Source organism: Lysinibacillus sp. NPDC093190, from assembly GCF_050280425.1.
Taxonomy (GTDB): Bacteria; Bacillota; Bacilli; order Bacillales_A; family Planococcaceae; genus Lysinibacillus.
Genome location: NZ_JBNNVG010000039.1, coordinates 1 through 40,887, shown reverse-complemented (window position 1 = coordinate 40,887; position 40,887 = coordinate 1). Strand labels below are relative to the sequence as shown.

At 37.0% G+C, this 40,887-nt stretch carries 35 protein-coding genes, 1 pseudogene and 3 riboswitches; of the genes and pseudogenes, 10 read left to right on the top strand and 26 right to left on the bottom strand.

Going from position 1 to position 40,887, the window contains the following annotated elements:
- Positions 1–370: 370 nt before the first annotated feature.
- On the bottom strand, positions 371–538 hold the full coding sequence (locus ACQKOF_RS22295; RefSeq protein ID WP_427561886.1) for a hypothetical protein: 168 nt from the start codon (positions 536–538) through the stop codon (positions 371–373).
- A gap of 80 nt (positions 539–618) precedes the next feature.
- On the bottom strand, positions 619–1,923 hold the full coding sequence (locus ACQKOF_RS22290) for an NCS2 family permease (protein ID WP_427561883.1): 1,305 nt from the start codon (positions 1,921–1,923) through the stop codon (positions 619–621).
- 132 nt (positions 1,924–2,055) lie between these two features.
- A riboswitch (purine riboswitch) is annotated at positions 2,056–2,157 on the bottom strand.
- 444 nt (positions 2,158–2,601) lie between these two features.
- On the opposite strand from ACQKOF_RS22290, the gene ACQKOF_RS22285 reads away from it, so the two are divergent.
- The 3 genes and pseudogenes from ACQKOF_RS22285 to ACQKOF_RS22275 all read left to right on the top strand — a co-directional run bounded on the left by ACQKOF_RS22285 (position 2,602) and on the right by ACQKOF_RS22275 (position 4,007).
- Positions 2,602–3,042, top strand: coding sequence for a LytTR family DNA-binding domain-containing protein (locus tag ACQKOF_RS22285; protein WP_427561880.1), 441 nt, complete (start codon positions 2,602–2,604; stop codon positions 3,040–3,042).
- Positions 3,039–3,455 (top strand): hypothetical protein, encoded by a 417-nt coding sequence (locus ACQKOF_RS22280; protein WP_427561878.1) that lies wholly within the window; start codon positions 3,039–3,041, stop codon positions 3,453–3,455. Before ACQKOF_RS22285 ends, ACQKOF_RS22280 begins: the two co-directional genes overlap by 4 nt.
- Before the next feature lie 10 nt (positions 3,456–3,465).
- Positions 3,466–4,007 (top strand): annotated as a pseudogene (locus ACQKOF_RS22275) (DUF7010 family protein).
- A 49-nt stretch (positions 4,008–4,056) separates the two neighbouring features.
- Here ACQKOF_RS22275 and guaA read toward each other — a convergent pair.
- The 12 genes from guaA to ACQKOF_RS22215 all read right to left on the bottom strand — a co-directional run bounded on the left by guaA (position 4,057) and on the right by ACQKOF_RS22215 (position 17,784).
- On the bottom strand, positions 4,057–5,607 hold the full coding sequence (gene guaA / locus ACQKOF_RS22270; RefSeq protein WP_427561875.1) for a glutamine-hydrolyzing GMP synthase: 1,551 nt from the start codon (positions 5,605–5,607) through the stop codon (positions 4,057–4,059).
- A gap of 151 nt (positions 5,608–5,758) precedes the next feature.
- A riboswitch (purine riboswitch) is annotated at positions 5,759–5,860 on the bottom strand.
- Positions 5,861–5,895: 35 nt separating this feature from the next.
- Positions 5,896–8,082 carry a transglutaminase TgpA family protein gene (locus ACQKOF_RS22265; protein ID WP_427561873.1) on the bottom strand — a complete coding sequence of 729 codons (2,187 nt, stop codon included), beginning with the start codon at positions 8,080–8,082 and terminating at the stop codon, positions 5,896–5,898.
- Positions 8,079–9,260, bottom strand: coding sequence for a DUF58 domain-containing protein (locus ACQKOF_RS22260; protein ID WP_427561870.1), 1,182 nt, complete (start codon positions 9,258–9,260; stop codon positions 8,079–8,081). Before ACQKOF_RS22260 ends, ACQKOF_RS22265 begins: the two co-directional genes overlap by 4 nt.
- Entirely contained in the window at positions 9,257–10,201 is a 945-nt protein-coding gene (locus tag ACQKOF_RS22255; RefSeq protein ID WP_427561867.1) for an AAA family ATPase, read from the bottom strand. The genes ACQKOF_RS22260 and ACQKOF_RS22255 overlap by 4 nt, the downstream gene beginning before the upstream one ends.
- A gap of 230 nt (positions 10,202–10,431) precedes the next feature.
- Positions 10,432–11,109 carry an ABC transporter ATP-binding protein gene (locus ACQKOF_RS22250; RefSeq protein WP_427561865.1) on the bottom strand — a complete coding sequence of 226 codons (678 nt, stop codon included), beginning with the start codon at positions 11,107–11,109 and terminating at the stop codon, positions 10,432–10,434.
- Positions 11,109–11,918 carry an ABC transporter permease gene (locus ACQKOF_RS22245; RefSeq protein ID WP_427561892.1) on the bottom strand — a complete coding sequence of 270 codons (810 nt, stop codon included), beginning with the start codon at positions 11,916–11,918 and terminating at the stop codon, positions 11,109–11,111. Before ACQKOF_RS22245 ends, ACQKOF_RS22250 begins: the two co-directional genes overlap by 1 nt.
- Complete coding sequence (locus ACQKOF_RS22240) at positions 11,918–12,370, bottom strand: nitrous oxide reductase accessory protein NosL (RefSeq protein WP_427561862.1); 453 nt, start codon at positions 12,368–12,370, stop codon at positions 11,918–11,920. Before ACQKOF_RS22240 ends, ACQKOF_RS22245 begins: the two co-directional genes overlap by 1 nt.
- A complete protein-coding gene (locus ACQKOF_RS22235; RefSeq protein ID WP_427561859.1) occupies positions 12,367–13,638 on the bottom strand; it encodes a NosD domain-containing protein in 1,272 nt (423 codons plus the stop codon). The genes ACQKOF_RS22240 and ACQKOF_RS22235 overlap by 4 nt, the downstream gene beginning before the upstream one ends.
- 59 nt (positions 13,639–13,697) lie before the next feature.
- The gene (locus ACQKOF_RS22230; protein WP_427561856.1) at positions 13,698–14,336 is read right to left on the bottom strand and encodes a nitrous oxide reductase accessory protein NosL; all 639 of its coding nucleotides are present in this window, start codon (positions 14,334–14,336) and stop codon (positions 13,698–13,700) included.
- A 450-nt stretch (positions 14,337–14,786) separates the two neighbouring features.
- Positions 14,787–15,107 (bottom strand): NAD synthetase, encoded by a 321-nt coding sequence (locus ACQKOF_RS22225; protein ID WP_427561853.1) that lies wholly within the window; start codon positions 15,105–15,107, stop codon positions 14,787–14,789.
- Between the two features lie 369 nt (positions 15,108–15,476).
- Entirely contained in the window at positions 15,477–16,301 is an 825-nt protein-coding gene (gene nadE / locus ACQKOF_RS22220; RefSeq protein ID WP_427561851.1) for an ammonia-dependent NAD(+) synthetase, read from the bottom strand.
- A 22-nt stretch (positions 16,302–16,323) separates the two neighbouring features.
- The gene (locus ACQKOF_RS22215) at positions 16,324–17,784 is read right to left on the bottom strand and encodes a nicotinate phosphoribosyltransferase (protein WP_427561848.1); all 1,461 of its coding nucleotides are present in this window, start codon (positions 17,782–17,784) and stop codon (positions 16,324–16,326) included.
- Positions 17,785–18,096: 312 nt separating this feature from the next.
- Here ACQKOF_RS22215 and ACQKOF_RS22210 point away from each other — a divergent pair, with 312 nt between their 5' ends.
- Together ACQKOF_RS22210 and ACQKOF_RS22205 are read left to right on the top strand one after the other, a co-directional pair.
- Positions 18,097–18,438, top strand: a complete 342-nt coding sequence (locus ACQKOF_RS22210) for a P-II family nitrogen regulator (protein WP_427561845.1) — start codon at positions 18,097–18,099, stop codon at positions 18,436–18,438.
- 15 nt (positions 18,439–18,453) lie between these two features.
- On the top strand, positions 18,454–19,749 hold the full coding sequence (locus tag ACQKOF_RS22205) for an ammonium transporter (RefSeq protein ID WP_427561843.1): 1,296 nt from the start codon (positions 18,454–18,456) through the stop codon (positions 19,747–19,749).
- 91 nt (positions 19,750–19,840) lie between these two features.
- Here the strand turns inward: ACQKOF_RS22205 and ACQKOF_RS22200 are convergent, their stop codons facing one another.
- Complete coding sequence (locus tag ACQKOF_RS22200) at positions 19,841–20,341, bottom strand: methylated-DNA--[protein]-cysteine S-methyltransferase (protein ID WP_427561840.1); 501 nt, start codon at positions 20,339–20,341, stop codon at positions 19,841–19,843.
- Between the two features lie 110 nt (positions 20,342–20,451).
- On the opposite strand from ACQKOF_RS22200, the gene ACQKOF_RS22195 reads away from it, so the two are divergent.
- The 3 genes from ACQKOF_RS22195 to ACQKOF_RS22185 all read left to right on the top strand — a co-directional run bounded on the left by ACQKOF_RS22195 (position 20,452) and on the right by ACQKOF_RS22185 (position 22,986).
- Complete coding sequence (locus ACQKOF_RS22195; RefSeq protein ID WP_427561838.1) at positions 20,452–21,183, top strand: phosphate ABC transporter ATP-binding protein; 732 nt, start codon at positions 20,452–20,454, stop codon at positions 21,181–21,183.
- Entirely contained in the window at positions 21,180–21,932 is a 753-nt protein-coding gene (locus tag ACQKOF_RS22190; protein ID WP_427561836.1) for an ABC transporter permease, read from the top strand. The genes ACQKOF_RS22195 and ACQKOF_RS22190 overlap by 4 nt, the downstream gene beginning before the upstream one ends.
- Before the next feature lie 79 nt (positions 21,933–22,011).
- The gene (locus tag ACQKOF_RS22185; protein WP_427561833.1) at positions 22,012–22,986 is read left to right on the top strand and encodes a proline dehydrogenase family protein; all 975 of its coding nucleotides are present in this window, start codon (positions 22,012–22,014) and stop codon (positions 22,984–22,986) included.
- A 237-nt stretch (positions 22,987–23,223) separates the two neighbouring features.
- Here ACQKOF_RS22185 and ACQKOF_RS22180 read toward each other — a convergent pair whose 3' ends face one another.
- The 11 genes from ACQKOF_RS22180 to ACQKOF_RS22130 form a co-directional block, all read right to left on the bottom strand.
- The gene (locus ACQKOF_RS22180) at positions 23,224–23,766 is read right to left on the bottom strand and encodes a methyltransferase (protein ID WP_427561830.1); all 543 of its coding nucleotides are present in this window, start codon (positions 23,764–23,766) and stop codon (positions 23,224–23,226) included.
- A 171-nt stretch (positions 23,767–23,937) separates the two neighbouring features.
- Positions 23,938–24,549: a response regulator gene (locus ACQKOF_RS22175; protein ID WP_427561827.1), complete on the bottom strand. Its 612-nt coding sequence runs from the start codon at positions 24,547–24,549 to the stop codon at positions 23,938–23,940.
- 15 nt (positions 24,550–24,564) lie between these two features.
- Positions 24,565–25,713 carry a sensor histidine kinase gene (locus ACQKOF_RS22170; protein ID WP_427561824.1) on the bottom strand — a complete coding sequence of 383 codons (1,149 nt, stop codon included), beginning with the start codon at positions 25,711–25,713 and terminating at the stop codon, positions 24,565–24,567.
- Positions 25,714–26,018: 305 nt separating this feature from the next.
- Positions 26,019–27,050: a fatty acid desaturase gene (locus ACQKOF_RS22165; RefSeq protein ID WP_427561821.1), complete on the bottom strand. Its 1,032-nt coding sequence runs from the start codon at positions 27,048–27,050 to the stop codon at positions 26,019–26,021.
- 334 nt (positions 27,051–27,384) lie between these two features.
- Positions 27,385–27,885, bottom strand: coding sequence for an N-acetyltransferase family protein (locus tag ACQKOF_RS22160; RefSeq protein ID WP_427561889.1), 501 nt, complete (start codon positions 27,883–27,885; stop codon positions 27,385–27,387).
- Between the two features lie 66 nt (positions 27,886–27,951).
- Positions 27,952–31,383 (bottom strand): methionine synthase, encoded by a 3,432-nt coding sequence (gene metH, locus ACQKOF_RS22155; RefSeq protein WP_427561818.1) that lies wholly within the window; start codon positions 31,381–31,383, stop codon positions 27,952–27,954.
- Positions 31,376–33,223 (bottom strand): bifunctional homocysteine S-methyltransferase/methylenetetrahydrofolate reductase, encoded by a 1,848-nt coding sequence (locus ACQKOF_RS22150; RefSeq protein ID WP_427561815.1) that lies wholly within the window; start codon positions 33,221–33,223, stop codon positions 31,376–31,378. Before ACQKOF_RS22150 ends, metH begins: the two co-directional genes overlap by 8 nt.
- 346 nt (positions 33,224–33,569) lie before the next feature.
- Positions 33,570–33,669, bottom strand: a riboswitch (SAM riboswitch).
- A gap of 125 nt (positions 33,670–33,794) precedes the next feature.
- Positions 33,795–35,183, bottom strand: a complete 1,389-nt coding sequence (locus tag ACQKOF_RS22145) for a protoporphyrinogen oxidase (RefSeq protein ID WP_427561812.1) — start codon at positions 35,181–35,183, stop codon at positions 33,795–33,797.
- Positions 35,184–35,460: 277 nt separating this feature from the next.
- Positions 35,461–36,750, bottom strand: coding sequence for a protoglobin domain-containing protein (locus tag ACQKOF_RS22140; RefSeq protein WP_427561810.1), 1,290 nt, complete (start codon positions 36,748–36,750; stop codon positions 35,461–35,463).
- A gap of 641 nt (positions 36,751–37,391) precedes the next feature.
- Positions 37,392–38,678: an SEL1-like repeat protein gene (locus ACQKOF_RS22135; RefSeq protein WP_427561807.1), complete on the bottom strand. Its 1,287-nt coding sequence runs from the start codon at positions 38,676–38,678 to the stop codon at positions 37,392–37,394.
- Between the two features lie 59 nt (positions 38,679–38,737).
- A complete protein-coding gene (locus tag ACQKOF_RS22130; RefSeq protein WP_427561804.1) occupies positions 38,738–39,751 on the bottom strand; it encodes a YdcF family protein in 1,014 nt (337 codons plus the stop codon).
- A gap of 297 nt (positions 39,752–40,048) precedes the next feature.
- Between ACQKOF_RS22130 and ACQKOF_RS22125 the strand changes: the two genes are divergently transcribed.
- Positions 40,049–40,510, top strand: coding sequence for a hypothetical protein (locus ACQKOF_RS22125; protein WP_370047216.1), 462 nt, complete (start codon positions 40,049–40,051; stop codon positions 40,508–40,510).
- Positions 40,498–40,785, top strand: a complete 288-nt coding sequence (locus tag ACQKOF_RS22120; protein WP_427561801.1) for a DUF2653 family protein — start codon at positions 40,498–40,500, stop codon at positions 40,783–40,785. Before ACQKOF_RS22125 ends, ACQKOF_RS22120 begins: the two co-directional genes overlap by 13 nt.
- The last annotated feature ends 102 nt before the right edge of the window (positions 40,786–40,887 follow it).

Here is a 40,887-nt window from a genome sequence, read left to right as displayed (position 1 = left end):
AACTCTCCATAAAAGAAATTTGATTAGCTCAAATTGTTTTGCTGGCATCATGTTTGATGTCCAAAATTTTGTTTCGTTCACCAACTCAAGGTTAGCTACTTAAAACTTTATTGATTACGTTTTGCTTGTTCAGTTTTCAAGGTTCATTAGTTCGTCACATTTAAGTGACTTTCTATACTTTAACATATTGTTAACTCTATGTCAACCATTCATGTTAGTATTTTTTAAGTTGTTGTTTATTTCGTAACAACGTTTATAAATATATCACCTTAATATTAAGTTTGCAAGTGAATTATTAAAATAAAACTATTCTAATTAATTAATAAGGAGTTTCTTCTATAGTATATAAATCAACTTCACCGTATAAAACTTAAATGCTTCCATTGAAAAGCATCTCAAGTATGAATGGCACTTTAATCGAGTATTTCAAATTCCCCTGTCCCTCACATAAATTGCTTCCATTTTCTCTGGCAGAAGTTAATGAAGCTTCCTTACCTTTAAGAGTTTTATTATTTTTGTTAGCATTTAATTTCTCCAATAAGAAAAGCACCTGCAACTGTTAGTTTCGTTTTCTAACAATTGCAGGTACTTTTTATATTTCGATTTGTGTATTTATAATTAGCGTACCCAGATAAAGTATGCAAGGAAGACAAAGAATAATCCATACATCATAGGGTGAATTTCTTTTTTACGACCCGCTAAAAGCATTGTTATTGGATAGAATACAAAACCTATTGCAATACCAGTAGCGATTGAGTAACCAAGAGGCATCATGATTACTGTAAAGAAAGCTGGTACAGCAATTTCGAATTTATCCCAATCAATTAAACGTAATGAGGATACCATCAGAACACCTACAATAACTAGAGCTGGTGCTGTTACCGCTGGAGTTACCACAGCAAGTAACGGTGAGAAGAATAATGCTACCAGGAATAGTATTGCAGTTACTACAGCAGAGAAACCTGAACGAGCACCTGCTGCTACACCAGAAGTTGACTCTACATACGCTGTAGTTGTTGATGTACCAAATAAAGAACCAATTGTTGTTGCAAGAGCATCAGCCATCAATGCGCGACTTGCACGTGGTAATTTATTATCTTTTACTAACCCTGCTTGTGTCGCAACTGCCATTAAAGTACCTGCTGTATCAAAGAAATCAACAAACAAGAATGTTAAGACAACAACTAAAAATTTAACGTTTAATAATGAACCGAAGTCATGAAAAATCGGATCTAAAGCTACCATAAATGTAGAATCTACACTCGGAATTGCTGAAACAACTGCTGTAGGAGGTGCAATGACACCTGTAATCATACCAACAATTGCTGTTATAACCATCCCTAAGAAAATACCAACACTACGTAGTTTAATAATAAGAATAATTGAAAGTACGATCCCGAATACAGCTAGTAAAGTTGTACCAGTGAACGTTCCTAAAGTCACCAATGTAGCTGGGCTAGCTATTATAATGCCCGCTCCTTGTAAACCTACAAATGTTATAAATAAACCAATACCTGCTGAAACTGCATATTTAAGTTGTACCGGAATTGCATTAATTACTGTTTCACGAATACCCGTTAATGAAAGAATAATAAAGATAACACCTGAGAAGAAAACGCCTGTTAAACCAGTCTGCCAAGGAATACCGTAAGCTCCAACTACAGTGAAGGCAAAGAATGCGTTTAAGCCCATACCAGGAGCAAGGGAAATTGGGAATTTAGCAAATATACCCATAATAAGAGAACCGACTGTAGCTGCTAATGCTGTAGCTACGAATACAGCACCTTTATCCATTCCTGCGTTTTCTAACATACCAGGGTTAACAGCTAAAATGTAAGCCATAGCAAGGAATGTAGTAATACCACCTATTATTTCGCGGCGATAATTAGTTCCTAATTCATCGAACATGAAATACTTTTTCATTTTAAAGAAATCCTCCGTATGGTCGTCTTCAATATCGAAAACAAAAAAGACACACTGACTACTCTACTAGTCGCATGTCTACGATATATTTCACCACGATTATTGTGTGAAATTCATTAGTGTCTATACATTGGTATATATAACTAAAATCGTAGTCAAGTTATTTACGGTAACTTGGTAGAAACTCACGGGCCTTATCCCCGACATTATACGACGACATATTTAATTTACAATCGTAATATATCATTTCATTTTTTAGATTTCAACCCTATTTCCGAACATTTTTTATAAATGTTACACGAAAGTTCGTGTAAATTTCTTAATTAATGTTCACATTTCAAAAAATCGTTACATAAATAGGTCAGGACTGAACGTTTTACTGTTAGTTATAAAATAAAAAATCCCCTAGGATCCATTTGAATTCTAGAGGATTTTAACTTCTTTCGGCAAATGTTTTATGTAACGTAAGTGAAATGGCAGTTACAAATGTCTTCTGTACCTGTCGCTTCGCTTTCGGTACAAAAACATCTGTAGGTGACGCTTTGCTGTCGCTACACTTTCGATAAAAAGACATTTGCTGATAGCAATGTAACAAAACCTATTTTTTTTGCAACAAAACGAAAAATCATCGTAAGTTCTGAGAAGTGTTGCTACGATTAAAACAGAAAGGAGATCAACATGAAATTCAACTATATTTGGAAAAACAATCAACCATCTTCTGAAATTGAGATTATTAGTAATCCATCGAATAAAGAATTGCTTTCGACAATTGAACAGCATTTTTTTCAATCTATAACATTAAGCGCAACAGATTTCAAAACAAATCGTCAGGTTATGATTGAACTCAATGACATTGAAGCAATTGAAGCATCCGGTCATTTTACCAAAATCTTTTTAATAGATGGTACAGAGCTATTGCTGAATAAGATTTTAAAAGAATTATCTTACTTAGAATCATTCGGATTGGTTAGAATCAACAATTCAATGATTTTGAATTTGAATCAAATACACTCATTTGCTTCGGGAAGTCATGCTAGATTGGAAGTTATTACAAAACAACAAAATAAGTATATTGTCAGTAGACATTATGCAAAATCTATTAAGGAGAAATTGATATGATAAAAGACTTAAAAAATAGCTTTTTATACGTTTCATTTTTGGGGTTGATTTGGATTGTTTTTTTAATTACTATTTTTAATCTTCACGAAGAAATAGTCAACTTTCTTTATATTTGGAATTTAATTGGTATTAGTGTTCTGATGGGGATTGTTTTTGGTATAGCTTACCCATATTTGTGGAACTACTCAACATTAAAAGTAACATCTAAAATTACTATTAGTACTTTTTTGAATTTTTTCTGTGGTATAGGAAGTGTATATCTTTTTTCACTGAAAGTATTTGCAATTATCAAACCTTATTTATTGCTAATTTTAGTGATAACGTTGATTGGTCATATTATAGGATTTTATTTTTTCTCAAAATATGAAAATAAAAAAATAGCGGATAGTTTGAATAGATCGCTTGAAAATTAAGAAGACGGAAATGAACCTCAATACAAGCTTACAAGTACTATTAAATGATATTGCTCAGAAACAAAAGAAGGGGCTTCCTTTTATAATGGACTCAATATTTATTTGGGGAGTTATCACAATAATCACGTTGTTGCCTTTAGATTTAATGATAAAAAATATTGGTATTTTATCTTGTGGTGCATTGTTGTTTCCTGTTTCGATTCTTTGCGCCAAAATATTAGATGTTGATTTATTTTATAAAGAAAACCCATTGATTAATGGACTATTGATTGCAACAAACAATCAAATTTTATATTTAATATTTGTATTCTTCTATTGATTAAAGCACCAATGTGGGTCTTACCTGTATATGCAATTATTTACGGTGCACATTTGTTACCATACTCATTCTTTTATCAATCAAAAAGTTATCGATATAGTTCAATATTTATTTGTATAGCTATTTTGATGAGTATAATTCTCTTCAATTTAAATATTATTTTTGTTCCGCTTATCGTAGAAATGGGTGTACTTTTCTTATTTTTAATGCTAAAAAAGGAAATTAAAAGCTAGTCTGAAAAAAAATCAGACTAGCTTTTTATTCGAAATCAAATGAGGAGGATTATTCCCACTCAATAGTTGCTGGTGGCTTAGATGTAATATCATACAGTACGCGGTTAACGTGTTTTACTTCGTTTACTAAGCGAACAGAGATTTTTTCTAGTACATCCCAAGGAATGCGTGCCCAGTCAGAAGTCATACCGTCGATAGATGTTACAGCACGGATACCGATTGCATAGTCATACGTACGTGCATCGCCCATTACGCCAACTGAACGGATGTCAGGTAATACCGTGAAGTATTGCCAGATGTCGCGATCAAGACCAGCTTTTGCGATTTCCTCACGTAGGATGAAATCAGATTCGCGTACGATTTCCAGTTTTTCTTCTGTTACTTCACCAAGTACACGGATACCTAGACCTGGGCCTGGGAATGGTTGACGCCAAACGATTTTTTCGTCAAGGCCAAGCTCTAATCCTAGTGCGCGCACTTCGTCTTTAAATAATGTGTTAAGTGGTTCGATTAATTTGAATTGCATGTCTTCTGGAAGACCACCAACGTTATGGTGTGATTTAATAGTTTGTGCAGTTGCAGTTCCAGATTCAATGATATCTGTATAAAGCGTACCTTGAGCTAAGAAGTCCATTCCTTCAAGTTTAGCCGCTTCTTCATCAAATACGTAAATAAATTCGTTACCGATAATTTTACGTTTTTGCTCTGGATCTGATACGCCCGCAAGTTTATCCATGAAACGTTGACGTGCATCAATTTTAATAAGATTCATGTCGAAGTCTTCTGTGAATGTTTTCATAACTTGCTCAACTTCACCTTTACGGTTTAAGTTGTGGTCAACGAACATACAAGTTAGTTGGTCGCCAATTGCTTTATGAATTAGAACAGCAACAACTGATGAGTCTACACCGCCAGAAAGTGCACATAATACTTTTTTGTCACCTACTGTTTCGCGGATTTTTGCGATTTCAAGTTCAATGAAGTTTGCCATTGACCAATCGCCTTTTGCTCCACAAATGTCGAATACGAACTGACGTAATAAGTCGTTACCGTATACAGAGTGACGTACTTCTGGGTGGAATTGTACTGCATATAGTTTACGTTCTACATTTGCCATTGCAGAGATAGGGCAAGCAGCACTTGTTGCGATTACTTCAAAACCAGCAGGTACTTCTGTTACATGATCACCGTGGCTCATCCAAACGATTTGTTCAGTTGGTAAGTTACCGAATAACTTGTTTGAAGTTGTTACTTTAATTTCCGCTTTACCATATTCACGTGTTTCAGCACCTTCAACTTTACCGCCTTGCGTATGTGCCATTAATTGCATACCATAGCAAATACCTAAGATAGGTAAGCCTAATTCGAAAATAGCTGGGTCTACATGGAAAGCATTTTCGTCATAAACTGAGTTTGGACCACCTGAAAAGATAATACCTGCTGCGTTCATACCTTTAATTTCTTCTGCTGTAATCGTATGAGGATGTAACTCACTGAAAACACCAAATTCACGGATACGACGCGTAATCAATTGGTTAAATTGGCTACCGAAATCAAGAACGACGATTTTTTCTTGCTCTAATAAAGGGCTAGCTGACAATATTTCCACCTCTTCTACTATTTTTAAAGGACTTTTCATATGTTCAAAGAAAAACGCGTATGAAAGTAAAAACTTCCTACGCGTTCATAAGCTCTTGATTTATAAAGGCGAATGCGTAGCAAAGAAAAGTGATTTACTAACCTTCTCACCTAACCAAAACATCCACCTTCATAGAGAAATCATTTACGGTGATCTCGTAGAAACATCCGAACCTTATTATCGAACTTATATGAAAGCAATCCTCATCATATATAATTTTTTTCATTTTACTCTTTGTACCCGTCAAAATCAACCGATAGTGCGATTGATTAAATTTTCCCAACTTTCTTTCAGTTCCATAAAATCAACCTCTTGTTTATCCTTGCCATAAATATGTTGTTCATATACAGCGGTCAGTTTTTGCATCTCCTCTGTCTCTAGCGATGCATCTACCCTTGTAGCAAATGCTCGTAATGTTTCACCATCTTTCCGGCGTAATCCAATACGAGATAATTGCTTCGTTAAAACATGGTATGAAGCATCAAAATTTGTCCAGTCCGCTTCTTTTTTACGAAATGCTCGTACTTGCATTTTAGGTATCCACGTTTTGCGTTGCATAAACAAAGCTATACTAGCGATGATCATCAAAACGCCTAGCGCAATCCATACATAAGTGAGCTTTTTCACCCATGTCCATATAGCATCAAAACTAAACGACGTTGAGCTAGAAGTTTCTTTCTTCGGCGCTTGTTCTTTCTTCATTGGTTGCTCTTGTTTTTTTTCTGGCTGCAGTACTTGCTCCTGCTGAGGAGTGTCTTGCTCAATATCATAATCAATATTCACATTCCCTGTGAATCCAATTGTCGGTTCAAACTCCATCCAGCCTGTTCCAGGTACATATGCTTCGACCCATGAGTGTGCATTATCATTTGTAATTTGATACTCCTGTAAACCATCTGTTATTCGACCAGGCTTACCAGGGGCAAAGCCTTTCACCCAACGTGCGGGTATCCCCGCCGAACGTAGGAGGACAACCATTGATGTTGAGAAATTATCACAGTAACCAACTTTAGTATCAAATAAAAACTGATCAACATAATCTTGACCCTCAGCTGGAATTGCTACTTCTTTTTTATCGTATCTAAAGCCATGAGATGAAAAATATTTTTCAACTGCTTTTATTTGATCATAAACCGAAGCTTTATCCTTTGTGATGTCATTCGCTAAATTTACTACACGTTGCGGAAGTGTATTTGGCAATTGTAAAAAACGATCAAAGGACGGATCTAATGTTTCTAACGTGGATGTTTTAGACATTTGAAGCTGCTTCATGCTATATTCTGGCTCACTATAAGAAATCGTATAGTTAGATAATAATTTCGACTCGCCATTCTGTTGTTCTATTGCTATTTTTTCAGTGTGTTCATCCTGAATAAACAGCGGTGAATCTTGGGCAGAAACAGATATCATGCCATACGTTTGCAATAAGAATGGCATTGGAGAAGCAATGTCTATTTGAATTTGACTTTCTTTTTCAGGAGATCCCACTTGTAACGAAGTTTGGATAGGGCTATTGGTTTGATAGACATTTTTGCCAAAGTTCCCCTCCGAAAGAATCCAACCCTTCGAAGTATAAGTATCCTTTGTATCTATACGCCAATAATGGCGATCACGGGAAGCTGCAGTAAAAATTAGTGTATTATCACCTTGAAACGGTCCTCCTAATCGACTATCATCCTCGCTGTAACCAACTGTTTTTGCACCTGTTCCAAAATTCCCTTGCCCTGCAACCCCTTTAATAAAAGGCACTGGATCAGCCCAGGTCGGTCCTGTTTTAGGTAAAAAGAACGCCACTGCACTAACAAGCATTACCGAAACGATCATCGGAATAACCAGTTTCCATTTTCCTATTACATTGCTCGGTGCATCTGTTTGAAGCCATAAGCGCTTAACAAAAAGCAAGCCAGTCATGATTAATCCAAGCACTATAACTTTAACAATCGCTACCTTTCCATCATAGTCACTAAATGTATCTAGTGTGGCAATAAAGAATACCGTTAACGCGAAGAAATAGAATATATTTTTCCGCACAGTAATCCAGTGATGAATTAGGTATATTAACATCCAAACAAGCGCAAGGAATAGCACCGTTCTAAATGAATCTGATACTTGTCCAAAATCGCCCGAAAGAATAGTCGTCATATTCCATTTCCATTCATGCATTAGAAATGGTAATGTCTGTCCTGATATAAAGGGACTTTCACTATAAACAAACACTATAAACCAAGTAATATAACCCAACTTCACTAATCCCGACAACAATGGATGTACTTGAAATAAGCTGAGTACTAATGATAGACCGATAAACACTAAAAATAAATGAATCAAGCTTGTATTTGTTAGCTGCATTACAGGAATAAGCCATTCACGTAAAATTAGAAAAATTATTACGTATGCTATCGTTAATTCTATAAAATCTCCTAGTGATTTTTTCACGGCTTCATCACCTCCGTGAACAAATGGTAATAATCTGTTGGATTTACATGTACAACTTGAATTTGCTTATAACGCTTTGCCAGCTCTGATTGCGTAGGTGGCTGTTCTGCTACTACAAAACAAATACAGCTTTTCACCATAGTGGCTAGAGAATGAAGTAATTCATCTGATACTTCACTTGTAACATACAGTAATGTTGCAATATGCTTAAACACTTGCTGATCTCGTAATTGAAATTTGACAGTTTCAGCAGGTTTTATAGCAGCTAAATGATGCATTACTTGATCTAGCTGTTTATTACCTTGGATAATCGGAAACACCTTCGTTTCGGAACCAGCTGAAGTAAATGAAATATCTCCACGTTCTCCGACAATTGTTTGTAGCATCGATGCTACAAGCTCAATTTTTTCTTCAAATAACGGAGACTTTCCGGCATGGAGTACTAACATTAACTCCTGTGATTGACGATCTTCAAATTCCTTAGATTGCAATGTTTGTGTTTTCGCAAATGATTTCCAGTGAATCCACGAAAAACGGTCGCCTGGAACATACTCACGTAAGCCAACAGCCATTGATGTATCCTTCACAATCGAATAAGGAGACATCATTGTACCAACATCAAATTTTGTTTGAAGCGCGGCATACTTCATCTCGCGTACTCTCGGGTAAACTAAAATGACTTGTTCCTTTTCTGCCACAACTCGCTTTTTTGCCCAGCCAAAAAAATCACAGAAAACAATATTAACACCTAAATAACGATGCTCGCCACGGGACATATTTTCCAACATGTAATTCCAGCTAAATTTTTTCTTGAAGCCAACGAACTTAATGGTATTCGTTCCTTGAACCCTCGATTGAACAAGGGCTTCACTGTTCACAAGTTCCTCCATCATCATATAAGCAAACGGAAAGCGTGTTTTTCGTTCTACCGTAATGGTAACCTTAGTAGATTGTCCACTCTCAACATGAGAGGGATCAATTTTGCGTTCCACTAGTAAAATATCTTCTTTCACCAGTAAGAAAATAAATGCGTATAGCAAAAACGGACTAACTGTAAAAAATACAAACCAGCTGACAAACCCACCTTGGAACATGGCATAACAAAACGTTATGATCATTAACAAAGATACTAATAAGAAATGTTTACTTTTCTCTATTAAAGCTTGCCATTTCTTCATTGCTCTGCAAACCTCTTAGTCGGCACGGGTGTTTTCGCAATAATTCGCTCAATAATTTCCTCTGCCGTAACGTTATCGTAACGAGCATCTGGTTTTAATACTAGACGATGGCAAAAAACAAACGGTACTAAATATTGAACATCATCAGGAGTAACATAACTACGCCCTTTGATAAATGCATAAGCTTGTGAAGCTTTCATTAATGCAATTGTTGCGCGAGGACTTACGCCTAAATATACATAGCTATTTTCCCTTGTTTGAGTCGCTAGTTCGACCATATAGTTTTTGACCGAATCTTCAACATACACACCCTGTACAAGCTCCTGCAATTCATTTAATTGCGCAACTGTTAGCACCGCTTCAATTTTTTCAATTGGTTTACCATGTTCAGCGCGACGAAGAATTTCCACTTCTTGCCCTCTTGAAGGATAACCCATTTTTATTTTTAGTAAGAAACGATCCAACTGTGCTTCTGGTAACGGATATGTTCCCTCATGCTCAATTGGATTTTGAGTGGCCATAACGAAAAATGGTTGATTGATTGTTAAGGTCTTACCATCAATAGTGACAGATGCTTCCTCCATCCCCTCAAGTAAAGCAGATTGTGTTTTTGGAGATGTACGGTTAATTTCATCAGCTAAAATTACGTCACCCATGATCGGACCAGGTCGAAACTCGAATTCCAACGTTTTTGGATTATAAATAGATACCCCTACAACATCTGACGGTAATAAATCAGGTGTAAATTGAATCCTTTTAAACTGTGCATCAAAGGATTTAGCCAGTGCTCGCACCATCATTGTTTTACCGACACCTGGTACGTCCTCAAGCAAGACATGTCCCCTTGCCAGCAAAGCTACTATGCTGAGTTCTGCAACCTCTCTTTTGCCTATCATTACTTTTTCTATATTTTCTAATACATCTTGTATTTGTGAATTCATAAATCAAAAAAACCTCCTATTTCATTCTCAGCAATTGTTTGAATTGCATGATAACTTCTTTAAGAATAACGAAATATGTTTAGTAACACAATTATATGAGACGTTCCTCTATTGCTAGTTTAAGCACTTATCGAGAAAAGTAATACTGCTTCAGCATGAAAAAGAAGGCTTGTCTGAATACAATTCAAACAAACCTATCTTTTAGTATAACGTCATTACCTATCAAAATGTTACAGATTTAATTTTTTTAACCATAAATTCTCTAAGGAAGATGAATTTTCTTGTAAAAGTATTTCCTCTAATTCACCAGAAATAAGTATGTTTCCTTCATGTAAAACTAATACATCGTCCGCTACTTCCTCCGCAAAAGCAAGCAAATGCGTAGAAAATATTACAGTACAGCCCCTTGTTTTTTCCTCTAGCATCATTTTTTTCAGCTCTGCAATCCAAAAGGGATCAAGACCGTTCGTAGGCTCATCTAAAATAAGCAAAGAGCCCTCACCAAGTAAACTTTGGGCTAAATTAAGCCGTTGACGCATCCCCTTAGAGAAATGCTTCACTTTTTGCTTTCGAACATCCCATAAAGCAACACGTCTTAGTACATCTTCCTGTTCTTTTTTACCGATTTTCTTTAAAGAAGCAAGTAGCTGCAAAATTTCTGCTGCTGTTAACATAGACGGAAAGTCCACATCGTCAGGCATGTATCGAATAGCTTGTGGTTTATGCCATATTATTTCTCCTGATTTTTGCTTTTCCTGTCCAGTTAGCAGGCGAATTAAAGTACTCTTTCCAGCACCATTTCCTCCTACAAGCGCTAAAATACGCCCCGCCTGTAAAGAAAAGGAGGCTTCATGAAGACCTCTATTATTATCATAGATATTTGATAACTTCTTTGTTTCTAATAGCATTATCTTCTGTCCCCTTTCTTTAAAAGCAAGCTAGTAAAAGCTAACGGACATACTATCCAAAGCAATGTCACAGCTACGTATACTGCATAACCTAATGATGACGAATAAAACTGCGTTACTTTAAAAAATGCTGGTCCAAGCACACTAGCCTGATCTGTAAAAATAAAGTAACCAAAGCGTAGCCACTCCACAGGATTAATATGTATCGCTATAATCGTCAGTTTTTGAAGAATATGTCCTGCCACGACAGTTCCAATAGCCATTAAAGCGTAAGAGATTAGCAATAAAAAAATGGACCAAGAAACAAGTGATAACGATAGTGCAAATAATCTTGTTTTCGCAAAGGCTCCCACTGCAATGGCCAATGACACAAAAATGAAGATACATAGCAAAGTTAGAATAATAAAAATAAATGGCAAACGCACACCACCAAGCAATCCACCAAGCGCTAAAATTACTCCAAACGCCACGACAACGACCAATAAAAAGGCAAGCACGGAGGCAATATACTTTCCTGCAATATATTGCGTACGTGTCATTGGATATGTCTTTAATAATGAAAACCAGCCTGATTCCACATCACCAGCGACACTCATACTACCGATAGTTAATATAAACAGAGGCAATAAAAACAACAATACATTTAAAAACGAGGCTGTCTGTCTTGTAAAACCCTCTACATCAGGTAATGCCATTTGCTGAATGACAATGATAGCTGTAAAAACGAATGTGAAAAGTATGCCTACAAGTTGCATCCAACGGCTTCTGAGCATTTGCTTTAATTCTAGTTTAATAAGCATGCTATACATCACTTATGGATCCCCCATTTAAAATCGTGTAAATCTTTATAGGCAAGGAGCTGACCTTCTCCCTCTGTAGTCATCCACTCCTGTGCCGCTTCCTTCGAATCGAGCGCAACTACCCCATAATTCATCGGAGTCCAATAATCCTTGTTGTATACATAAACAGCGTTAAAAACGTCAATCCATTCATTTTTTGCTGCATCTTTAATAAAGGCTGCTCCAATCTCACCTTCTCCATTCGCTTCTATATATTCCATCAGACAGCCAATGTCATCAAAAATTTCATAATCACCATTCTTCAACGCAATCTGACCAGCATATGCACTGTGAACTATACTCATATTGCAAATTTTACAAACATCGGTTTCACTAACTATTTCACGAGGCTCATATGTTTTTTCACTACACCCCATCAAAACACCACAACATAGCATGACAATCATCATCCATTTTTTCATTCTGTTATTCCTCTTTTCCATAGCCACAAACTACTTAATGACAAGAATAAACCTAATAGAATTTGCACCACATTCATCCCGTTCTTCTCTTTTACATGCGTTATTGCCAATTTTGGCGTATTATCAACAAGCATGTTCTTTTCAGTTTTATTAATTTGCTGATCCAGCGCTGTCAGTAAAATGACGCTCGGAGATGCCACGAAATATTGGTAAACAGGCTGACGCACCATCCATTGACCAAAGCTTGACACAGCCACATATGGAATATCACCGATACCATTGCCTTTTAAGTCAATCCCTGAATAATCATCATAATAATTACTTACTAGTTGAAAGCCTTGCTTATCGGAGCGCGCCGTTAAAATATTACCTGTAAAGTTATTACTACTAGCCATTGTGTCATCACTTACCTTTGTACCTTCTATGGCTGTTTGGTTCATCTGAAAATCATTTGTTTCAATTTGGATATTTGTACTTTTCTGCATGGCAACACCAGTTCGATTATTTTTGATCGTGTTATGTTTAATTTTGGCTTGCTGCACATCATACAGCAGCATACCGTAGCCATTAAAATCAAAATGATTAGCTACTATATTATTTTCAAGGAATATGTCTGTTGTCATCATAATCATAAGGCCAGTCACATTCTGATCATATGTATTAAAAAGTGCTTCAGCATCACTTGTATACATAAAATGCGTACCATAACGACCGCTCGTCACCTTATTACGTTGAACAACAATATGCTTGACCTCTTCTATATAAATTCCGTCCTGCACTTGCTCAATAGTATTGCCTTCGATGGTGATGTTCTCACTCTTAAAAACAGCCACCCCATTACCTTTTTTTGAATAATGACCTTCGATACCAGTCACATTGATCTCATGTATGTGTACATTTTTGGAACGTTGTATAAGGACACCTGTATGAACATCTTTAATTTGTAACTTACGTAGCTCAAGTCCATCTACAGTACTAGCAACGATCGCTTTATTTTTCCCTGATAACGTTATATTTTCCACAGTGACATTAGCAGTGTTTTCAATTCGGAGTGTGGGGTTGTCTCTTTCACCGATAAGTTCCGTTCCCTCTTCACCTTGTAGCGTTATCGGTTTTGTCACCATAAAATTACCTCGGTAACGACCAGCAGGAATATGAACGGACTCCCCTGGCTTCGCTCCATTAATTGCCTCCTGTACATCGAAATCGGCGTACACTGCCTGACTCATGAATAGGAAAAATAATAAGGCAAACCCTATTTTTTTCACCAATCCTTACCTCCTAGTTCAGCACGAAAAGACTAGAGGATTCCCCCTAGTCCATTCGACTAATGACTATGACCGTTCTGATTCATCTCTTCCATATGCATAGAGTCAGATTTACCATTGGCTTCTTTTTCAGCTTTTTCCTTCATCTTCTTATTACGACGCTCTAATGCATCGTCTTTAATTTTTTGTAATTCCTCTACATGTGCAGTTGGATTGTCAGCGATATATTTGTCTGCATCTGCTTTATTGGTGAAATAAATATATCCCCAGTTCATTGGAGATTTTAGGTCTGTTTTGACAATAGTTGCATCGTCCACCTTTACCCAATCTTTTGTGATAAAATCACGTACAAATTTTTCGTTCGTTTCATTATTTGCAACCTCGGCATTTACTAAACAGCCTATGTCATCATAAAAGGCAACTGTTCCATCTTCTTTTATTGCTTGAGTAGAGAATTCACCCATATCTTCGTCCTTCAAATATACTTTCATATTACACATTTCACACATTGTGCCTTCTTTTGGCTCTTGTAAACGTGGATCAACTAAAGAAGCGACTTGCATAGTTTTATCCTTTGCTTCTGCTTCATTTGCTGCAACATCTTCCTTCGTTTCTTCTTTCTTAACTTGTGCTTTTTCTGTACCACAAGCCGCGAGTAAAAGTAATACTGCTAGTACAGGTAACCATATTTTTTTCACAATTGCTTCCCCCAATTTCTTTTTTTCTATTGCTACTAAATACTTTACAGGTAAGTTGTGAAATAAGTTAAAAATAGCTGTGAAGTATTGGAAAAATTTCCTTGAATATTCATTGAACATCTTGACTTCAAATATTTCGAATAAAAAATATATATTTTTTATTTTCTGCAACTTACATTCAGGGTCAATGAAATTAAGGTCCTATTTAATGGCTCTTCGGCAAAATGAGGGGTTGATTTCCGTTCCGACTGAGCGCTTTGTCGCTGCCGCTTCGCTTTCGCGCAGATGAAACAAATGATTTTTTTGTTCTACAGGAAAGCCGAGTAGTGTGTACGGAAATTATCCTCATTTAAAGTCCACAACATTCGTAAAGATTTCATTTTTTCCTTTTGTTTTCCAATAAAAAAACTCTCTACATCCAGAATGATGTAGAGAGTTCGATTTATGATGTTATATAGAAGAGCGGTAACTATTGAGAAGCTTCTTTTGCTTGCTGACAAGACTTAGCTTAACGGCAGTTTCATTTAATTCATTGCGTATTTGTAAATCGTAAGAACTGTCCACATAACTAGCCGCTATTTTATTAGGACGTTGTTCTTGAATTTGTCTAGTTTTACTTATATGCTTTTTATCTTTATTCTTTTGCAGACTATTTTTAAACTGTTGTTTCGGATTTTGTCCGAAATTATGGCTTAAATCCCCAGCATGTAGATACTGTTGTTCGTTACGAAATAAACTACTAGTCGTCGCACTTACTCTAGAAGTCCTCATAAATAATTACCCTCCTTTACTTTTTATCAACTTTGTAGGTATATATATCGACATTATATGCTTGAACTTAATAATACAGAACCAAATTGCTTAAAAAAATAGAAAAGAGCTATAAGAAAAAATGTTTTTCACTTTTTCTCATAACTCTTTTCCCAAATATTACTCATAGCGTGGGGTTGATTTCCGTTCCGGCTGGGCGCTTTCCTGGGGGCGTCCGATGAGCCGCTTCACTCGCGTTGCTCGCTCCAGGGTCTCATCTGTGACGCTGATCCCCAAGGAGTCGCCCAGCCTCCACTCCAATCAACTTATATACAATGGGATATTTTTCATTAAATATCATTTATCTTTAAGTGATGAACCTTATAAATATTACTTCCAAAAATCATCAAATATTGTAATTGGCATATGGCGCTTGTGCTGGGAGCGTAAATAATGCCCTTCTAATGTTTTACGAGCATCTTCAGGGATTTCCTTGCCCTCCAAATAATCATCAATTTGATCATACGTTAAACCAAGAGCTACTTCATCTGGTAATGAAGGACGATCTTCCTCTAAGTCTGCAGTTGGCATCTTTAAATATAAGTGCTCCGGGCAATCAAGCGCAGCTAACAACTGCTTACCCTGACGCTTGTTGAGACGGAAGATTGGCATTAAATCCGCACCACCATCCCCAAATTTTGTGTAAAAACCTGTAATTGCCTCCGCAGCATGATCTGTCCCTAGCACAACAGCATTATTCATAGCAGCAATAGAATACTGCACCTTCATTCGCTCACGTGCTTTTTCATTCCCTTTTACAAAATCGCTTAGATCAATACCCGCATTCGTTAATGCTTTAACACTTGCATCGACTGCATCTTTAATATTGACCATATACGTTTTCGTAGGTTTTATATAGTCAATCGCATCCTGACAGTCCTTTTCATCTGCTTGGACACCATATGGTAAACGAACAGCCCAAAACGAGTACTCCGCTTCTCCCGCCTCGGCATTTAACTCGTCAACCGCAAGCTGCGTTAATTTTCCAGTTAACGTAGAGTCTTGCCCACCTGATATCCCGAGAACAAATCCCTTTACAAAGCTATAGCGACGAGCATATTCCTTTAAAAAATCAATGGATTTGCGAATCTCTTCTTGCGCATCAATTGTAGGTAGTACACGTAATTCCTTAATGATCTCTTGCTGTAATGTCATTTTATCCTTCACTCCTTACGTTTTACAATCGATTGACCATTTCACTTACTTCTTCAATATTGCGCATTTTATTATTCCAGCATTTTTGGCTTAAATCCACCGGGTATTCCTCAGGATTCATGGCACGTTTATATTCATCCCATAACAACTCTAAATTATCAGCTGCATACTCGCGCATTTCTTCCAAAGTAGGATTTTGATAAATTATTTCACCATTTTTAATCACATGATGATGTAAATTCTTAGCTTCAAAGTTCGTTACAAATTTTGATACAAATGTATGAACAGGGTGGAACATTTTAATTCGTTCCTCTGATTGAGGATTTTCATCTTGCATCGTAATGTAATCTCCCTCTGCCTTACCATTCTTTCTATCAATAATGCGATATACATGTTTAAGCCCTGGCGTCGTTACCTTTTCAGCATTCGCTGAAATTTTAATCGTATCTTCTAATTGTCCATCGTTATTTTCAATAGCGACCATTTTATAAACAGCACCTAAAGCTGGTTGGTCATACGCAGTAATGAGCTTTGTACCAATTCCCCACACATCCACTTTTGCACCTTGAGCCTTTAAGTTTAAGATTGTGTATTCATCTAAGTCATTTGATACGATAATTTTTGCGTTCTGGAAGCCTGCCTCGTCTAACATACGACGTGCTTCTTTTGATAAGAAAGCTATATCCCCACTATCTAAACGAATTCCAATAAAATTAATTTTGTCACCAAGCTCTTTAGCCACTTGGATCGCTGTTGGCACACCCGATTTTAACGTATTGTAAGTATCTACAAGGAATACGCAATCACGATGACGTTTTGCATAGGAGTGAAATGCATCATAATCATTTTTATAGGCCTGAACAAGTGCATGTGCATGTGTACCTGATACTGGTATATTGAAGAGTTTACCTGCTCGCACATTACTAGTTGAAGCAAAACCACCAATAAATGCTGCACGCGTTCCCCAAATTGCCGCGTCCATCTCCTGAGCACGTCGTGTACCGAACTCCATCGCTACTTCAGTTTTTATAATTTGTTTAATACGACTAGCTTTTGTTGCAATTAAGGTTTGGTAATTCACAATATTAAGTAATGCGGTTTCAATTAGCTGCGCTTCCACTAAAGGTGCTTCAATGCGGATAATTGGTTCATTAGCGAAAACCGTTTCTCCTTCCACCATCGAAAACACATCCCCTGTAAAACGAATATCTTTTAAATACTCAATAAAATCCTCTTTATAACCAACCTTTTCACGCAAATACGTAATGTCCGAATCAGTGAAACGAAAATCACGTAAATACTCAAGAATTCTCTCTAACCCCGCAAAAATTGCATAACCATTGCCAAAAGGTAATTTTCTAAAATATAGTTCGAAAACTGCTTTTCTATTATGTATACCATCAGCCCAATACGATTCTGCCATATTGATTTGGTACAAGTCTGTGTGTAGCGCTAAGCTATCATCTGCATAGTTTGATCTCACAAGAAACCCCTTCTTCCGCTTTGATAATTAGTCCTAGTATACACTATATACCCAAATTCTTGCGTATTACATCCTCCTACTTTAATGTTAGATTTCCTCACATTAATAGTCGGAAAATTTTGAATTGTTCACATTTTAGACATACTTTTTAGTACCGCTTTCATTCCCCTTTTAAAAACCTTTTCAGCAAACTATTTCGAAATTCGAAATATATAATGTAATAAAATATAACATGAATATTCAAAAAATGATTGCGCCGTTTTTCATCGCGTTTTAACATGTAAATTAAATTTACTCAAGGAGTTGATATTGATGAAAAAAATAGAAGCAATCATCCGTCCCGAAGTTTTCGGCGCTGTCAGAGACGGACTTGCACAGGAAGGTATCGCAGGGCTCAGTGTTACAGAAATTGCTGGCTGCGGTCGTCAATTAGGGCGTACAGGTTTATTTCGCGGAAATACCTACGAAATTGAATTTTTACTGAAGTTGAAATTAGAAATGATTGTTGATGATGAAAAAGTAGATCCTATTGTTGAAGTTTTGTTACGTAAAGCAGCAACCGGTAAGGTCGGTGATGGTAAAATCTTCATTTATCCAGTAGAACAAGCAATTCGTATCCGCACAAAAGAAGTCGGATCAATTGCAGTAGAATAAGGGGGCGATATATATATGGATGAAATAACATTATCTATAAATTTAGTTTGGGTGATGCTCGGTACAATTTTAGTCTTCTTTATGCATGCAGGATTTGCGATGGTTGAAGCTGGCTTTACACGCTCAAAAAACGCAGTCAATATTATTATGAAAAACTTCCTAACTATTTCACTTGGCGGTATTGTCTATTTTCTTTGTGGTTACGCTATTATGTTTGGTGATACAGCTGACGGTCTCTTCGGTTCAAGTGGCTTTGCCTTAAATGGTGTAGATGATCTTTCCTTCTTTATTTTCCAAACGATGTTTGCAGCAACTGGAGCAACGATTTTATCAGGAGCAGTAGCAGAACGTACTAATATTTTTGCTTATATTGGCGTTATTATTCTCATGTCGTCACTTGTTTATCCTGTTGTTGGTCATTGGGTTTGGAGTGGCCAAGGTTGGTTAACAAATCTTGGTTTTATCGACTTCGCTGGATCTACCGTTGTTCATTTAACAGGTGCAGTCGCGGCATTTGTAGCTGCGGTAATGGTCGGTCCTCGTCTCGGTAAATATGAAAATGGTCGTGTTAACGTTATTACAGGACATAGTATTCCATTAGGAGCTTTAGGCGTATTTTTACTTTGGTTTGGTTGGTTTGGCTTCAATGGTGCTTCAACATTAGCTGCTGACCCTAAACTTGTTCCTAGCGTAATCGCAAATACATTTTTCGCTGCTGCTGCAGGAGTTGTGGTCACTGCCCTTTATACGAAATTTCGATATGGCCATATCGATGGCTCACTCACATTAAACGGTGCTTTAGCAGGGCTTGTAAGTATTACCGCTGGTGCCGCTAATGTTAGTATTGTCGGTTCACTCATTATTGGATTAATTGCTGCTCCATTATTGGTCGAGGGCGTCCGCTTCATTGAATGGAAATTAAAAGTCGATGATCCTGTTGGTGCGATCGCTGTCCATGGTATCTGTGGTATTTGGGGTACTCTAGCAGTTGGCTTGTTTGATATTGGTGGTCAAGGATTATTTTATGGAGGAGGGTTTGGCCTATTAGGAGTGCAAGCCATAGGGGTTATTGCTACAATTGCTTGGGTTAGCGTTTCAGTAGCAGCTGGTTTACTTATTATAAAAGCATTTGTGCCATTACGTGTTTCTGCTGAAGAAGAAGTCACTGGTCTAGATGTCATCGAACATGGTGCTCCGGCTTATGAGTTTCAGGATATCTTCAAAGGCTCTGCCGTACGAGGAGAAACATTTGCTCATCGTTTAACTCATTTCGGTAAAACAAATAACAATGTCCAAGAGGAACATGTATAGTGTTTAATAATCTTCGGCTTCTTTAATACAAAAATCAAGAATCTGCAATCCCTTTGGAGAGCTGTTTCCCAAAAGGTATGCAGATTCTTTATTACGCTCTCTCTAGCTCCAGTAAAAATTCTTTCATAGCTAGTCCACTACGAAAGCCTGTTAGCTTACCATCCTTTCCAATTACACGATGACAAGGAATAATCGCCAATATTGGATTGGCGCCGATTGCACTGCCTACAGCTCTTACTGCTTTCGGATTACCGATGCAGTGTGCAATATCTGAGTACGTTGTCGTTGTACCATATGGTAGCTCCTTCAAAGCATCCCATACTGCTAGTTGAAACGGTGTCCCTTTGACATGTATTGGCACATCAAATTCAGTAAGCTCTTTATTAAAATAAGCCGTTAATTGCTTAACATATTGCTGTAACTTTTCTTTATTCTCTTCAAAGCGATAGCCTTTAAATGGCTTTTTTGCCCACACTTCCACCTCTTCAAATGGTCCATTCGGTGTTCCGATATATACAAGCCCTTCATCTGAAGCAACGATATACATATTACCTTGTGCATATGTTAATGTATCTACATATAATACATCCATTCTCTATCCCCCTTAACTTAATTTACCTACTACCTGTAAAATATTATTTAGCTTCCCTTCGTTTCATGCTACAGTTATTTTACCTATTAGTATAAAGGAGTTTTAACTTTATGAATACATTATATGAGCCTGCTATTCATTTTCAACAGGTCACCTTTTCATCGAATGACAAGATGATATTAAAATCGATTACTGGTTCTTTCCCGAAAGGAAAAATCACTACATTAGTCGGCCCTTCAGGTGCTGGCAAGACAACTCTACTTAAATTGTGCAATGGACTATTATCCCCTACAGATGGTCAAATATTAATTGATAATCAAGACATTTCTACATTCGAGCCAACCGCTTTAAGAAGACATGTGAGTATGGCTCTTCAAGCTGCCCCTATGATAGAAGGAACTGTATTTGACAATCTTGCACTTCCTCGTTCGTTACAAGGAGAAAAACTTACAGAGCAAGAAGCTATCCAATATTTACGAGATGTCGGACTCGATCAAAGCTTTTTACAACGCCCTACGCATAAATTATCAGGTGGACAACGACAAAAAGTTTCTATAGCAAGAACACTTATTAATCAATCCTCCATTTTATTGCTAGATGAAATCACATCTGCACTAGACCGTCAATCTGTGCAGGAAATTGAGACACTTATTGCTACAATCAATAAAAAGTTTAATGTCACCATCATTTGGATAACTCATAATTTACAGCAAGCGCTGACAATCGGACACTACACTTGGGTCATGATGGACGGAGAGCTAATTGAAACAGGAAAAAGCTCCTTACTTAACGCACCTAAAAATCCACGTGTCGCTGAATTTGTACAGGGGGTGAATGTATGACGTATACTTCGCTTTCCTTAACGTTAATTTTTGTTTTAATTCCTCTTCTATTGTCAAAAACCTTAAAGCTAGGACTTGAAAAAGATACACTCATCGCTACTATTCGTTCTATTATTCAACTACTCGCCGTCGGTTACATTTTAAAATTTGTCTTTGATGCTCAAAGCTATATTTATATTTTCCTTATGGTTGCTTTAATGATTATAGTAGCAACACTAAATGCTCGTAAAAAAGGGAAAGGTATTAAAGGTATTACATGGAAAATAGCATTAACTCTCATTGTAGTAGAAGTTGTTACGCAAGGCGTATTGCTTGGTTTTGATATTGTACCAGCAACAGCACAGTATATTATTCCAATTAGCGGTATGATGATTGGTAATTCAATGATATTATCAGTTCTATTTTTAAATCGTTTCACATCGGAAATTACAAGTCACCAGAACGACATTGAGTTAATTTTATCGCTTGGCGGCACACCAAAACAGGCCATTCATCGACAGCTAATGAATGCGATAAAAGCCAGTATGATTCCTACAATCGAAAGCCAAAAAACAATTGGCCTTGTTCAATTACCAGGTATGATGAGTGGCCAAATAATTGGTGGAGCAGACCCTATTCAAGCGGTGCAATTCCAATTATTAATCATTTTCGCCCTGCTAACAGCAGCGACATTATCGAGCATAATGATAGGTTTTTTAAGCTATCCTGCACTTTTTAACGAACGCATGCAACTACTTGAAGTGAAATAATTGTTATAGTAAAAACAATATCTATTTTCTAAATTATGTTATAATAAAGAAAAAAAGAAATGCAGTGAGGAGAATGACCATGTTATTACGCGATTTTTTCATCCATTTATCTGAAAACCAACTATTAAATAGTACTGCAAAAAAATACGGACTAAAATTAGGAGCACAAAGTGTAGTAGCTGGTACAAATGTTGAAGAAACGATTGCGAGCATCAAAGAGCTTAACGCACATAAAATCTCTTGTACAGTAGATAATTTAGGGGAATTTGTTTCAACTGAAGAAGAAGCAACAAAAGCTAAAGAACAAATCCTTGCTGTTATTGAGGCTATTCATGAAAACGGCGTTGATGCACATATTTCATTAAAGCCATCTCAATTAGGTTTAGATATTGATGTTGATTTTTGCTACGATAATTTATATGAAATTGTAGAAAAAGCAGCAGCATATGATATATTCGTTAACTTTGACATGGAAGACTACGGTCGTTTACAAACATCCTTTGATATGGTGGAAGAGCTATCCAAAACGTTTAATAATGTTGGCACTGTTATCCAATCTTATTTTTACCGTGCTAAGGACGATATCGAAAAATTCAAGGACTATCGCCTTCGTATCGTAAAAGGTGCTTATAAGGAGCCTGTAGAGGTTGCTTTCCAAGATAAATTAGATATTGATTTAAATTTCATCGAGTTAATCGAATATCATTTACTACATGGTAAATTTACGTCCATCGCAACACATGACCATAATGTTATTGCACACGTAAAACGTTTTGTAGCTGACAATAATATTCCACTTGATAAATTCGAATTCCAAATGCTTTACGGCTTCCGTACAGATATGCAAAAAGAGCTTGCAAAAGAAGGCTATAACTTCTGTGTATATGTACCATTCGGCGAAGATTGGTACGGCTACTTTATGCGCCGTTTAGCGGAGCGTCCTCAAAATCTTAATCTTGTTACAAAACAAGTATTTACGAAAAAAACGAACACAGTCCTTGCTGTAGCAGCAGGTGCATTCGTTCTTGGACGTTTAACAAAACGTAAAAAATAAGGTCTAACATAAAGAAGCCAGAAGCTTAATTGAATAAGCTTCTGGCTTTATTCTTTCAAGAACGTACTTTCCACAGGCAAACACTAAACCGCTTCCCTCACTCACTGCTTTATTTCAGATTCTCAGTTTATCTGTTGTTCTCGCAAGAGTAATTCCATTTATCGGAAGTCCGTTAAAAACGTGTAATAAAAATAATCAGTGAGGGTGATGAAAAGCCCCACTGATTAAAGTTTTATATTATTCAACATGTAAAGCAATGGTTGAAACAATGGCTTCTGTTGCATACTCCCATTTACCATCAATAAGACTACCTAATTTTTGCCCAAGCTCTTGGATCATTTCTAGCGTAATCGGGATATCATTTTTTTGCGCCAATGTGGCAATAAATGGAGCAGATAAACTTGTCCATCCGCCTCGATCAATTTTGATCTCCACTTGTTTTACTTCTCCATTCTCTTTTTCAATACGATAGTATAACTGATCATCTGGACGCCAGCTTAAGTGATGGGAGATTTGCCCATTTACAACTGTTAGATGATCCTTTTTCGTAATAGAAACAGGTTTTATATTAAATTCATGACCTAGTACATTTAGTTTTTTGATTTCAGGTCCAACTAATGCTGCCTGAACAGCTTTATCCATACTACTTTCTAATGGGATAGATGACTCTGTCTCAACTATATCGTTGCTTGCAGCCAAAACGGCTGAAGGATTTGCGCTTGTCACGACAAATGTTGTTGCTAAAAAAGCTATTGAAGTAATTTTCGTGATTTTTACCATAATTATTTCCATCCTTCCCATTAAAACGTTTTATATTTACTAAATATTATCATTAGTAGTCAAAATATACAATACCAATTATTCTTTTATAATTACAAAAGGCACTGAATTTAAATCGTTCAATGCCTTTTGTCTATTTTTTTCTTATTTTTTCTTAGGTATAAGTGTTGATTACTTATTCCACCCTTTTTCCTTAAAACGTGCAATGGCTTCAATACGATTCCCAACATTTAATTTTTCTAAAATAGTGGAGATATAGTTGCGGACAGTCCCTGCCGATAAAAATAATTCTGCGGCAATTTCTTTTGTCGTCTTCCCCTCTGCAACAAGTGTCAGTACTTGGCTCTCACGGTCAGTTAAAGGATTTTCACTATCATCCTCATAAACAAAATCAACGAGTTCAGGCGCATATATTCTTTTGCCGTCCATAATAGTGCGAATAGCGCTGACCAATTCTTCTATCGGACTCTCCTTTAGGAGATAGCCACGAACACTAGCTTTTCTTGCACGCTCAAAATAACCCGGCCTTGCAAATGTTGTTAATATAATCACTTTACAATCAGAACCTGTGCAATGAAGTTCCTCGGCAGCATCCAATCCAGTTTTCACTGGCATTTCAATATCCATAACACAAATGTCAGGCTGATACTCTTCAACAAGCGCCAATGCTTCCTCACCATTTTTTGCTAAGCCGACGACCTCCATATCATCCTCCATACTAAGTAATGAACGAAGTGCGCCTAATAGCATACCCTGATCTTCAGCAATTACAATTCGTATCATGTCATACCCTCTTTTCTATATGTTCTTCAGATTTTCTTTGACCTTCTGATGCGTAATCGCCACTGGAATCGACACTGTTAATGTAGTGCCATCTTCACTTTCGATTTTAAAAGAACCGTTTATAAACTCTAAACGTTCTCGCATTCCCTTTAATCCGTTACCCGTCTTCCAAGCTTGCTTTTTGGTGATCCCTTGCCCATTATCACGAACAACTAAATATACTTCCTTAAAATTTTGATGGAAGGCAATTTCACATTTTGTAGCACCACTATGCTTTACGACATTATTAACTGCCTCTTTTAAGCACATAGATAATACATTTTCTACAAGTGGTGGAACTTGTAAAGAATCTTTATCACCTTCAAATACAAACTCCATTTCAGCAGCCTTTAATATTTGAGAAATACGCATAAGCTCATCCTCAAACCTAGCTGTTCGCATATCCGATACTAATTCACGTACCTCTTTTAATGCGATACTGGCCGTTTGACGAATATCCTTAATCTCTGTCAAAGCTTGCTGTGGATCACGTTCAATTAATCTTGAAGCCAAGTCACTTTTTAAGCCTATCATCGATAACTTTTGACCGAGTGTATCATGTAAATCCCGAGCAATACGTTGGCGTTCCTCAAAAACAATTAACTCAGCTATTCGTTCATTAGCAGTCTCAAGCTGACCCTCTAAATTTTCACGTTTATTTTTTGAATAAATCGTTAGCGGGAGAAGCACAACCGCTAGAATTGTTAAAACAACAAATGGTAGTTGTGATAAAAATAAGTGTAGCTCAACGAAAAAGCCAACACCTGTAGAAATAACCGTAAAGCCAATATGTAGTCCATACATAATATAGAAGCCAACAGGTTTACGAATATTTCCAATGAAGAAAGCTGTGAAAATTGATAAATACACATAGCCATATAATATGGTCATAACGATATTAATGACCATTTCAAAACTAATCCACATATAAACAAGACCGTTTTTCGAATTCATGGAAAACCGATAGAAAATAAAATATAGCATTAGAAATGTAATACCTATAGATATTTCTATATAGGATGATTTTCTAAAAATGAAGAAAAACGGTAGGAAACAGAAAATAATCCATAAATATATACTGAGCATCGGACTATTCGGAATAATACTGTGCGATTTCCTCAACATAATCTCACGCTCTTTCCTACTTTTCCCTTATTATAACAAGAAAATTAATTTTATGCCTGCATATGGTTACTAAGGCATTATCCATATAATGACACTTTTTTGTAGTAATTGGCTCATTTTCATAACGTGAGGTTGATCCCTGAGGAGTCGCCCAATCTCCACTCCAATCAACTTATATACAAGCTACGTCTTAAAAATGTCATCCACAACTTTTGGTGATAAGCCCAATAATTGCGTCATCTGCAATATACAACTCATTTATGTAAAACAGCCATCCCTTAGAAGAGATGGCTGAAAAAATTCTACTAAGCAGCAACACTGCCTTTTGCTTTTCGTTTAATTATTTCACTAACGTCTTTAAAAGTGACAAACTTACCTTGATCTTCATCATATAACTTATAGCGTAATGATTCTAAGCTTGTACGTAACGTAATAGTCGTTGCAGTGTGTAATGGCGGTATTTCATTATGCGCCTTTTCAAGATTATAGTTTGGTACACGGGGGGCTAAATGATGTACATGGTGGAAGCCGATATTGCCTGTAGCCCATTGTAATAACTTTGGTAATTTATAATATGAGCTACCTTCGACAGCAGCCTTTACATAATCCCATTCTTTATCATGCTCAAAATAAGAGTCCTCGTACGTATGTTGGATATAGAATAACCAAATACCCAGAGAACCAGCAATAAATAATGTTACACCCTGTACTAATAAAAATGCTTGCCAACCCATAAAGTAAACTAAAGATATACAAATTCCGGCAATAACGACATTCGTTAAATATGTGTTAAAACGTTCCTTCTGTCTAGCGTCCTTACGATTAAAACGGTTTAGTATTAACACCATAAATAATGGGCCTAAACCGAACATCACAAACGGATTACGGTAAAAACGATACCATAAACGTTGTCCTTTAGATGCTTGTAAAAATTCTTCAACTGTCATCATATCAATATCACCGATACCACGCTTGTCTAAGTTCGAACTAGTTGCGTGGTGAATTGTATGTTCACGCTTCCATTTTTCGTATGGGAATGATGTTAACACTCCAGTTACAAAACCAACCCAGTCGTTTGCTTTTTTACTTTTGAAAAATGAACCGTGTGTACAATCATGGAAAATAATAAATACTCGTACGACAAAGCCAGCAGAAATTACACTTAACCCAACTGTTAGCCATGGTGAAATATCCATTAACATATAGCCAGCTACCCATAGAGCGATTAAGGGTACAATCGTATTCACCATTTGAAAAATACTTTTAACTGTATCAGATTTCGCAAAAGGTGCTACATCCTGGCGCAGTCTTTTTGTTTTTTCTTTATCCGTTGCCATCATTTTTACTCCCTCGTTTCCTTTTCCTTATGACCTCATCATAAAACAAGAGCATAATCAAGCAACAGACTCAAACATCATAAAAAGGATATGACATTTGTCATATCCTTTCAGCGCAAGCTTATCCCGCAGGAGTCGCCACTCTCCGTGAAAAATCAACAGCTCCTCATCAATAGCTTAATAGGTAAGCCTCACTTTGGAGGAAAATAATACTTTTCGACGTTCCTCACAAAATGCTGAATGTCGGGGTCTCACAATTAAATTATTATATTGCTTTATGCAAATAACATAGAGTTTGTCTTCTGTCTGAAAGGATAGACATGTCATACCTTTTTTATGCTTTTGGTCCAGTTAACTGTAGCTGATAAAATACAAGATCTAGCCACTGTTCAAATTTATAGCCTGCATTTTTTATTGTACCTGCATATTCAAAGCCTAGTTTTTCATGTACTTTAATGCTTCCGTTGTTTTCACCATCAATTCCCGCTACGAGTGTCTTCACACCTTGCTCTTGAGCAATTCGAATAAGCTCACGCATTAATTGTGACGCTATCCCCTTTTGATAATGATCCTTATGCACATATACAGAGTGCTCCATTGTGTGCTTATAACCCGGATATGGACGGAACTGACTATATGTTGCAAAGCCAGCTACATTGCCATTTTCGTCAAAGACTAGCAGTGGATTACCGATTGTTTGCTGCTCCTTGAACCATTGTCTTTTTTCTTCTAACGATTGTGTTTCATATCGATAAACGGCTTTGCTCGTTAAAATAATATCATTGTAAATATCTAAAACCTCAGGTAAATCTTTTTCTTCCATTAATCGAATCATCATGCTCACGTCCCAACTTTAAAAGGGCTAATTACTATACATAAAGTTACACCACTTTTTCTAGCATTATACATTAAAATATCGAGCATCTGGATGTGCAAAGACGATTGCTGAAACAGAAGCTTCTGGTTCCATCATAAAGCCTTCCGTTAAATGCACACCAATGTCCTCTGGTTTTAATAAGCCAAACAATTTCACTTGATCCTCTAAGTTCGGACATGCTGGATAGCCGAATGAGAAGCGCTGTCCTTGATATTTTGCCGCGAAACGATCACGCATCGTAAATTCTGTCGCATCTGGGAAGCCCCACTGGTCACGAATTTCTTGGTGCATACGTTCGGCAAAGCCTTCCGCAAGCTCAAGGGCTGTAGATTGTAATGCATGACTTTCAAGGAATTTCCCTTCCTCTTTTAGCTGACGAGCCTTCGCCATAACCCCTTGTCCTGCCGTTACCACCATTAAGGCAATATAGTCTATTTCACCGCTTTCAACTGTTTTTAGGAAATCTGCAAGACATAAAAACGGTTCAACTTGCTGACGCGGAAAAGTAAATCGTTCAATTTCTGTCTTGCTATCTGCTGGATCATAAACGACTACATCATCCCCATCGGCTTGTGCAGGGAAAAACTGATACATACCTGATGGTTTCAATAGATCACTTTGTAAATAATCGTCGACTAAATCTTTTAACTCCGTTGCTCTTGTATCGCCAGCATCAAGTAATTGCTGTACTTGACCCTTTAAACCTAGGTGATGTCCTAGTAATGTCCGCATATTAACATATGGATATAAATGCGAAACAGCATATTCTTTCTTTACATGGCGTCGCAAATCAGCTGGAAGAAAGACAGACGCTTCCTTTACCGTGCGTACAGGCTTTACAGTTACTTCTTTTGCAGGGCGAGCCGCTCTTTTTTCGTCTGCCTCTAAGCGTTTTTTGCGAGATTCCTCAATTTCAATTAAGAAATCCGCACGTGTATCTGTCCCCATTAACCGGTTTACCTGCTCTAATCCTTGCATCGCATCCTTTGAATAAATGACAGGCCCATTATATTCGCCTGCGATTTTTGTTTCAGTAAAGCGACGAGATAATGCCGCCCCCCCTACTAAAATAGGTACGTCAATACCCGCTTCCTTGAAATCCTGAGCTGTAATAACCATTTGCTGTGCTGATTTTACAAGTAAGCCTGAAAGCCCGATGAAATCTGGCTTCTCCTTGCGAATTGCTTCTATTAACTGGGCAGGTGTTACTTTAATACCCAGATCAATCACTTTATAGCCATTATTACTTAAAATAATATCGACAAGGTTTTTCCCAATATCATGCACATCGCCTTTTACAGTAGCAAGTACCATTTTACCCTTGCCAGCACTCTCTTCATCTTTCTCCATAAATTGCTCTAAATGTGCTACTGCTGCCTTCATAACCCCTGCTGATTGTAATACTTCTGCTACGATGAGCTGATTATCGTTAAATAAGCGGCCAACCTCTGCCATACCATCCATTAAAGGTCCATTAATAATATCAAGCGGTGTTTCGAAAATTTCACGAGCAGCCTCTAAATCTTCAATAAGCCCTTCCTTTGTACCTTCTAAAATATAGTAGGCTAAGCGACCTTCTACTGTTTTCGGTATATCCGCCTCTGTTTTTTCCTTCTTTTTATCACGATAGAAATCCGTGAAGACAGCTAATGTTTCATCATTTGTATTAAAGAGTAAATCATTGGCTAGCTTAATTTCCTCCTCAGGAATGGATGCATAGCGTTCTAGCTTCTCCGTATTAACAATTGCATAATCTAAACCAGCCTGTGTACAGTGATATAAATACACAGCATTTAATACTTCACGACCTACTGGTGGTAATCCGAACGAAATATTACTTACACCAAGCACCGTTAATGTACGTGGCAATTTTTCTTTAATAAGGCGAATTCCTTCCACTGTTTCAAGCGCTGAGCCAATATACTGTTCATCTCCTGTACCTACAGGGAACATTAGTGGGTCAAAAATAATATCTTCAGGAGCAATACCCCATTTTTCTGTTAACAGTTTATATGAACGCTCAGCAATCTCTAGCTTGCGATATCGATCAACTGCCATGCCTTGCTCATCAATTGTACCCACAACTAAAGAGGCACCATATTTTTTCACTAACGGTAAAACTGCGTCAAAACGCTCCTCGCCATCCTCTAAGTTAATAGAATTAATGATGGCTTTCCCTTGAGAAAACTTAAGTGCTTCCTCAATTATTTTTTCATCTGTCGAGTCAATAACAAGAGGTACTTTTACTTTTTTTACAACCTCCTGCATAAAGCCACGCATATCCGCTAGTTCATCGCGGTCAGGATTTGCTAAACATATATCGATAACATGTGCTCCATTTTTCACCTGAGCTCGAGCAATTTCTGCTGCTTCCTCAAACTTCCCATCAATAATTAAATTTTTAAACTTACGAGAGCCGATTACATTTGTCCGTTCCCCAATAAATAATGGACGCATAGAATCGTCATACACTAATGGCTCTATACCTGATACTACATGACCATGTGTTGCATCTGGTAATTGGCGAGGCTTTTCGGATTTTAGTACCTCTCGAATAGCAGTAATATGTGCTGGCGTTGTACCACAGCATCCTCCAACTATATTCAGCCAGCCCTTTTCTGCAAAGCCTTTTAGCTTCTGTGACAGTGATTCAGGTGATTCATGATAGCAGCCTTCCTCGTCAGGTAAGCCTGCATTCGGATAACAGCTAATATAGCCTGTTGAAAGCTCTGCTAGTGAACGGATATGATCAGTCATAAACTCTGGTCCAGTCGCACAGTTTAAGCCCACTGACAATGGTTTAATATGCTCAATAGAAATGTAAAAAGCATCAATTGTTTGACCAGCCAGTGTCGTTCCCATCGGTTCAATTGTTCCCGATATCATTACAGGTAGCTCTTTTCCAGTTGCTTCAAAGGCACGAGATATCCCCAATGTCCCCGCCTTAACATTTAGCATATCCTGACTAGTTTCTAGCAATAGGACGTCCGATCCTGCTTCGATTAATGCCTTTGCCTGAACATAAAAGTTTTCCTCTAACTCATCGAATGTAATACCACCTGTAACCGACAAGGTTTTTGTAGTTGGTCCCATAGCCCCCGCAACAAAACGTGGCCAATCGGATGTTGAAAACTCATCCACTACTTTGCGTGCAATTTCTACAGCACGTTTATTGATTTCTTCTGCCTTCGTACCAAGATCATATTCATTTAATACAAGTGGTGTACCTCCAAATGTATTTGTACAAATAATATCTGCTCCAGCCTCTAAATATTTTCTATGAACCTTTTCAAGCACATCTGGTCTAGTTAGCACGAGATTTTCATTACAGCCATCATATTCCTCGCCGCCAAAATCCTCTGCTGATAAATTTTCATTTTGTAGCATTGTACCCATTGCGCCATCAAGAATTAAAATTCGTTTCTCTAGTTGCTCTTCAATCAAGTGCTTAGCCATTTATACTTACCCCTTTTTTCTGTTCATCCAATTGCTCAATAAATTTCATTAATTCTAGTGTCATATCGTAGCGTAAAAATGGTGTGATGAGGTAAATACCATTGAAATATTCCGTTGCTACTTCTACTAATTCCTTGGCAATTGCAATCCCTTCTAGTGTTGCGCGTTCCTTATCTTCACCACAAGCCTTCATACGTGCTAACGCATCATCAGATAGTTTGATGCCTGGCACTTCATGATGTAAGAACTCCGCACTTTTATAGCTAGTTACTGGCATAATACCTATATAAATTGGTGTTTCTAAATGCTTTGTCGCCTCGTAAATTTCCACGATTTTTTCCTTTGTATAAACAGGCTGTGAAATAAAATAATCTGCCCCATGTTCAATTTTCTTTTCTAATCGAGAGACAGCGCGATCGAGCACACGTACGTTAGGATTAAAGGCAGCCGCTACAGAGAAATTCGCCTTTTTACGAAGTGGTTTCCCTGAAAACGATACACCTTCATTTAACTGTTTTATTAATTGGATGAGCTCCATTGAAGATACATCATAAACGCTAGTTGCTCCTGGGAAATCGCCTACCTTTGTCGGATCTCCAGTAACTGCTAAAATATCATGAATCCCTAGTGCATTTAATCCCATTAAATGTGATTGAAGACCAATTAAATTACGATCTCGGCATGTTATATGTGTCAACGGGCGTACCCCGTGTGTTTCTTTCAGTAAGGCTCCCATTGCGACATTACTAATCCTTGGAGAAGCAAGTGAATTATCGGCCATCATGACTACATCCGCGCCCGCCTCATATATTTTTTTTGCACCTTCAATAAAGCCTTCGATCTCTAAATGTCTTGGTGTATCTAACTCCACTATTACTGAGCGTTCACGTTTTACTTTTACATGTAATGGCTCATAATTTGCTGGCTCTGCCTCACGTACAACCTCTACTTTTTCTGGCTTTGCATACTTTTCCTCGACCGGGGATAGCTCCTCTAAGTACTTTTTCGCTGCAGCAATATGCTTTGGTGTCGTACCACAGCAGCCACCAATTAAACGTACCCCCTGATCACGAAGCTCTACAGCTGCTCGACCAAAATAATCTGCCTCTGACTCATATACGACACGGCCATCCTCCAAATCAAGGAGAGAGGCGTTCGGATATGCTGACATAAATGCCTTCTTAGGAAGCTCTACCCCTTCGAATGCTTGTATAGTATGGTGAGGGCCTAAACGACAGTTAACACCAACGATATCAGCACCTAGCGCTTCAAGTTTATGTAAGGCGTTATTTAAGCTCATTCCATTTTGCAAAATTCCGGGTTCGTGCATAGAAACTTGAGCAATAATCGGTAATTTCGTTTTACCTCGTAGCATTGTTAAAGTCGCTGTTAGCTCTTCAAAATCATAATAAGTTTCAAGTAAAAGACCATCTGGATTTCCTGCAAGTAAAACAGTTGCCTGCTCATCAACTGTTGCTAAAATTCCCTCTAACGATGCGTCACTTTTACGAATACCACGGATTCCTCCAATAGTACCTAAGACAAATTGTCCACCATCTGCCGCTGCTCGTTTTGCAATCGTTATAGCGGCTTCATTAAACTGCTGCACACGAGATTCTAATCCATAACGGGCTAATTTTATGGCATTAGCTCCGTAAGTGTTCGTTTGAATAATATCGGCACCAGCTGCTATATATTCTCTATGAATCTTTTCAATTAATTCAGGTCTCTGTACATTCATTTCCTCATGGCAGTACTCCAAGCCATAGCCGTATAAAACCGTACCAATTGCGCCATCCGCTGTAAGAACATGCGTTTTTAACCTTTCAAGCAATCCCATAAAACTAGCCTCTCTTCCCTTATCTTTATCAATTATGCCTCGGCATAATTGCGTCCGGAATCGGCTTTGTGCTTAGGCCTGCACGATGCAGGCCAGTTAGCCGTTATCGCATGGATGCGATGATTTTAGGCTAACATCCTCTAAGAACTCCTTTCCGATTACGTGACATCCGCCGGAGGCTTTAACTTCTTTCAGCGGATATATGGATACCCGCTGAAAAGTAACTTAAATCCGCATTCATCTCACCACCTATATAGGTGGGAGACTTCTGCTGAAAGAAGTTAAATAAAAAAGCCTTCTTTCATAAAAAAAGAAGGCTTTTACGTCGTTTCGTAATTGTTTTTCCTTCTCATCTTCGACACAACGGTCTTCTGGATTTAGCACCTGACAAAAAGTTGGTTGCTGAAGCTTCATAGGGCCAGTCCCTCAGCTTCTCTTGATAAGAATTTAGTATGAATTTTTTAAATAATTAAAAGAATCATATCCTTTACGAATGATTGAGTCAAGACTATTTCACAGAACAAAGGATAATTTTTACGAAAAATATTATATTTTGATTTATTTTAAACAATTACGATAGTTTTCCAGCAAGTTCCTCACCAATTTTTTTACCATTTTGAATACATGCACCTATGCCTACTCCAAAATAAGAGCATCCCGCTATAGATAAATTTGGATAGTTTTTCTCAAGCTCTTGTACAAGACCTTGCAACGCTTCACGATGTGCCAAGTCATACTTTGGCATCTGGTCGATCCATTTTGTCACGTCAACAACAGTTGGTTTTTCCTCAATGCCCAAGCTTTTTCTTACATCCTCTAGAGCAACAGCTGCTAACTCTTCATCTGTCATCATACGCAATCTCTCATACTCAGGGTTAATGCTCTTATAAAACAGTCGTACAAGTAATTTCCCTTCTACTGAGGTGTGTTTCCATTTGCGACTTGTCCACGTTGCTGCATTACATATAACACCCGAATTATGTGACACAATATAGCCTGTTCCATCCGCGGGTAATCTATTATCGGGTACGTCAAATCCTAAGTAAATCGTAATGGCGGATGCAGTATTGAATTGTTCAAAGTAGCAGTTCAAAGATTCATCCTGCAATAAACTTTGTACCGCTCCATTTGGCAGTGCCATTACAACATGATTTGCCTCCATCATTTTACCGTTTGCTAAAGTAACAGAATATTGATTCTCCTGCTTTTTAACATTAGTAGTGGCAACCCCTTTTATAATTTCTACATCCGTTAGTGTTTCTTCAAGTCGATCTATTAGTGATGATAAACCATTTTTAAATGAAATAAATTTTTTATTGGCAGCTTTTAAAAATTGTTCTCTGTTTGCATCGAAACCTTTAATAATACTACCGTAATCGTTTTTGTAATCGATTAAATACGGTAAAGTGGAAGCAATTGAAAGTTGATTTAGATCTCCAGAATATACACCTGCAAGTACGGGCGCTATTTGGTTTTGAACAAGCTCCTCTCCTAAATAATACGTTAAAAATTCTCCAATTGAACTTTCCTTTGTAAACACTTCATTTGGCATTGTTAAATCCTTTAATGCTTCTTTTTTACCTTCCTCTGATACAAGCGTGCTTTCCTCAAGTGATAGTAAGCTCATAGGAATACCGAACGTTGAGTCTGCTGGGATGGCATGTAGCTCATTATTTGTGTAAATATACGAAATACCTGTTTCGTTGTACGCAAGATTTTGTTCAAAATCAAGTTCCTTTACTAACTCCATGACACCTTTATGACGCGCCACAATTGAATCTGCTCCTGTTTCCATGATGAAGCCTTGTTCATATGCAGAGTGAAGCTTACCACCAAGGTATGTATTTTTTTCAACAAGCACAAGTTTTACATCTAAGTTTTTCTCCTGAATTTGACGTTGTAAATAATGCATCGTACACAATCCCGTAATTCCGCCACCTAATACAACAACTGTTTTCATATTAACCGCCCCTATTTTTAGTTCTTTATTCAGTATAAACTTTTTTTATCAAAAATTACGTTAAACCCTTTACAAATTTAGCAAAAATGGAGCTATCCAGCATTGGATAGCTCCATTTTTTTCTATATTCAAATAGCACGTATTCGCTAGAGGCTTTAATCTATCTAAAGGATATTATATATTAACAGTTTATATATTGTTATTTGTGCCTTAAAGTGAGTAGCGCCTAAAAAAAATAGGAAACAACAATTTTCTTTGTTTTTTGCTTATCTCTTAATTAATTTAAATTTTGTGTAAAGCTAGCTAATTTTCCAGCTGAATTTTTCACTTCGTTTAAGGCAATACCTAATTCACTTAGTACTTCTACTATTGTTTGTATTTCTTTTTCCATCCGACCATTTTGATCTTTAGCCTCGGTCATAGCTTCTAATATGTTAGTAAATTGTCCTTCCGTTTGAACCATATTTTCCTCACCAGAGGCTACCTCTTCTTGAATATTACTAAGCGAATGAACAAGTTTATCTGTCCGCTCATTCGTTTTATGTAGTAACGTCGCTACCGATGTGACAGATTCCTTTGTTTGAATCGATAGTTTCCGTACTTCATCTGCAACAACACTAAAGCCTTTACCCGCTTCTCCAGCACGTGCCGCTTCTATTGCCGCATTTAAAGCCAACAAGTTTGTTTGATTAGCAATATTTGTCACAACATTCATAATCGATTCCATTTCCTTTGACATATCTGCCAACTGTGTAATATTTTCCGCTATATCATCAAGCGAATAAATAATATTACTCATATTTTGCGATTGACTCTTTAATCGGTCACGACCTTCTAATGCCTGACTCTCAGCCATAGTCGACACTTGAAGTGATTTTTTCGCTAGTTGTTTAATCTCATCTGATTGTCCACTTAAGCGATGAAATGCATTGTTCGTTTCCTGAGATATTGTGGCAAGACCTTCCGAAGACTCTACGATTTCTTGCTCTATCGCTTCTTTTCTACATTCCATTTTTTCATGAAGTTGTTCAATTGTGTGCTCAAACGCCTCTAAAACTAACTGTTGCTCAAAATTAGAAATTTTTGAGATGGCTCGAATTGTATTAAGCTGATCCATTGGATGATTAATATGTTCTTCAACCAAATCGATAAATGATGCTGTTAAATCTTGAAAGGCGCAAATATACCATTGTGTTTTAAGCCCGATATGGACATGCACTTTAGCAATTTTAATTCGTCTTTGATAAAATTCATCATCAATCGTACCATTAAACATTTCAATAATATGACGTCGTAATGTAATTTTCAGCTTCTCCACGGAACTATGTCTATTAATAATATCTACTAAACTTCGTTCAGTTACAATCATTTCATAAAATCGATTAACGATATTATCAATATTGCCTTCTACAAAAGGTTGAAAGGCTTTTAAATATTGTAAATCCCGCTTTGTCAATTTAAGTAAATCAATTTGCTTTTTTATTGAATGGCAATTCGCTATATCCATTTTTACAATGTATTGCTCTAAATCTAACGCCGTTGTCTTTCTCTGTTTTTGAAAAATCACACATTTACCCTCTTTCATGCCGTGTACTTTTGAAAAGCTGAGAAAAATCTAATTCCGTCCACCTAAAATATAAGAGGTCAGGAAGGCTCCATCTGTGACACTATTCCCCAAGTAGTCACCTATCCTACACTCCAATCAACTTATATATAGTATATGTTTTAATAAATGTCATCCCTAACTTTTGGAGATAAACCTAGGATGTTAGTTAGCCATCATTATCTATTTACATTAATTATGACGCTGATTTCTGTTTCCGGCTACAATCTATTAGATACTGTTACTAACTACTCTTTCAAAATCCCTCATATACCTTATACATTTTATAAATAGCTGTCAATTTTCATATATACATTTTTTACCAACAATTGTACAAAAGTACCTATTATCTTACTTATTGTCCAAAGTAGAAAAAAAGCTACCACAATACTTTTGGGTAGCCAATTTACATCATCTCTGTTTTTTTATGCTTATTTTTCCTTGTTTTAGTTTGTAGTACTATCGCTTTATTATATTACTATTTTTACAATCAGTTAATTATAGTAATATACACCTATTTTATATCTTAAAACAAATACCTAAGGTCTATACAAAAAAGTCGATAATCGAATCCAAATGCCTACTGTTTTTTTAATTAAAAACACTTACATTCCTTTTAATTCTTGTAGTAAATTTGCAGCTTCCTCACTTCCTGCATTTGCTGCAAGTCCATACCACTTTATAGCCTCTTTAATATTTCTAGCTATCCCTTCCCCTTTATTGTATATGTGCCCTAGTTGTAATTTAGCCTCCAAATCTCCTTGAAGAGCAGCCTGTTTAAACCAATGAATACCTTTTTCAATATTTCGTATACCTGTTAACCCTTGGCTCCAAATAAAGCCCAAATCATAAAAGGCATCGACATGATATTGCTCTGCAGCTCTTTCATACCAATATAATCCACGGTTCACATCTTTAGGTCGCCCTAAGTGTCCCTCTAAATAGATTCCTCCAAGCCTGTATTGTGCCTCAACATAGCCTGCTTCTGCAGATTTTTTATAGTAGCTACATGCTTGCTCCTCGTCTTTGTCGATTCCTAATCCCTGCTCGTAAATAATTCCGAGTGTAAACATGGCCTCTGCCACACCTTTTTGAGCGGCGAAGTCGAACCAATTCTTCGCAAGTACCAAATTTTCTGGTACCCCCTCACCGTTAATATACATATCTGCTAAATTATTTGCTGCATCTGGATGCCCTTGCTTCGCTGCAGCTTCATACAATGAAAAAGCCATATTATAGTTTTCTTGAACGCCTATACCTTCAAAATAAAAATTACCAAGTGCATATTGTGCATCGGCATTACCTTGTGATGCCGCTAACTCAAACCACTTTACTGACTTTTCTGGTTGGAAATATTCGCCGTCAATTGCACTATAATATTCTCCAAGCTGAAATTGTGCATCGGCATCCTGTTCCTCGATGGCATCTTTGTATAAGTCAATGATTACCTCATGATCTAGATCTTCTTCGTCAAACGCCTCAACCTGTTCATTTTGATGAACAAAATACCATTCCAATATATCAAGTACATCATCAACAACTTCATTGCAATTGGATAACTTCTCCAGTGAAGAAATTTGCCAAATAAAAATATAGATAGGGAGTGGAATTGCATCACGCAATAAATCATCATATTCAGCTAAAAGCGTTAGCACATTCTCCTGTACTGACTGTGTCTGTTCTGGATGTATAATTTGTAAGTGTCGTTGTTGATTTTTTTTCAAAAGTCCTCGAACAACTTGATATAATATTTTGTGCAAGGCTGCTAATTGTACTTGTTCGACTGTTATCAAATTAATGTTTTGCTCAAACCATGTATCTTGTGTTTGCGTGAGCTTTTGTAGGGATACAAATCGCTCTTTATTTTGTTTTGCTAAAAATTGCCCATACATTCGTTTCCCCCCTTGCACTCTATCTTGCCACTATTATATGGAAGACAGTTCTAAATTGGTTACACATATGCTCTCAAGATTAATCCAATGAACAATGTAATGAACAAAAAGACAGTGACATGAATCCATTTATACATTTCTAATAAGCCGATAAATTCACGCGTAAATGCATTAGGTACATAATAAAAGGCAGTCTTCGAACCAACACCTTGTGCATCAAGCTTCGCCTTTTTGGCATAAATACTTGCACGAAAAACATGAAAATTATTCGTTACGAATAAGGATCGATATTTTTTTCCATGAGCATGCTTATCCATAATTTTTTTGGAGAATGCCATATTTTGTTCAGTATTTGTAGATTGATCTTCCATTAATACTTTTTGAGCAGGTATTTGATGTTCGTCAACTATATATTTTTTCATAGCATATGCTTCTGATACTTTCTCATCACTGCCCTGTCCACCTGAGACGATAATGTAAGGTCGTTCACCATATTTTTGAAATTGCTTTACTGCCTCATCTAAACGGCTAGCTAAAAGTGGTGGCACTTTATCTCCGATTAGTCCTGACCCTAGCACAATAATATAGTTAGGCTCATAAAAGATAGGCGTAAAATGATATAGCGTGGCATAGGCCATTATGCTTGTATATAAAAACATTGTATAGCCAAAAACTAAAAATGCATAGAAGAAAAGAATATGCCAAATTTCATGTTCGATATTCGTAAAGATTACAAATACATACCAAATCATCATGATAAAAAAGCTCAAGCCAAAAACAGCCAACAATAGATTTCGTACTTTACGTCCTTCTTTTTCAAGTAAAATTTTACTATTAAAAAACGTAGCTATCGATAAAATAAACATCATACTCGGGAAACCTCCAAGTATAATGACTATACCCATCTTCGGCATAATCCCCTGCTCATTTGGGAGAAATAAAGGGTGACTAATTATTGTGCTTAAAATATATAAACCTAAAAAACCTAGAACTACTGCATTAAAAAAACGTCTTTTTTCCGTTATATATAACATTAAAAAAATTGAAATTAATAGTAATAATGTTGAAATCATCGTTTCACTCCTTTCTTTTTATATACCATTTTTAGGGCTTATCATCATAACTCGGGGTTGATTTCCGTTCCGACTGGCTACGGCGTCCAACCTCCAATTAACGATATACGTGGCATACATATAAGTAATGCATGTCCAACATTTGGTGGATTAACACTGTCACTACTTGTTCAAATTTGTTGTTATACCTAAATTAATGAAAGCGATTATTTTATTTTTCGGGATGATTCATGTAAAATTACTATATAAGAACTAGTTTATTACAAAACTAAAAATTATATTGGAGGAATGTAAGTAATGAAAAAAATTCTTGCCGCTCTTTTTGCAGCGACACTTATGTTTGCGACTGTTGGTGCAACATTGTTCATCTCAGATACACCAACTGCAGAAGCTAAATCCTATAAGTCAGGTAAAAAAGGCTTCTCAAACAATAATAATAACAATAGCTCAAATTTCCAAAAATCTCAGGATAAATCTAAAGACCAAAATAATGCAACAACAAATAAAAACACAAACAAAACGGATTCAACAGCTAAGAAAGGTGGCTTCTTCTCAGGCGGCCTTATGAAAGGCTTAATGCTTGGTGGCTTAGCTGGCTTACTTTTCGGAAGTCTTTTCAGTGGTATGGGTATGCTTGGTAATATTTTAGGCTTATTAATTAACGTTGCAGCCATCATGGTTATCGTAATGCTAGTTGTAAAAATTGTTAATATGTTTAAAGATAAAAAACGTAAAGAGGAAGCACAATGGCACAAGTAATTAATGAGCAAGATATTATAAATGCAATTTGCTTATCACAAGCCTACTATAAAAACATTCGCCCTGAGGATGTACTTGTTGAACTAACATACGATGATGACACAGGCTTTGGTGCCGAAGTTGAAGTTAATGGTCAAATCGAGATGTTCGATACAGCAGCAATGATTGGCGCACTACGTGTATGGATTAAAGATGTCCTACATGGTGATCCATTTTCAACAGGCATTGAACTCGTCCTAGACGATGAAGAAGGCATTATTGCTAGACTATCGTAAATAAGTAAATCAGAACCACCAGTCTAACTGGTGGTTTGCTCTACGCGTGAAACGCTGGGGTACTGGCCCATGTCTAAAGACACACTGAAAGGTCCGCCAACC

What these genes read in the sequence shown, in the direction of transcription:
- ACQKOF_RS22290 (WP_427561883.1), bottom strand. Translation starts at nt 1,923, where the DNA reads ATGAAAAAGTATTTCATGTTCGATGAATTAGGAACTAATTATCGCCGC.
- ACQKOF_RS22285 (WP_427561880.1), top strand. Translation starts at nt 2,602, where the DNA reads ATGAAATTCAACTATATTTGGAAAAACAATCAACCATCTTCTGAAATT.
- ACQKOF_RS22280 (WP_427561878.1), top strand. Translation starts at nt 3,039, where the DNA reads ATGATAAAAGACTTAAAAAATAGCTTTTTATACGTTTCATTTTTGGGG.
- ACQKOF_RS22260 (WP_427561870.1), bottom strand. Translation starts at nt 9,260, where the DNA reads ATGAAGAAATGGCAAGCTTTAATAGAGAAAAGTAAACATTTCTTATTA.
- ACQKOF_RS22255 (WP_427561867.1), bottom strand. Translation starts at nt 10,201, where the DNA reads ATGAATTCACAAATACAAGATGTATTAGAAAATATAGAAAAAGTAATG.
- ACQKOF_RS22250 (WP_427561865.1), bottom strand. Translation starts at nt 11,109, where the DNA reads ATGCTATTAGAAACAAAGAAGTTATCAAATATCTATGATAATAATAGA.
- ACQKOF_RS22245 (WP_427561892.1), bottom strand. Translation starts at nt 11,918, where the DNA reads ATGTATAGCATGCTTATTAAACTAGAATTAAAGCAAATGCTCAGAAGC.
- ACQKOF_RS22240 (WP_427561862.1), bottom strand. Translation starts at nt 12,370, where the DNA reads ATGAAAAAATGGATGATGATTGTCATGCTATGTTGTGGTGTTTTGATG.
- ACQKOF_RS22225 (WP_427561853.1), bottom strand. Translation starts at nt 15,107, where the DNA reads ATGAGGACTTCTAGAGTAAGTGCGACGACTAGTAGTTTATTTCGTAAC.
- nadE (WP_427561851.1), bottom strand. Translation starts at nt 16,301, where the DNA reads ATGACATTACAGCAAGAGATCATTAAGGAATTACGTGTACTACCTACA.
- ACQKOF_RS22210 (WP_427561845.1), top strand. Translation starts at nt 18,097, where the DNA reads ATGAAAAAAATAGAAGCAATCATCCGTCCCGAAGTTTTCGGCGCTGTC.
- ACQKOF_RS22205 (WP_427561843.1), top strand. Translation starts at nt 18,454, where the DNA reads ATGGATGAAATAACATTATCTATAAATTTAGTTTGGGTGATGCTCGGT.
- ACQKOF_RS22200 (WP_427561840.1), bottom strand. Translation starts at nt 20,341, where the DNA reads ATGGATGTATTATATGTAGATACATTAACATATGCACAAGGTAATATG.
- ACQKOF_RS22195 (WP_427561838.1), top strand. Translation starts at nt 20,452, where the DNA reads ATGAATACATTATATGAGCCTGCTATTCATTTTCAACAGGTCACCTTT.
- ACQKOF_RS22190 (WP_427561836.1), top strand. Translation starts at nt 21,180, where the DNA reads ATGACGTATACTTCGCTTTCCTTAACGTTAATTTTTGTTTTAATTCCT.
- ACQKOF_RS22185 (WP_427561833.1), top strand. Translation starts at nt 22,012, where the DNA reads ATGTTATTACGCGATTTTTTCATCCATTTATCTGAAAACCAACTATTA.
- ACQKOF_RS22180 (WP_427561830.1), bottom strand. Translation starts at nt 23,766, where the DNA reads ATGGTAAAAATCACGAAAATTACTTCAATAGCTTTTTTAGCAACAACA.
- ACQKOF_RS22175 (WP_427561827.1), bottom strand. Translation starts at nt 24,549, where the DNA reads ATGATACGAATTGTAATTGCTGAAGATCAGGGTATGCTATTAGGCGCA.
- ACQKOF_RS22170 (WP_427561824.1), bottom strand. Translation starts at nt 25,713, where the DNA reads ATGTTGAGGAAATCGCACAGTATTATTCCGAATAGTCCGATGCTCAGT.
- ACQKOF_RS22165 (WP_427561821.1), bottom strand. Translation starts at nt 27,050, where the DNA reads ATGGCAACGGATAAAGAAAAAACAAAAAGACTGCGCCAGGATGTAGCA.
- ACQKOF_RS22160 (WP_427561889.1), bottom strand. Translation starts at nt 27,885, where the DNA reads ATGATTCGATTAATGGAAGAAAAAGATTTACCTGAGGTTTTAGATATT.
- metH (WP_427561818.1), bottom strand. Translation starts at nt 31,383, where the DNA reads ATGGCTAAGCACTTGATTGAAGAGCAACTAGAGAAACGAATTTTAATT.
- ACQKOF_RS22150 (WP_427561815.1), bottom strand. Translation starts at nt 33,223, where the DNA reads ATGGGATTGCTTGAAAGGTTAAAAACGCATGTTCTTACAGCGGATGGC.
- ACQKOF_RS22145 (WP_427561812.1), bottom strand. Translation starts at nt 35,183, where the DNA reads ATGAAAACAGTTGTTGTATTAGGTGGCGGAATTACGGGATTGTGTACG.
- ACQKOF_RS22135 (WP_427561807.1), bottom strand. Translation starts at nt 38,678, where the DNA reads ATGTATGGGCAATTTTTAGCAAAACAAAATAAAGAGCGATTTGTATCC.
- ACQKOF_RS22130 (WP_427561804.1), bottom strand. Translation starts at nt 39,751, where the DNA reads ATGATTTCAACATTATTACTATTAATTTCAATTTTTTTAATGTTATAT.
- ACQKOF_RS22125 (WP_370047216.1), top strand. Translation starts at nt 40,049, where the DNA reads ATGAAAAAAATTCTTGCCGCTCTTTTTGCAGCGACACTTATGTTTGCG.
- ACQKOF_RS22120 (WP_427561801.1), top strand. Translation starts at nt 40,498, where the DNA reads ATGGCACAAGTAATTAATGAGCAAGATATTATAAATGCAATTTGCTTA.